Source organism: Flavobacterium terrae, from assembly GCF_900142035.1.
Classification (GTDB): Bacteria; Bacteroidota; Bacteroidia; order Flavobacteriales; family Flavobacteriaceae; genus Flavobacterium; species Flavobacterium terrae.
The window spans coordinates 1-57,671 of the sequence record NZ_FQZI01000006.1; the positions used below are offsets into that span (position 1 = coordinate 1).

The window sequence follows — 57,671 nt, forward strand, 5'->3', positions numbered from 1 at the left end:
CTGGATAACATTGCGCCTACATTCACTGCTCCTGCTAATACTACAATATATGCAGACGCACAATGTAACTACGATGCTTCGGTACAAGTAGTGGGCGATGTAACTGATGAAGCAGATAATTGCTCAACTGGTTTACAAGCAACTTATACTGATTCGGTAGCCGATGGTGCTTGTCAAGGATCACACATCATTACTAGAACTTGGTCATTAGTAGACAATTGTGGTAATCAAGCTGCTACACAAACGCAAACTATTACAGTACTGGATAACATTGCGCCTACGTTCACTGCTCCTGCTAATACTACAATATATGCAGACGCACAATGTAACTACGATGCTTCGGTACAAGTGGTGGGTGATGTAACTGATGAAGCAGATAACTGCTCAACTGGTCTACAAGCAACTTATACTGATTCGGTAGCTGATGGGGCTTGTCAAGGATCTCACATCATTACTAGAACTTGGGCTTTAGTAGACAATTGTGGTAATCAAGCTGCTACACAAACGCAAACTATCACAGTACTGGATAACATTGCGCCTACATTTACTGCTCCTGCTAATACTACAATATATGCTGACGCACAATGTAACTACGATGCTTCGGTACAAGTGGTGGGTGATGTAACTGATGAAGCAGATAATTGCTCAACTGGTCTACAAGCAACTTATACTGATTCGGTAGCTGATGGGGCTTGTCAAGGATCACACATCATTACTAGAACTTGGTCATTAGTAGACAATTGTGGTAATCAAGCCGCTACACAAACGCAAACTATTACAGTACTGGATAACATTGCGCCTACATTTACTGCTCCTGCTAATACTACAATATATGCTGACGCACAATGTAACTACGATGCTTCGGTACAAGTAGTGGGTGATGTAACTGATGAAGCAGATAATTGCTCAACTGGTTTACAAGCAACTTATACTGATTCGGTAGCCGATGGGGCTTGTCAAGGATCTCACATTATTACAAGAACTTGGTCATTAGTAGACAATTGTGGTAATCAAGCCGCTACACAAACGCAAACTATTACAGTACTGGATAACATTGCGCCTACATTCACTGCTCCTGCTAATACTACAATATATGCAGACGCACAATGTAACTACGATGCTTCGGTACAAGTAGTGGGTGATGTAACTGATGAAGCAGATAATTGCTCAACTGGTCTACAAGCAACTTATACTGATTCGGTAGCCGATGGGGCTTGTCAAGGATCTCACATCATTACAAGAACTTGGTCATTAGTAGACAATTGTGGTAATCAAGCCGCTACACAAACGCAAACTATTACGGTGCTTGATAACATCGCGCCTACATTAATTGGAGAATTTGAAACTTCTATTAGTGTTTCATGCTCAAACATTCCTAGCGATGAGCCTCAATTTCAAGATGGATGTTCAGGTGTAACAGTAATTGCATCACCAGAAAACAACACACCAGTTAATGAAACTGATTATGGCTATGTTCTAAACCAACAATGGATCGCAACAGATGCTTGTGGTAATCAAACAGTAGTAATAAGAACAATCAATGTAACAATCAACGAACCTTTTGAAAACATATTTGTTGAAGGTCCAGTTTGTACTGATGGTGGCCCAGTTGATTTATTCAGTTACTTAGATCCAAGTATTGACCAGTCAGGCACTTGGGTTGACGTAAATAATTCAGGTGGATTATCTGGAAGTATTCTAGATCCAATGGGAATTATTGCGGGAGTTTACAAATACAGATACATAATATCTACTGGCACTTGTCCACGTTTAATTGAAGTTATATTAACAATAAAAGATGATTGTATAGTATTACCTTGTTCAATAAGTGACATTAAAATATCTAAAGTGGTTACTCCAAACAATGATGGGTACAACGATACTTTCTTTATAGGAGGAACTGAAGAATGTGGATTTAAATATAACGTTAAAATATTTAATAGATGGGGAGCTTTAGTTTATGAAAACCCTAACTATAAAAATGATTGGGATGGAAAAGCGAAAAGTGCAATTTCATCAAGCAACTTACCAGCGGGGTCATATTATTACATAGTTGATATTGTTGATAGTGGACTTGACGTATTCACTGGTTATATTTATTTAGGAACTAAAAATTAAGTATCATGAGACAATTAATTATATCAGCCATAGTAGTTCTAAGTGTGTTTACTAGTAATGCTCAACAAACACCACAATTTACTCAATATATGTACAATACTATATCTGTAAATCCAGGATATGCAGGTAGTAGAGAAGCTTTAACCATAGTAGGTTTACACAGAAGTCAATGGCAAGGTTTTGAAGGAGGACCTGAAACTCAAACAGTTTCTATCAATACGCCTCTTAGAAATGAAAAAATTGGAGTTGGTTTATCTTTCATCAATGACAAATTAGGATATGAAAATTACAGTTACTTGTATGCAGACTTATCCTATACAATTAGCCTAACTGAACAGACTAAATTAGCATTTGGTGTAAAAGGAGGCTTTAGTTATTACTCAATTGACGATCGCTTATTTAATGATCCAGATGTTTATAATGATCCTTATTTTAGAGATAAATTAAATAGATGGACTTTTAATGGAGGTATTGGTTTGTATTTGCATCAACCAAAATGGTATGTTGGACTATCTTCTCCTAAGCTTGTTCAAAATGATTATAATAAAAATGGTAATTATGTTGCTTTAGAACAAAGACATTTTTATGGAATCGCAGGTTATGTATTTGATTTAGGAGAAAGCGTTAAAATGAGACCTACTGGACTTATCAAGTTTACAAAGGGTTCACCAGCTTCTTATGATGCAACTTTATCATTCTTCTTTTTTGAAAGAATGTGGATAGGTGGATCTTATAGATTTGATGATTCTGTTGGTGCACTTGTGGACTTTCAAATTACAAAACAATTTAGACTTGGCTATGCTTATGATTATCCAACATCGGATATCAAACCCTACACAAATGGAACACATGAAATTATGCTAATGTTCGATTTTAAATTTGACAAGTCAAAATACAAATCTCCTCGTTACTTCTAACTTAAAACGATCGAATTATGAAAAATTTACTTAAATATATTATTCTTTCAGTTTTGATTTGTGGAAATGTTTCTACTGTCATGGCACAATATGGCAAACAAAAAAAAGCAGATGCTTTGTATAATAGCTTTTCATTTGTAAAGGCAATAGAAACGTACAAAGAAATGCTTGCCAATAATTATAATTCCAATTATGCAAAAAGAAGATTAGGAGATAGTTATATGATGCTTCGAGATCCAGAAAATGCTTCTTTGTATTATAAAGATGTGGTTACTCAACCTAATATTGATCCAGAGTATTATTTAAATTATGCACTATCATTAAGAGCATTAAAAAAATATGATGAATCTGCAATTTGGTTAAACAAATACAAAGAAACTGGAGTTGTAGATTCACGCATTCAGAAGATAATGGAAGATGAAAATTTTATTTCTAATATTTATCAAGTCAAACAGCAATATTTTTCAAAGCCAGTACCATTTAATTCTGAATTAAGCGATTTTGGTGCATATGAAAAAAATGGAGTCGTAACTTTTGCTTCTAGCAGAGACAAAGGAGTGGGTATAAAAAGAACTTACACTTGGAACCAACAACCATTTCTTGACTTATTTCAAGTAAAACACGACGGAGATAATTATACTGAAGCAAATAAAATAGAAGGTGATGTAAACACAAAATTTCATGAAGGACAAGTCACTGTTTCTAAAGATGGTAAAACAATGTTTTTTACTAGAAACAATTATCTAGGAAGCAAAAAAGGCAAAGATGCTAATGGAACTAATAATTTAAAAATCTATAGAGCAACTCTCGATAAAGACAACAAGTGGACAGATATTAAAGAGCTTCCTTTCAACAACAATAATTATTCTGTTGGACATCCAAGTTTATCTGCAGATGGTAAAACACTTTATTTTGCATCAGACATGCCCGGTGGAAAAGGGAAATCAGATATTTATAAAGTAAGTGTTAATGGAGATTCTTACGGAAAACCAGAAAACTTAGGTGATAAAATTAATACTGAAGGTAATGAATTGTTCCCTTTTGTTCATAACGATGGTAATTTGTTTTTCTCATCTGATGGATTACAAGGATTAGGTCAATTGGATATATTTACTACAGTTCTAGATGACAATGGTAACATCCAAGAAATTATTAATCTAGGCATGCCTGTCAACTCTCCAATGGATGATTTTTCATTCTTCTTAAACGATGCTGGTGACACTGGTTATATTTCTTCAAATCGTGAAGGCGGCATGGGAGATGATGATATTTATGGTTTTGATAGAATTCCTTTATTTTCAGTGAGAGGTACCGTAACTGATGCTATTAACCATCAACCCATAAAAGATGCCAAAATTGTCATAAAAGACAAAGATGGAATTCAAATAGCAGATTTAGTAACCGATGAAAAAGGAAAATACAAAATGAATATTGATAGAGAAACTACATATACAATTGAAGCTTCCCATATGAAATATCAGCCTGAACCATCTAAGATAGCAGATTCAAGAAATTCTAAAGGAAAAAACGAAATTGTAGTTGATTTTGAACTAGACCCTGTTCAAGATGTTGATATACTTGCCGATGTGAATATTGATAATATCTACTTCGATTTTGACAAGCAAAATATTAGAAACGATGCCGCTGTTGAATTAGATAAAATCGCAGAAATGATGCTTGTTACCTACCCTAGTATGGAAATCGAAATTGGTTCTCATACAGATAGTAGAGGTAGTTTTAAATATAATGAAGCATTAGGTATTAGAAGAGCAAATTCTACTTATGAATATTTGGTTTCTAGAGGAATTAATCCTAATAGAATTAAAAAACATGAAGGTTTTGGTGAATATAATTTAGTTAACGACTGTAAAGACGGTGTAGATTGTTCTGAAACAGCTCATCAGCTCAATAGACGTTCTGTGTTTAAAGTATTGTCTATGCAGCGAATGGCTGAAAAGTAATCTACAAAAAAATGCCTCGACTTATCGAGGCATTTTTTATTATTATCTAACTAATTTCTTGTATTTAAGTTTAGTTGGAGCAACATCTCCTAAACGTTTCTTACGATTTTCTTCATAATCAGAGAAACCTCCTTCAAAGAAATATACTTGAGAATCACCTTCAAAAGCTAAAATATGTGTACAAATTCTATCTAAGAACCAACGGTCGTGAGAGATTACTACAGCACATCCAGCAAAATTTTCTAAACCTTCCTCTAATGCACGAAGTGTATTAATATCCAAGTCATTCGTAGGCTCATCCAGTAACAATACGTTACCTTCCTCACGTAGAGTCATTGCTAAGTGTAAACGGTTACGTTCACCTCCTGATAATGTACTCACTTTTTTATTTTGATCACTTCCTCCAAAATTGAAACGAGATAAATATGCTCTTGAATTTACTTGACGACCACCCATCATAATCAATTCCTGACCATCACAAAAATTCTCCCAAATAGATTTTTCAGGATCAATATTAGCATGAGTTTGATCTACGTAAGCAATTTTTACTGTTTCTCCAGTTGTAAATTCTCCACTGTCTGGTTGTAATTCATCCATAATCATTTTGAAAATGGTTGTTTTACCAGCTCCATTTGGACCTATGATACCTACAATTCCCGCTTGAGGTAAAGTAAAGTTCAAATCATCATATAGAATTTTATCACCATATGCTTTTGCCACTTTTTTAGCATCAATAACATTCGTTCCTAAACGTGGCCCATTAGGGATATATAATTCTAATTTTTCGTCTAACTCTTTTTGATCTTCATTTAATAAACGATCATAGTTTTGAAGACGAGCTTTTTGTTTTGTTTGACGACCTTTAGCACCTTGACGTACCCATTCTAACTCTCGTTCTAATGTTTTACGACGTTTTGAAGCAACTTTTTCTTCTTGCTCCATACGCTTAGATTTTTGATCTAACCAAGATGAATAGTTTCCTTTCCATGGAATACCTTCTCCTCTATCTAATTCAAGAATCCAACCAGCAACATTGTCTAAGAAATAACGGTCGTGAGTTACTGCAATAATAGTTCCTTTATATTGTTGTAAATGTTGTTCTAACCAATGAACTGATTCAGCATCTAAGTGGTTCGTAGGCTCATCTAATAACAATACATCTGGTTCTTGTAATAACAAACGACATAAAGCCACACGACGACGCTCTCCTCCTGATAATACTTTAATTGGTGTATCTGCATCTGGACAACGTAAAGCATCCATAGCAATTTCTAGCTTTGTATCTAATTCCCAAGCTCCACAAGCATCGATTTTATCTTGTAACTCGGCTTGGCGATCCATTAGTTTTTGCATTTTATCTGCATCTTCATAAACTTCTGGAAGACCAAAATCGTCATTAATTTTATTAAATTCTTCTAATAACTTAACTGCTTCAGCTGCTCCCTCACGAACAATTTCAATAACTGTTTTATTTTCGTCAAGTTGTGGCTCTTGCTCTAAATAACCCACAGTATAACCTGGAGCAAAAACAACATCTCCTTGGTAGTTTTTATCTACACCAGCAATGATTTTTAATAATGATGATTTACCTGAACCGTTTAAACCTAAGATACCAATTTTAGCACCATAGAAAAAACTTAAATAAATATCCTTTAAAACTGTTTTGTTTGTTGAAGAGTAAGTCTTGCTTACCTTCGACATCGAAAATATTACTTTCTTATCGTCTGACATCTTAAATTAATTATAACTATTTTATTGAGCACAAATATACATATTCGGCATATATTTTTTAGCATAAAAATTGTGTTCAAATTCTAAAGTTAAAACCATCGTAATTTATATTTTTACTTAAAATCAATCTAACAGAATAATTATGAAAAACGACAAAAAAAAATCATCAACAAACGATTTATCACCTAAAGTTACAGGTATTGGTGGTATTTTCTTTTTCACTGAAAACCCAAAAGAAACAAGAGAATGGTATACTAAAAATTTAGGACTTGATACGAATGATTGGGGATCAACCTTCAAAACTAGGAATATTGATAACCCTGAACAAATAAATTCTTTACAATGGAGTCCATTTAAAAGTGGTAGCGAATATTTTTCTCCTTCAAAAAAAGAATTTATGATCAATTATACTGTTCAAAACATTGAAGCATTAGTAGAAAAGTTAAAAGAAAACGGTGTTACTGTTGTGGATGAAATTACTTCTTACGACTATGGAAAGTTTGTACATATCATGGATGCAGATGGTAATAAAATTGAACTTTGGGAACCATGCTAAACACCATACAACGCTAAAAAATAAATATTTATCTGTAAAAAATAGATATTTATTGTTTTTCAATAAATTTTTATTATTTTTGACTTATCAATCTTAAATAATATTTTTTATGGAAATCAAAATTGGAACAAATCAAATTTTAAAAGTACTACATGTACTTTCATGGATTATTTTTTTTGGACTATGCATAGAGGCTTCAGCAATTGCTTTTAATGCTAGTTATACATTTATTAAAGGATCTTATAATGTTCATGGTTATTGGAATGGAGCTGATTTTTCAAATCTTTACAATTTTGATAAAGGATATTTCTTTGTAATTATACTATTAATGATCATTGTAGGAGTCTTAAAATGTATTATGTTTTACCTGATTGTAAAGATTTTTATGGATAAAAAATTAAGTTTATCACAACCTTTCAGTGAAGCATTAAAGAAATTTATTCTATTACAATCAATTATAGCTTTTGGTATTGGATTATTTTGCGCATTTGCAAACAAATACCGCATACATTTGACAAAGCAAGGTGTAGAAATACCTGAATTAGAAGTATTAAAACTTGAAGGTTCTAGCATTTGGATTTTTATGTCAATAATCCTTTTTATAATTGTTCAAATTGTCAAAAAAGGTATTGAAATACGAGAAGAAAATGATTTAACAATTTAGTATATGGCAATAATTGTAAACTTAGATGTAATGATGGCAAAAAGAAAAATGTCATTAAATGAACTTTCAGAAAAAGTTGATTTGACTTTGTCTAATTTATCCATTTTAAAAACAGGCAAAGCAAAAGCAATTCGCTTTTCAACATTAGAAGCTATTTGTAAAGCACTAGATTGCCAGCCAGGAGATATTCTTGAATATGTATAATAAAAAAGAGAACCAAAATTGGTTCTCTTTTTTATTATGATAATTATTTTAAACTCTACCTTTTAATGCATTAAAAACCCATGCATTTGCTAGAAATCCTATACCCACAGCAGCAAAGCCCCATCCAGCAACATCTGCATAACGATAAATTCCTAATCCAATTAATAATAATCCCATTATTATCATGATTAAGGTTGCCCAGCCTAAAACAGTATTTTTATTCATTCCTATACTCATTTTTTAATGTTTTATCGGTTTATAAAATTTGGAGTGCAAATATCGTCAATAAAACAATTTAAAAAAAGTAATACTCTTACTTTTTAAATTGCATAGCTAGTTTAAAGCCTAAATATGCCATAGGTAAATAGGCTAAAGCCAAATCTAAAATGCAAAACCACGTTGGAGCAGGAAAAGAAAACACATTTGAAATTCCTCCTAACAAGAAAAAAAATCCAATTAGCATTGCTAAAAACATTTTTTTAGATACTGCAAACTTAGACACAACAAATGCACCTGTAAAGCTTCCTAAAGCATGAGCTAAGAAAGGAGCTATAAAATGTTTAGTTTCTAATAAGTGCATTCCTTGTTTTAAGCTATCAACATTAGCCGGGTCAATACCTTCAGGCAATTTTATAATTGAGGTCCCCATTAAAATTATTGCCATATTCACTATGCTTCCTACAAAAATTCCTGAAATAACAATTAAAATGTTTTTGATAGTTGGATTCATATGCTTAGATTTTTAATTAAATATTTTAGCTAGCATTTCTTTTAATAAATCTGATTGAGCCAAAGAGTTAGCCCCTACTCCTTTACTTTTCAAATCAATATCTTTTAACGTTGAAACAATCCCACTCACCTTTTTCATTGGATAGTTTCTAGCTGCCAATTCATAATCTTTAACAAAAAAAGGATTGATTTTAAGCGCCGAAGCAACATTACGTGGATTTTTATCTTTTAAACCATGGTATTGCAACAATTGCGAAAAGAAACTAAAAACCAAACCTATGGTTAAAACAATAGGATTATCTTTAGGATTAGCAGCGAAATGATTTGCAATTAAGTATGATTTGTATTGATCTCTTTCGCCAATAGATTTTCTTAATTCAAAAGGGTTAAAATCTTTACTAAAACCTATATTTTCTTCAATAATTGCTGGTGTAATAACTTCACCAGGTTTTAAGATAATAACTAGTTTATCAATCTCATTTGCAATTCGGCTTAAATCATTCCCAAGAAAATCAACAAACATTTGAACTGCCTTTGGCTCAATATTGAGCTTCTTACCTTGCAATACTCTTTTTAACCAGTCACCTACTTGATTTTCATATAATTTTTTACTCTCAAAAACCACACCCTTCTTTTCTAAAACCTTAGTTACCTTTTTGCGTTTATCTAATGTTTTATATTTATAACAAATCACTAAAACGGTTGTATCCTGCGGGTTTTCGGCATAAGATTCTAATTTATCAATGGTTCTTGATAACTCTTGAGCTTCTTTTACAATTACAACTTGTCTATCTGCCATCATAGGATAACGCTTTGCGTTACCTACAATATCCTCAACAGAAACATCACGACCATAAAGTATGGTTTGATTAAAGTCTCTTTCGTGTTCTTGCAATATATTTTGCTCGATGTATTCTGAAAGTTTATCAATATAATAAGGCTCTTCACCCATCAAAAAATAAATAGGTTTAATATTACCTGCTTGTATGTCTTTTATTATTTTAAGTACTTCGTCCAAAATTTGATTATTTGTTTATTTGATGATAGCTTTGCCAGATGCAACAACTAAATTTCCCACCTTACAACTTTCGGTTCAAAAATAGCGAAAATAAAATCTCTATTTTCGATGAAATCCGTAAAAAATTTGTAGTTCTTACTCCAGAAGAATGGGTTCGTCAAAATGTTGTGAAGTTTTTATTAGAAGAAAAAAAATACCCAAAATCGCATATAAATGTCGAAAAGTTAATTAAAATTAACGATTTAAGTAAAAGATACGACATAGTAGTTTTTGAGCCCAACGGTAAAATATTTTTATTAATTGAATGTAAAGCACCAGAAATCAAAATTACTCAACAAACTTTTGATCAAATTGCTCGTTATAATTTAGTGTTAAATGCAAGTTATTTAATGGTCACTAATGGATTAAACCATTATTTTTGTCAAATGGATTTTGAAAAAGAAAAATATAATTTTCTTCAAGAATTACCCAATTACAAAATAAACAATTAAAAAATCTACCTTGAAAGTAGCTGTAGTTATACTAAACTGGAATGGTGTAAAATTACTAGAACAATTTTTACCCTCGATAATAAAATATTCTCCAGAAGCAACTATATATGTTGCTGACAATGCTTCTACAGACTCTTCTGTTGAATATGTTAAAAACGAATTTCCACAAATTAAAATAATACAAAACCAAGGAAATTTTGGCTTTGCCAAAGGATATAACGAAGCATTACAATTTGTTGAAGAAGAAATCTATGCTTTAGTAAATTCTGATATTGAAGTAACTGAAAATTGGTTAGAACCAATTACTACTCTTTTTGAAAGTGAACCAGAGACAGCAATCATTCAACCAAAAATTCTAGATTTTAAAAACAAAGAATACTTTGAATACGCTGGTGCTGGTGGAGGATTTATAGATAAGTATGCTTTTCCTTTTTGCAGAGGAAGGATTTTTGATACTTTAGAAAAAGACAACGGTCAATATAATGACACAATTTCTATCTTTTGGGCATCAGGGGCTTGTTTTTTTATACGAAAAGAAGTCTATAGAAATCTTAATGGATTTGACCCCGATTTCTTTGCACACCAGGAAGAGATAGATTTATGTTGGAGAGCAATAAATAACAATCATATAATTAAATATTGTGGCCAATCGACAGTATATCATGTTGGAGGAGCTACCTTAGACAGCGGAAATCCTAAAAAGACTTTTTTGAATTTTAGAAATTCCTTGTGGATGATGGTAAAAAATCTTCCTGCCAACAAACTAGCACCTATTTTATTTATCAGAATGATATTTGATGGCATTGCTGGTGTTAGATTTTTACTTCAAGGAAAACCAAAACATTTTTTAGCTGTACTAAAATCTCACTTTTATTTATATTTCCATATAGCTAAGTTCTTAAAAAAGAGAGCATTGGTTCAAAAGGAAAAATATTATAAAATAAACTCTATTGTATATCGTTATTTTATTAAGAATGGTAGAGTTTTTGCGGACTTATAAAAATTAAATACAAAAATTATGAGGAAAACAGTATTAGTATTATCAGCCTTAGCACTAACAGCAACGTCTTGTGTGTCAAAGAAAAAATTTGCCGAATTAGAAGCAAAAAATAAAGAAACTCAAGATTTGCTTAACAGTTGCACAGTTAAATTAAACTCTTGTCTAGAGGAAAAATCAGGATTAAATGCAACATTAGCTGCTTTACAAAGCGAAAATGAAAATTTAAAAAAGAATAATTCTGATTTAATAAACAGTTCTAAAGAAATGACAGTTTTGACTACAAAAGGTGCTCAAAATCTTGAAAAATCTTTAGAAAGTTTAAGAGAAAAAGATTTAAAAATCTCTAGATTACAAGATGCTTTAACTAAAAAAGATTCGGTAACATTAGCACTTGTTACAAGCTTAAAACGTGAAGTTGGTATTGATGATCCAGACATCAATATTAATGTAGAAAAAGGAGTTGTAATGATTTCGATTGCTGATAACTTACTTTTCAAATCAGGAAGTTATGATGTAAGTGATAGAGCTAAAGGAGTTCTAGGTAAAGTTGCCAAAGTAATCAACAGCAAACCAGATTTTGAATGTATGATTGAAGGTCACACTGATAATGTGCCTATCAAAAATGCAGTTCTTTTAGACAACTGGGATTTATCTGTTAAAAGATCAACTTCAATTGTGCGTGTATTACAAAACGACTTAGGAGTTAATCCAAAACAATTAATCCCTGCAGGAAGAAGTTATTTCATTCCTTTGAATGATAATGACACTCCTGAAAACAGAGCTAAAAACAGAAGAACACGTATTATTATCATGCCTAAAATCGATCAGTTCTATGATATGATTGAGAAAGAAATGAAAAATATGAGTAAATAATTTTCAATATAAGAATAAAAAAGCCTTGAATTATCAAGGCTTTTTTATTAAAAATCTTTTATAAAATATCTAGACTTCCTTTTCCTTCACGAATCACGACTGGCTCTCCATCTGACAAATCAATTATGGTTGATGCCTCATTATCTCCATAACCACCATCAATAACAACATCTACTAAGTTTTGCCATTTTTCAAAAATTAATTCAGGGTCGGTAGTATATTCAATAACCTCATCTTCATCATGAATTGAAGAAGAAACTATGGGATTTCCAAGTTTACGAACTATTTCTAAAGCAATTTCATTATCAGGCACACGAATACCCACTGTGGTTTTCTTTTTAAATTCTTTTGGCAAACTATTATTACCTGGTAAAATAAATGTATAAGGCCCAGGCAATGCTCTTTTCAAAATTTTAAACGTCGATGTATCTATTTGCTTTATATAATCTGAAATATTACTTAAATCACTACAAACAAACGAGAAGTTCGCTTTTTCAAGTTTAATCCCCTTGATCTTAGCTATTCGCTCTAAAGCTTTCGTGTTGGTAATATCACAGCCCAAACCATAAACGGTATCAGTTGGATAAATGATTAAACCTCCATCTTTTAGGACTTTAATCACTTTTGCAATTTCCTTTTCGTTGGGATTTTCGGGATATATTTTAATGAATTGAGCCATAAATACAGAAAATAATTATAAAGATACAAGAAAAATAAAAATTTTACTACACTTTTATTAAATCCCAGCTTTCTAATGCATAATGATTCCAAATACCCTCCCGTACTACTAAAACAATTTTATAATCTTTTGGTTGCTGATCAAGATAGGGCTTTATAGTTTGGTAATCAACTTTAATAGACTCTAGATTATTTTTAAATCTGAAATAAATTTTATTGCTTCCTTTTCCTTTTTTAAGATGAAACTCTTCTACTGGTAAATAATATGTTTCTATTCTATTTTTACTTGATTGATATACATTAATAGAGTCCCAAAAAATAGTAGCTAAAAAACCAAAAGTAAGACATGAAAAAACAATGTTTCCAAGAAAAAAAAGAACCAAATTATAAATACTTCTGAAAAAATTGTTTCTTTTTTTAATTTCTAGAAACATTTCTTTCCAACTGACACCAAATATGTTGTATTTTGTAGAAAAAATAAAACCTAAGATAATCGGAATACCTAAAATGAATATATGATATCTTATATCAGTACCAATAAGCTTTATCTCGAAGAAAAGAAAATAGATTAAGTTAAAAAATATAAAACCTAAAAAAATTCTATATTCAAATTCTTCCTTTTTTTTTCTTTTTGAAGCAGATGAAGACTTTTTCTTCATATATCTATCCAATCACATCCAACTTTGCAAAACGAAGTAATAACTTCTTAATCCCTCCTACTTCAAATCGTATCTCTGCTTTTTTATCGGCGCCAGCACCCTCAAGATTCAATACTTCTCCTTTACCAAAACGTTCGTGCATAACAATATTGCCAACAGTTAACTTACTGTCAAATAAATTTGTGTTGCCATTACTTGGAGCATTCCCAGAAACAGGCTTTAGCTTACGAATATTCAAATTCGGTTTTGGATCACTGTCTGTGATGTATTTTGGAGGCGTACCAGATACCGGTTTTGCCAACCTTAATTTGGATTTATCAACATCTCCAAAAATATCCGCATCAAAACTTGGCTTGTAACGATAATTGGTTTCAACTGGAGTTAAATATTCTAAATATTGATCGTTGATTTCTTCAACAAAACGTGATGGTTCACTATCGACTAATTTACCCCAACGATATCGTGATTGTGCATAAGTCAAATATGCCTGATGTTCTGCACGGGTAAGAGCAACATAAAACAATCGGCGTTCTTCCTCTAATTCACTTCGGGTATTCATACTCATGGCACTTGGAAACAAATCTTCTTCCATTCCCACAATAAATACCGTTGGAAATTCCAGTCCTTTTGCCAAGTGAATCGTCATTAAGGCTACACGATCATCATCACCTGTATCGTTATCTAAATCGGTTGCTAGAGCTACATCTTCCAAAAATTCAGATAAGGCTCCACGAGCTCCATCTACTTCTTTTTGCCCTTCTGTAAAATCTTTTATACCGTTCAATAATTCTTCTATATTTTCAATACGAGCAATACCCTCAGGAGTTCCGTCTTTTTTTAATTCTTGAATCAAACCTGTTTTTTTGGTTACATGGTCTGTCAAATAAAAAGCATCTTGATTTTCATTGATGATTTGAAAACTCTTAATCATCGTAACAAAATCTTGTAATTTAGCTTTGGTTCCCGAATTAAGCTTCAAATCAATCTTATCGATATGCTCCATTACTTCAAAAATGGAACGTTTGTAATGATTTGCTGCAACAGTTAACTTCTCGACAGTCGTATCCCCAATTCCTCTTGCTGGATAATTAATTACACGTACTAAAGCTTCCTCATCCTTTGGATTAATAACTAATCGTAGATAAGACAAAACATCTTTAATCTCTTTACGTTGATAAAATGATAAACCACCATAAATTCGGTACGGAATGTCACGCTTACGTAATGCATCCTCCATAGCACGGGATTGGGCATTGGTACGATACAAAATAGCAAACTCGTTATTATGCATTTGTTTTTGCATCTTTTCTTCGAAGATTGTCGATGCAACAAAACGCCCTTCTTCACCATCTGTCAAACTACGATGTACTTTGATTTTAGGCCCATCTTCATTAGCTGTCCAAACTACCTTATCGAGTTTGGTTTTATTATTATCAATAACATTATTCGCTGCTTCTACAATATTTTTTGAAGAACGATAATTTTGTTCTAAACGGTACATTTGAACATTCTCGTAATCCTTTTGGAAATTTAAAATATTGTTGATGTTTGCTCCACGGAAAGCATAAATACTTTGAGCGTCATCACCTACTACGCAAATATTCTGAAATCTGTCTGAAAGCGCACGAACAATCAAATACTGTGAATGATTTGTATCTTGATACTCATCCACCAAAATATATCTGAAACGATCTTGATACTTCATTAACACATCTGGGAAGCGTGTCAAAAGTTCATTGGTTTTCAATAATAAATCATCAAAATCCATCGCTCCTGATTTGAAACAACGTTCTACATAATTTTGATAAATTTCTCCTAAACGTGGCTTTTTGCTCATCGCGTCAGCCTCTTGTAGTTCAGGGTTATTGAAATAAGCTTTAACAGTAATCAAACTGTTTTTATACTGAGATATTCGTCCTAAAACCTGTTTTGGCTTATAAATATCTTTATCTAATTGCATTTCCTTAATGATCTGTCCAATTAAACGAACAGAATCCTGAGAATCATAAATAGTAAAATTGGAAGGATAGCCTAATTTTTCAGATTCAATACGAAGAATTTTAGCAAAAACTGAGTGGAATGTTCCCATCCAAAGGTTTTTGGCTTCATTATTACCTACAATATCCGCAATACGCTTTTTCATTTCACGTGCTGCTTTATTGGTAAATGTTAGTGCCAAAATATTAAACGCATCAACTCCCTGACTCATAAGGTTAGCAATACGTACTGTTAATACTCTTGTTTTACCTGAACCAGCCCCAGCAATAACAATCATTGGCCCGTCTTTTTGTAATACTGGTGCCTGTTGTGCTTCGTTAAGTTGACTTATGTATTTCTGCATGATATTCTTTTCCTTTGCTTGCAAAAATAACCATAAATATGAAGTATAAAAAAGACATTCTAAAAAGAATGTCTTTATCATTTAATTTACTGAATTACTCTCCAATTCTAACTTTTTAATAATTTGAGCTTCATCATCTGTTAAGACCATCGAATTATTTTTTTGCCAAAATTTATCAGAATATTTATTTCCTCTTTTGTAAAGGGATCTATCATTATAAACATCTTTTCTGTTATAATTTAAATCGTCCTTTTTGAAATCAGTAACCACAAGATCACTTTTATATTCTAGTGTCTCGTTGTATTTTTTCTTGTTCCAAATTTTAAGTTTTCCTTTTCTTGTACTGAATGCTAAAACATAATTACCAGCATCTGTTATTTTGTAAGTTGATTTAACTCTTAATCCCAATAATGCAGCTTTAACAATCAGTATATTTATCACTTTAGTGTATTCTAATTTTGTTTGATCAGAAGCAATGTCTACATCAGTAATTAAATACGATTCTGGATTAAAAACCACTGTACCTTTATACAAATACTTTTTTAAATCTTCCTTTGGCTTAAAATTGATAATATAAACTTCACTTCCTGACTTTTCAATTCTAGATTTTAATTCAAAATCATAATCTTTATAATTTTTTCCATCAAAAATTATTTTTTCAAGAGTGTAAAATGTGTACTGTTTTGTTGTAGCATGTCGAACATCTAATCCCGAGGCCAAATCTAACGTTTCATCATCTTCAGTGATTAATTTAGCGGCTCTACTTTGATTTACAATCAAATCAGCTTTTGACCCACTCATGTGATAATCAATCAAACCGTCTGTAAAGCGAGTATATTTATCATTCACTTTTACAAATTCACGATAATATGTATTAAGAACAATTGGCTTATTAAATTTATTTCTAGAAGTTTCAACTGCTTTATACAACAGCTCATGAATGGGCTCTTTAGTCACAATGATATCTTCAAGTTCTAATGTATTAAGGTCTAAAAAGATTGTGTTAGTCTTATCAGCTATTTTATCTAAAGTTATCGTAGTTGTTTTATATTGAAGATGGGAAATTGTGATTTCAGCATTGTTTAATGCGTAAATCTGAAAAGCACCTTCATCATTTGAAACGGTTCCAAAACCTGAATTTTTAACTGTTATTGTTGCACTTTGAATTGGCTCTTTTGTAGCACTATCTTTCAAAAACAAAACATAATTTTGCTGAGAAAACGAAGAAGTAAAAGTTAATAGACAAATAAAAAAGTAAATAATTTTAGACATAATTCAAGACTAATGATTAATGATATTCTTACAAAGAAAGAAATTTATTTTAATCTGAGTTTATATCCTAAAAATTTTATTTTTGCATCAAACAAATCATCATAATGGAGACTAACAAAATAATAGAAATTGTTGCTTATACTTTACCTTCAATAATAACTGGAGCTGTGGCTTACTTTCTTTTTCAATCTTATTTTAAGAATGAAGAAAAGCGCAGAAGATATTTATTGATGAAAAACACTCAAAAAGATGCTCTTCCTTTAAAACTTCAAGCTTACGAGAGAATGTCTATTTTTTTGGAAAGAATTCATCCGTCGAAATTACTGATTAGAGTTGCACCATTTTCTTCTGATAAAAATCATTATGAAGCTTTTATTATAGAACATATCGAACAAGAATTTGAACACAATTTAGCACAACAGATTTATGTTTCAGACGAATGTTGGAATATCATATTAACTGCAAAAAACACTATCATTCAAACCATTCGTAAAACAAATATGAGTGACAGAATTACGAGTGCAGATAAACTTCGCGAAGTTATTTTAAGTGACTTACTAGAAAACGAATCACCAACAACACTTGCTCTTGCTTATTTGAAAAAAGAAGTTAGTCAAATTATATAAACAAAAGTCTCCTCAATTGAGGAGACTTTTTATTTTAATTCACCTTTCAAAAAGTTTTGTTCTCTTTCAGGAAGATTTGGTAGCAAAGTAGTGAATGCCTGTTTGAACTTCTCCTTTTTGAGCATACCTCGAATTGTATTTTTAGCAAAAGCTACAAACTGCCATTTATGATGTGTAGTTGCGTTAACCAATGAGGTTAGTACTTTTTCATCTGTTGGATTTATTTGCAAAAGCATTTCGAGAGCATTTTTACGGACTGTAGCTTCAAATTGAGTTGATGCATAATTTAGCAATTCATCATAAAATTTTGGCTTTTCTTCAGGTTTAAAGGTTTTATCTAAACATGCATATAGCAACCAAATTGTTCTAAAGCTTTTATCATTATTGCCAATTACATTCTCTGTAGCTGATAAATATTTGGTTCTATCCTCAGGGAATTGTTCATACAATTGTTGGAAAACAATTTCTTTTGTCAAATACGAATTGTCATTCAATAAGCTTTCATATTCTGTTTTAAAATCTTTAGAAATTTGTTTAGTTGATTCAACAATAGCTTGACGGATTTTTAAATTATTTGTCTTCATTGCCAATTGCAATAATTCTTTTTTCTGCTCAAAAGGAACATCAATCAGTTGATAAATTACTTCTTGAGACAAGATAAAATAATCATTTGATTTTAAAACAGTTAAAAATAAATTTTTCTTGTTTTCATAGGACTGATTCTGCATCTTTTGCAATTCAAAATATTGCTTCATAACCTTGTTCTTACTCATCAAAGCAACAGCAGTTTGAACATCAAACGATTTTGATTCAAGCCACTCGGTTTTAAATTTAGTAGTATCAAACTTTGGTGAAACTTTTTTTATCTCAGCAAGAAAGTCATTAGTTTCAACCATTTTAAATTGATATTTTTTTAAATAATTCTTAATCGCTTTTTGAAAATTTTTAGCACCTATTGATTCTCTTAAATAATGCAAAGCCCAAGCTCCTTTTTTGTAAAATGATAATGAACTTGCTTTTTCATTTAAAATTGGGATGGTATCATACTTAGAAGCTTTTTTTATTTCTTCAGCATTCTTTAATAATTCATATTGAAAATGATTATCCCCAAACAATTCCTTCTCGGCTAATAAAGCATAATACGTTGCAAAACCTTCTTGCAACCAATGGTGTTTTCCCTCTTTTGCAGTAATCAAATCACCAAACCAATGATGTGCCAACTCATGAGCATTTACATTGATATAATTTTGATCATTAAATCCAGTTTCATCAACCACAAAATCCTGAGAGAATAAAGTCGCCGTTGTATTTTCCATTCCAGCATATAAAAAATCATGAACTGGTATTTGCTTATAGACTTCCCATGGATACTTAAAGCATGTTTCCTTTTCCAGAAAATCAAAAATCTCTTTAGAATATTTATATGTAGCGCTAAATTTATCAGCATCTTCCGGTTTGTAATAAAGATCTATGGGAACTTTTGAAGCAGTATATAACGTTTTATAATCAAACTGGCCAATTGCAAGCATTACCAAATAAGAAGACATTGGCTTTTGCATCTCATATTTCCAAACTTTAGCACTACCCTTTTCGTTCATAGTCGCACTAATTAATTTTCCATTAGAAACAACCTTATAAAAAGGATTAAAAGCTATTGAAAGGTTAAAAATTACTTTTTCATTTACATCATCAAAACTAGGCAACCAATGTGATGTATATTTCCCTTGACCCTGTGTCCAGATTTGTTGTACTCCATTAGAATAATCCCATCCTACAAAATACAAAGTCTGTTTAGGTTTTGCTGAATACAAAAAAGTAATAGCGTTTTTGCCCACTTGATAACCTTGAAAAAGATTAAGAGTCTTTCCTGTATTCTTAAAAGGAACTACAACTCCATTGATACTCACATCTGTGATTTCCATGTTCTTTGCATCAATCTTAATAGTATCGATAGTTTGTTTTACTTCAAAATCGTATTGAACACTTCCAGAAATTAATTTTTCAGAAGGATATAAACTCACTTGAGCATTCATTTTAGTAAAATCAACCTTTTTAAATTGCTGTCCAAAAACAGTTATCGATAGTAATAGAAAAATATAACGCATATATCATTTTGTATGTCTCAAAAATAGTTGGATTTTCCGACTTTTTGTAAGTTTACGCTAAATTTTAAGATTTGAAACCAAAAGCCATTTTTAACTGGAGTAGTGGCAAGGATTCTGCCCTAGCCTTATATAAAGTACTCCAATCTAATGATTACCAAATTCATTCACTTTTAACTAGTGTAAACAGTCATTATAATCGTATTTCGATGCATGGTGTTCGTGCTGAATTGTTAGAAGAACAAGCAAAAAGTATTGGCTTGCCTTTACATAAAATGGAAATCCCAGAAATGCCTTCTATGGAAATCTATGAAGACATTATGAAAACGACTTTAAACAATTTTAAAAAAGAAGGTGTTAGTCATTCTATTTTCGGAGATATTTTTTTGGAAGATTTACGTAAATATCGTGAAGATAAGCTAACAACCATTGGATTCACTGGAGTTTTCCCACTTTGGAAAATAGACACCACAGCATTAATCCAAGAATTTATTGCTCTCGGTTTTAAAACCATTGTAACTTGTGTGAATGAAAAATATTTAGACAAAAGTTTTGTTGGAAGAGTCATCGATCAACAATTTATTAATGATTTACCATCTAATGTTGATGTTTGTGGAGAAAACGGAGAATTTCATACTTTTACTTTTGATGGACCAATATTTTCAAATCCAATTCAATTTGAAATAGGAGAAATTGTGCATCGTAAATATGAAAAACCTAAAAGTTCAGTTTCAAATTCAGCTTGTGACACTGATGACACTGCTTTTGATTATGGATTTTGGTATGTTGATTTAATTCCTAATTAGACACAATGGAAACAATTAAAGAAACAAAAGAGTTAAAAATAATTCTAGACTTCTTACATAGTATAGGTATTAGTGTTGTTGAGAAAGAACTTCCTACAGATACTTTTTTGCCGGGATTATCTATTGGACCTAATTGTTTAGAAGTAGATTTTGACAAGCTTCTTTATCCAGGAGATATATTACATGAAGCAGGTCATTTAGCTGTTACAACTAGTGCAGATAGAGCTTTAATTGGCACCAATAAAATGCCTGAAGAATGGCCAACCCAAGGTGATGAAATAGCAACAATGTTATGGTCATTTTTAGCTTCAGAACACTTACAACTTCCAATTGATTACGTATTTCATCCCAACGGATATAAAAATCAATCTGAATGGTTGATAGAAAATTATTCTAAAGGAAATTATATTGGATTACCTCTTTTAGAATGGATGGGACTTGCTTCAAAAGAAACCAATGATGCAAGTAACACATTTCCAAAAATGATAAAATGGTTAAGAGACTAAAATATGACTGAGCTTGTTCGATACATAAAGTTCCCTATCACATTTGATATAGATGCGTTGAAAAACGATTTCAATACTATTATGTCTAATAATTGGGTTAAACATTATAACACCAATGATTATAATGGAGATTGGTCTTCTATTGCACTCATGTCTCAAGGAGGAAAATCGGATAATATTTATGCTTTACCATCAAATAATGATGAAGTAACTTTTACAGAAATTTTAGATTCTTGCCCAAACTTTAAAGAAGTCATTAATCGATTTAAGTTTCAAAAAACTTCTGTTAGACTTCTTAAATTATCCGTTGGTGCCGAAATAAAACCACATAAAGATTATTGTCTTGGCTATGAAGATGGCTTTTTTAGAATACATATACCTGTAATCACAAACAGTGATGTAGAATTCATTTTAGACAACGAACGATTAATAATGAACGAAGGAGAATGCTGGTATATCAATGCAAATTTCACCCATTCTGTTGCCAATAGAGGAAATGAAGATCGAATTCATTTGGTCATTGACGGAATAAGAAACGAATGGACAGATGAACTTTTTTTTAGCAATGCTAAAAAAGAAGGATTTGAGAAAAAAGTAATTCAAAATACTAAAGAAGATAAAGAAAAAATAATTCAGGAATTAAGAAAAATGAACACTCCTGTTGCCGACAAACTAATTGCTGATTTGTTAAATGAAATAGATTAATTTAATGCAAAACAATCTCCTTGAAACCCCAATAGAATACCTAAAAGGCGTTGGTCCGCAGCGTGGTGAATTATTACGCAAGGAATTGGGCATTCATAAATATGGAGATTTAATAAATCTATTCCCTAATCGATACATTGATAGGACAAGATATTATAAAGTAAACGAACTTGTTCCTAGCAATAGCGAAGTTCAAATCGTTGGTAAAATAATTCATGTAAAAACTGTCGAATTTGGAAAAGGAAAGAAGCGACTAAGCTCAACGTTTATTGATGATACTGGGGAAATAGAAATAGTTTGGTTTCAAGGAATTAAATGGATTCGTGAAAGTCTAAAAATTAATGTTCCGTATGTAATTTTTGGGAAAACCAATCATTTTAATGGTCAATATTCCATGCCTCATCCAGAAATGGAGTTGTTGGAGGATCACAAAGCAAGCCTTCGAAGTGCTATGCAACCTGTCTATCCATCAACAGAAAAGTTAGCTAACAAAGGCATATCAAATAAGGTTATTAATAAAATCATGCAACAGCTATTTGTGGAAACACATGCTTTGTTTGTTGAAACCTTGCCTGGATATCTTTTAGAAGAACTACAATTCATTCCAAAAAATGCCGCATTATTTAATATTCATTTCCCAAAAAGCCAAGAACTTTTAGCAAAGGCTCAATACAGATTAAAGTTTGAAGAGTTGTTCTTTATTCAGCTTCAATTAATTTCTAAAAATCTTATTCGGAAACATAAAATTAAAGGACATGCGTTTGAAAATGTAGGTTATTATTTTAATGAATTTTACAATAATCATTTGCCTTTTGATTTAACCAATGCTCAAAAAAAAGTATTAAAAGAAATTCGTAACGATTTAGGAAATCCGGCACAAATGAATCGTTTATTGCAAGGTGATGTGGGTTCTGGAAAAACAATTGTAGCATTAATGAGTATGCTATTAGCAATTGATAATGGATTCCAAGCGTGTATAATGGCACCAACTGAAATCTTAGCAAACCAACATTTTAATGGAATTTCAGAATTAGCTGAGCCACTTGGAATAAATATAAAACTATTAACAGGATCAACCAAAACTGCTGATAGAAGAATCATTCACGAAGAATTAGAAAATGGCACTTTACATATCATTGTTGGAACCCACGCTTTGTTGGAAGATAAGGTTCAGTTTAAAAATCTTGGACTTGCCATTATTGATGAGCAACACCGATTTGGTGTTGAACAGAGAAGCAAACTTTGGAAAAAGAACGATATTCCACCACATGTTTTGGTCATGACCGCCACTCCTATTCCACGTACGTTGGCTATGAGTTTGTATGGTGATTTAGATATCTCAGTTATTGATGAATTACCTCCAGGACGTAAACCAATTCAAACCGTACATCGTTATGATAGTAACCGACTAAAAGTTTGGAAATTTATTCGTGATGAAATCGAAAAAGGACGCCAAATATATATTGTTTATCCTTTAATTCAAGAATCAGAAACCTTGGATTATAAAGATTTAATGGATGGTTACGAAGGCATTTCTCGCGATTTTCCTTTACCAAAATATTCTGTTTCTATGGTTCATGGAAAAATGAAACCTGCTGAAAAAGATGCAGAAATGAAACGTTTTTCTGAAGGAAAAACAAATATAATGGTTGCCACTACAGTAATTGAAGTTGGTGTCAATGTTCCGAATGCATCTGTGATGATCATTGAAAGCGCCGAACGCTTCGGTCTTTCACAATTACATCAGCTACGTGGTCGTGTGGGACGTGGTGCAGAACAGAGTTATTGTATTTTAATGACTGGACATAAATTGAGTAGTGATAGCAAAACACGTTTGGAAACTATGTGTAAAACAAATGATGGTTTTGAAATTGCAGAAGTAGATTTAAAACTACGTGGCCCTGGTGATATTATGGGAACACAACAAAGTGGTGTGTTAAACCTTCAAATTGCTGATTTGGTCAAAGATAAAGATATCTTACAAATGGCACGTCATTATGCTATAAAATTACTTAAAGAAGATCCATCTATGACAAAACCAGAGCATCAAAAACTTCGAGAAGTTTTTATTGAACTTGGAAAAAAGAAAAATATTTGGAATTATATTAGTTAACATTCAATTCCTAAAATAAATCATACAAAAAAGCCTAAGAAAACTTAGGCTTTTTGTTATTTATAATATTTCTAGAATTATTTTTTACTCCACTCTTTAATGCTATCCTCATTCATTTTAACATAATCAGTATTATTGGCAGCTTTAGCAGCTTCTAAAGAAATTTTAGCTGTTTCTAATGCCCCTTTTTTATCACCTAATTTAGCTTGTATTTGAGATTTTAAACGAGAGTACCAATAAGGTTTTTTCTCATGCATATCATAAGCTTTGGTAGCATAAGATAATGCTTTATTTAAATCTCCATTAGTCTGAAAGAAATATTGTGCTGCAGAATAATAATCTGTTGCTGATGGACCAGATAATGTTTTATCAATACTAGCCATTGCCACCTTTTGAGTAGGAACTTCAAATTTTAAAGCTACTAGTGTTTTCTCCCATGCAAATTCTAAATTTGCAAAGTTATTATCTGTATTATTTATTCCTATTGTAAAAGTCTCGACATGTCTGTTCAATATTTCTGTCTTGGCTGAAGCTTTGATTGCTACTTTACTATCATCCCATTTTTCAGGATTACCCCAATTATTAGTATCTGTGTAAAATAAAATTTCCCATTCGTCAGCTTTCGGAATAGTATAAAGAGCATATTTCCCTTTTTTTAATGTCGCTCCGTTAATAACTACATCATCAGAAAAAGATATAGTTGTATTAGCATTTGCTCCCGTTCTCCAAACTTTACCAAAAGGTACTAAATCACCATATATTACTCGACCTTTAGCACTTGGTCTAGAATATTCAATTTCAATATCAGTTAGTCCAACAGTTTGAATCAAAGTTGATTTTGGACTTGCCTGAGGAACCTTAATTTGCGCTTCTAATGAAAAAGAGGCAATAAATACTGCGATTGCAATTATAAATCGTATCATTTTGTTTGTTTTTTTAATTATTCCAAAGATAGTTTATGAGTATTTTTTTATTGTTAATAAAACTATAAAAATAAAACTTTTTTGTTTAATTATTTTTTATTTTTGTTAAACATTTATTTGCTTTGAAACTATACTCATTACATACAGTACAAAAACTTCCTATCTCCTTAAATGAGGCATGGACTTTTTTTAGCAATCCTAAAAATTTAAATACTATAACTCCAGATTCTATGAAATTCAAAACAATTTCTGGAGATGATAAAGATATGTTTGCCGGCCAAATTATCCAATATAAAATATCACCTTTCCCTTTTATCAATATGCAATGGGTTACTGAAATAACTCATGTTGATGATAAAAAATTCTTTGTAGATGAACAAAGATTTGGTCCTTACTCTTTTTGGCATCATAAACATTTTTTTACAGCAATTGAAAATGGGGTTTTAATGGAAGATATTGTACATTATAAAGTTCCATTTGGAATATTAGGTCAACTTTTTCATCCTTTAATTGTCAGACCTAAACTTGAAGAGATTTTTGCATTTAGAAAACAAAAATTAATAGAATTATTTGGCAAATTATGACAATTTTCTGGTTTAGACGTGATTTACGATTAGAGGACAATGTAGGACTCTTTCATTCATTATTTGAAAATGAAAAGGTTCTGCCAATTTTTATTTTTGACACTAGTATTCTTTCTCAACTAGAAAACACAGATCCAAGAGTTACATTTATTCATGAATTACTTGAAGGAATTCAAAAAAAATTAAAAACGAACGGAAAATCTTTGGCCGTATTTTATGGAAAAGCAATTGAGGTATTTGAAAAGCTTATAACTGAAAATAAAATATCATCAGTTTATACAAATCATGACTATGAGCCTTATGCCAGAAAGAGAGATAAAGAGCTAAATAATTTTTTTAGATTAAAAGGAATTGCCTTTAAAACTTGTAAGGACCAAGTAATTTTTGAAAAAAGTGAAATTGTTAAAGATGATGGAAATCCTTACGTAGTTTATACACCCTATTCAAAACGTTGGAAAGAAAAATTAAGTAAAACACCAATTCAAAATTATCCATCTCAAAATTATTTGGAAAAAATTTCAGAACACAATTACCCTTTTTTATCTCTAGGAGATATTGGATTTGAAAAGTCAAATATTAGAGTACCTGAATATAATATTAAAGATTCACTAATCTATAATTATCAGGATACCAGAAATATTCCAGCAATAGAAGGGACTTCACGATTAGCTCCACACTTACGGTTTGGATCAGTTTCTATTCGTAAACTGGTAATTCATGCTTTAAAATATCAAAACCAAACATTTTTAAATGAATTAATTTGGAGAGAATTTTTCATGCAAATCCTTTGGTATTTTCCGCATACTATTAACAAAAGTTTTAAAGAAAAATACGATTACATCAAATGGGAAAATGATGAAATAAAATTTAGAAAATGGTGTGAAGGAAAAACTGGGTATCCTTTTGTTGATGCAGGAATGCGTGAATTAAATGCAACCGGACATATGCACAATCGTGTTCGAATGATTGTAGCAAGTTTTTTGTGCAAACATTTACTCATCGATTGGCGTTGGGGTGAAGCCTATTTTGCCAACAAACTTTTAGATTACGAACAATCAAGCAATATTGGAAACTGGCAATGGGCAGCAGGAAGTGGTGTCGATGCAGCGCCTTACTTTAGAATTTTCAATCCAACAGAACAAATAAAAAAATTCGATAAGAATTTAAAATATATCAAAAAGTGGGTACCTGAACTAGAAACTAAATACTATCCAGAGCCAATGGTTGATCATAAAGCTGCTAGAGAAAAATGCTTACTAACTTATAAAGAGGCTTTAACTTAAATTTTAATCCAAATGGATTAATCTAAAATCGAATTCTTTAAAATCAGTAATTAATAAATCAGCTTCAGATAAATCTTGGTGTTTTGAGTTTAAGCTATCGTATCCTATACAATAAATTCCAGCTGCTTTTGCTGCTCTAACTCCATTTGTACTATCTTCAATAACAATACAATTTCCTTTTGGTGCTTCTGAAAGAGATGCTGCATGCAAAAAAATTGCGGGATCTGGTTTAGATTTTGGAAAATCTTCACCACTCACTTTATGAGTGAAATATTGATTTAAACTAAATCGGTTAAAAACTCTATTAATGGTGCTATTTGATGCTGATGAAGCTAAAATTAATTGTATTTTATTATCATGCAACCTTTTAATTAAATCGAAAACTCCATCGATTAACTCTAAATCTGGTTTAGTGTCAAACGCATCATTAAATAAATGGCGTTTTCTTAAAATTAATTCTTCAACATCGTGATCTAGATTAAAATGAGCTTTCAATTTTTGAAAAACATTTCGAGTAGAATTTCCTGTGAATGTAGCATACATTTCCTCAGAAACTTCAATATTCAATTCTTTAAAATGTTGATCATAAGCATACTTGTGCACAGGTTCTGTATCTACAATTACGCCATCCATATCAAAAATTACAGTTTTAATCATGATTCAGTTTATCAAAATTTGAGATGCAAAGGTGCAAAGTTTTTATTTTAAATTAAACCTTTTTAAATATCTTTAGTCTTATAGTATAAATTACTTCAATTGGAAGACGAAAAAGGCTTTATTCTAGAATTACTTAACCCTAAAACGCAAAACGAAGCGTTTCGAAAATTAGTACGCGAATATCAACGCCCTTTGTATGCTCATATTCGAAATATGGTTTTAAATCACGATGACGCTGATGATGTTTTGCAAAATACTTTCGTGAAAGTTTTTCAAAACCTAAAAAACTTTAAAGGAGAAAGTAAATTGTATTCATGGATGTATCGTATAGCAACAAATGAAGCGATAAACTTTATCAATTCGAGAGCTAAAAAATCAGGCGTTACAAATGAAGAATTGAAAGAAAGATTGGTTAAAAACCTTGAAGCTGATGTAGATTATGACGGAAATGAAATTCAATTAAAACTTCAAAAAGCTGTAACTACTCTTCCTGAAAAACAACAACAAGTTTTTAAAATGAAGTATTTTGAAGAAATGAAATACGAAGAAATTAGTGAGATTTTACAAACATCGGTAGGAGGATTAAAAGCATCCTATTTCCATGCAGTAAAAAAAATTGAAGAATTTTTAAATTCAAATTAAACCTTTAGTGATTAATTTTGTCAAACTTATATGAAAAAGATAGATTTAGAAAACGATAAAAAAATAGAATCAGGATTTAAAATACCTGATAACTATTTCGACTCATTCGAAGATCGATTAATGCAGCGAATTGAAAATGAAGAAACTTCTTCTTCAAAAGTAATTTCTATTTGGCGACGCAAATCAGTATGGATATCTGGAATGGCAGCAGCTCTAATTGTTTCTATTGGAACATGGATGTATTTTGAACAACAAAAAAATGAAACAATAGAGTTCGCACAAGATTACCTTGCATATGGAAATGAAATTACAACAGAGGATATTGCAAAGCATCTAACCGAAGAGGACTTATCAAATTTAGAAACAGAGATAAACAACTTTGATTCTAAAACAGAAACTTATATAAATGAATACTTAAATTAAGATGAAACAATTTATTACTATACTATTCTTGTTATTTCCTACTTTGATTTTTAGCCAAGAAATGGATGAGAAAATTGAAAGAATCAAGGCTCTTCGTGTGGCTTATATATCTGATAGATTAGAATTAACACCTGAAGAAGCACAAAAATTTTGGCCACTTTTTAATCAATTTGATGATAAACAAACAGAATTAAACAGGGAAAAACGCAAGTTAATGTTTAAATTACGCCCAGAAAATGCAGCTAATTTATCTGAAAAAGAATCTGCTCAATTGATTGATGAAGATGAAAGATTAGAAACCGAAATTCAAAATAATAAAAGACAATTAGCAAGAAATCTACAAGGAGTAATTCCGAATCAAAAAATTCTAATATTACGCCAAATAGAAATTGAATTCAAACAAAAACTTTTAAAACAAATAAAAGACAGAAGAAGATTTAGAAATTAAAAAAGAGCCTAATAGGCTCTTTTTTAATCATTTGAAAACAAGTTTTACAATTCTATTTTTACCCGTAGCGACAGCTGTTCTGTCATCTATAAATCGAAATGTAAGCAAATCTTTATCCTCAGCTAATTGCTTCCAAGTTAAACCTGAATCATTCGAATAAAATATACCATTAGCTCCCACTTCAACAATTCCTTTCCCATTGCTATCAGGCACATACTGTATACATGATGCGTAACCAAATCCTGCATTATCACTTACCAACTTCCATGTTTTTCCTCCATCGTTTGTAATCGCTTTATTTTGAAGGTTTTCTAAAGGTTTTTCATAATTACCTCCAGCCATAATTCCAATAGAATCATTATAAAAATCGGCACAAAAAGCACCTGTCATAGTTCCTCCTTGAATAATTGGAGATTCATATATTTCCCAATTTTCTCCTTTATCTACAGAGACAAAAGCTCTTGATTTTTTACCTCCAGAAATCATAAACATAGCGTTATCAGTAAGAATCAGATTTGTATTACTCGCAGCAAAAAAGGCTTCTCCTTCTTCAAACTTTGGTAAATTGTTACATGAAACTTTTTTCCAAGTCTTACCGCCATCAGTTGTTTTTATAATGGAAGGACAATCTTCAGTAGGATCACCTATCGCAAAACCTTCCTTATTATTTAAAAATTGCATACTATCATAAAAAACCTTTTCATGTTTTTCTTCATAAACTAACCGAATTTGTTTTGACTTTTTATCTATTTTATATAGCAATGCAGGATTGGCAACGGATAAAATAAAAATACTGCGTGAAGTTTGCGCAATACTTCTAAATTCGATATTTAAATTATTTTTTTCAATTACTCCTTTATACCTCGCTCCTTTATCTGATAAAGGAATAGAACCAAACTGACCTTTATTTCCTGCATACCAAACTTTATTCCCATCAATCAATATGGCTCTTGAACTAATTTGATCTTGAATTAGAGTATCGATAGAAACTTTAACAAAATTAGTTTCTGATATTAGCTTCTTATCAACTGAACAAGAAACAATTAAAAATGAAGCAATTAAGCTTAAAATAATATTTTTCAAATTTTGTAATTTACTTATTAACAACATTTTGTAAAAATAGCTTTATATTTTTTAACTAAAAACACCTAGCGATAAAATAAAATGTCCTAATTTTGAAGTTTTAAATCAAATCATAAATGAGTTCTTCAAGTCATCAGGATCTTCATAGTAAGTATTCTTTAGCGGGAATTTTAATCACTTTAGGTATTATTTATGGAGATATAGGGACTTCGCCCTTATATGTAATGAAAGCCATTATTGGTACTCACGGAATCAACAAAGATGTTGTTTTAGGTGGAATTTCAGCCATTTTTTGGACATTAACATTACAAACTACATTAAAATATGTTTTTATGACGCTTTCTGCCGATAACAATGGTGAAGGTGGAATATTTGCATTATATGCTTTAGTAAAAAGAACTAAAGTCAAATGGTTGATAATACCTGCTATAATTGGAGGTAGTGCTTTATTAGCTGATGGTATAATTACCCCTCCTATTTCTGTTTCTTCTGCCGTAGAGGGGGTAAAAATTTACTTTCCTGGCATTGATACTGTACCTATTGTAATTGCCATACTTTGTATTCTATTTATAATTCAACAATTTGGAACAAGTTTAGTAGGTAAGTTTTTTGCACCTATGATGATGATATGGTTTGGAATGTTAGCAGTTCTTGGAGTAATACAAATTTCTCATAATATCGATGTACTTAGTGCTATTAATCCTTACTACGCATATCATTTACTTAATATTCACCCTGAAGGTTTTTATGTTTTAGGTTTCGTATTCCTGTGTACTACAGGAGCTGAAGCATTATATTCTGATATGGGGCACTGTGGTAGAAAAAATATACGTATTAGCTGGGTGTTCGTAAAACTTGCTTTACTTTTAAACTATTTTGGTCAAGCAGCTTTTTTAATTAAGCACCAAGGTGAAACATTAAAAAGTATAGACGCTAATAATGGTAACCCGTTTTATTTAATAATGGCTGATTGGTTCCAACCTTTTGGAATTGTAATTGCTACCATGGCAGCAGTAATTGCCTCTCAAGCCTTAATTTCAGGTTCATTTACACTTATAAATGAAGCTATGAGATTAAACTTTTGGCCAAAAGTTAAAATTAAATATCCTACTGAACTTAAAGGACAATTATACATCCCTTCTATAAACTGGTTATTATTAGCCGGATGTATTGGAATTGTATTGTACTTCAAAGAGTCAGGTAAAATGGAGGCAGCATACGGATTAGCAATAGTTCTTTGTATGATTATGACCACATTACTTTTAATGTATTACATGGTTATGAGAAGAGTTGCTGCATATTTAATCATACCAATCATCTTAGTTTATTTAACCATAGAATTTAGTTTCTTAATAGCTTGTTTAGATAAATTTGCTCATGGTGGTTACGTTACAATAATAATAGCGGCATTACTAATTTTTGTAATGAGCATTTGGCATACAGCTAAAAAAATCAGCAAAAATTACACTAAAATTGTAAAAATAGACAATTATAAAAAAGTATTAGCAGAGTTAAGTGTTGACTTATCTATTCCAAAATATGCTACTCACTTAGTTTACATGACTAATGCTAATAGAGTTGATGAAATTGAAGAAAAAGTCATGTACTCTATCTTACAAAAAAGACCAAAAAGAGCTGATATTTATTGGTTTATACATGTAAACGTAACTGGAGAACCCTATAACAAAGAATATAAAGTAACTGAAATCATTAAAGATGATTTATATAGAATTGATTTTAATTTAGGTTTTAGAGAGCCAACTAAAATTAATCTAATGTTTAAAGAAGTTATTAAAGACATGGTTCAAAATGGTGAAGTTGATATCACAAGCCGATATGAATCTTTGCATAAAAACAATATTATAGGTGACTTTAAATTTGTTCTTTCTGAAAAATTCCTATCTAATGATAGTTTCATGCATTACTATGAAAAAATTGTCATGAATACTTATTTTTTCTTGAAAAATTTCTCTCTTTCAGAAGAGAAAGCCTTTGGATTAGACAGTAGTTCTGTTAAAATTGAAAAATTCCCAATGGTATTACATGCACCAGAGAAAATAGAAATGACTAGGATTTATAAAGAACAAAAAGAAGTAGACTAAATGATTACATACAATCCTAAAGATTGGTTTAGCTTTATTTTTAAGTTTCATAAAGCAGATACTTTTAGAGAATTATTTCCATTAATTATTGGTATTGGGATTTATTCTGGAATTATTGCTTACTTAGAATTGCATTATTTTAAACTATCTGATACCAGTCATGTAAAAAACATTCCTATAATGCATGGCTTATTAGGTTTTGTAATCTCGCTTCTACTTGTTTTTAGAACTAATACTGCCTATGATCGTTGGTGGGAAGGAAGAAGACAATGGGGAGCACTAGTTAACTGTAGCAGAAACTTTGCTGTAAAACTATCTGCCATTTTAACGGAAAAAGAAGATAAAATTTTCTTTAAAAAAGCAATTCCTCATTTTGCTCAAACTCTTAATTTACATCTTAAAGACGAAAAAATCACTCATGAACTTTTTAAAGAATACAATATTAATGTAGAGCACAAAAAGCACAAACCAAATCAGTTGGTTAAATTGATGTCTAAAAAACTATTTGAACTAAAAAGGCAAAATAAACTTACTGACGAAAATCTACTTTTCATAAATCCAGAATTAACATCTTTTCTAGATATTTGTGGCGCTTGTGAAAGAATCAAAAACACTCCTATTCCATTTTCCTACAGTGTTTTCTTAAAAAAATTCATCTTTTTTTATGTTATGACACTACCATTTGGTTATGTTTTTAGTCTTGGATATTACACTATACCAGTTGTAATTTTTATTTTTTATGTTTTAGCAAGTTTAGAGCTTATTGCAGAAGAAATAGAAGAGCCTTTCGGAAATGATGAAAACGATTTACCAACAGCACAGATAGCAGAAAACATTAGAAAGAATATTGAAGAAATTCTTTAAAAAAGAAAAAACTAACTATAAAAATCTTACATTGCAACTTATATAAAGTGCTGTTATCTTGAGATTTTTTTCTAAAATACTTTTATCCTTTTTACTTTTAAGTTTTAGTATTGGCCACTGTCAACAAAAAACTAGATTATCTGTCAAAGTAGATTCCATCAATCCTATACTTAAGGTTAATCAAATTATTCTTTTTACGAATTCTTCACAAAAACCTTTATCACAAATTGTTTTAAACGATTGGAACGAATCGTATTCAAATAGAAAGACAAATTTAGGAAAGAGACTCTCAGACGAATATGTCAGAAGTTTTCATTTATCTAGAGAAAAAGAACGAGGAAAAACAACAATAAATTCGGTTTCAATTAATGAAACAACTTCGGTTTGGGAACGCAAAAAAGAACAAATAGATTTAATCACAATTAAACTTGAAAAAAGACTTCTCCCTGGTGAATCTATCAATATTGAATTAGAATATAATTTAAAAATACCAGAAGACAAATTCACGAGATATGGTTACAATAAAGGTAATTTTTATTTAAAAGACTCATTTTTAAATATTGCTCGTTTAGATGAAAAAGGAAATTTTGTAGAATACAGTAATGAAAATATAGACGATGCAACTAATGAAATTATTGAATTTATTGCTGCGGAATTTATTTTACCCAAATCATATTCTATTACCACTAATTTGAATCAAAAAAGTGAAGAAATAACAACTCAAAAAACAATAACATTTGAAGGGTCAAATTTGACCGATTATACTTTTGCCATTGAAAAGAGAAATACTTTTGAAAGTTTTACAAATGAAACAATGTTGATTGAAACAAACTTAAAAGTCAACAAAGTGACCGAAGTTCAAAAGGCAATTGTTATTGACAAGGTTGTTAAGTTTATAGAAGTTTATTTAGGCTCTTCTCAAAATAAAAAAATAATGGTTTCTCAAATAGACTATGATAGAAACCCATTATATGGTCTTAATCAATTACCAAGTTTTTTGAGTCCATTCCCCAATTCATTTTTATATGAACTTGAATTTTTAAAAGCGTACTCTAATAATTATCTAAAGCAAAATTTAAAAATTGATTACAGAAAAGATCATTATATTATTGATGCAATTCAAACATATATATTAATTGAATACATCAATGAATTTTACCCAGATTTAGATTTAATAGGAAATATTGGTAAAATCAAATTACTAAAAGGCTTTCAACTTTCAAAAGCAAAATTCAACAAGCAATATGAAATTGTTTATTTACTTACAGCTAGAAGAAATTTAGATCAGAGTTTAGACGAATCAAAGGAGAACTTAATAAAATTTAATGAGCGTATTTCTGGAAAATATAAAGCTGGGTTAAGTTTTCAATATTTAAATAAATATTTAGGAGAAAATATTGTACCAAATTCTTTTAAAGAATTTACACAACTAAATGGTAATAGTAAAACAACTTTAAGTCAATTTGAGGGAATCCTTCAAAAAAATTCAAAAAGAAATATAAACTGGTTTTTTGAAAATATTGTTAGATCAAAAACAAGTGTAGATTATGGTTTTGGAGAATTAGAAAAATTAAATGATTCTATCAAGATTAGTATTATAAATAAAGGAAATAGAGATGTTCCAATTACTTTATCAGGTTTCAAAAAAAGAAAATTAGTATTTGAAAAATGGTTGCCAAATATTAAACACGATTCGGTTCTTGTATTTCCAAAAAACGAATTAGATAAACTGATTATAAACAATAGCAACGATTTACCTGAAATAAACAATAGAAATAATTTAAAATCTTTAAAAGGAATATTTTCTTTAAATAGACCGCTAAAATTTACTCTATTAAAAGATATTGAAAACAGAAACTATAGTCAAATTTTTTATTATCCAGAAATTGGCTATAACGTCTATGATGGCGCTATTTTATCTTTTAAATTCAACAATAGATCTTTAATAGAAAAACCTTTTTCAATTGATTTGGGACCTAGCTTTTCAACCAGAACAAGTTCTTTGACGGGTGATGGCAGCGTTAGCTATACTCAACAAAGACCTAACTCTAAATTATATCAAATAAGATACTCATTAGGTGGAGCTTATTTTCATTATGTTCAGAATGCTGCTTATTTGAGATTTACACCACTTATTAGCTTTAGATTTAGAGATCTTGATCTACGCAAAAATTTTAGACAAACTCTAACATTCAGACAAGTTGTTGTAAATAAAGAGCCCAACCCATTAAAAAAAATAGAGACAACACCATTAAATTACTCAGTTTTTGATACACGATATGGTATTGGAGATAATGAAACTGCAAGGTCATATGGTTTATCAACTAATGTTCAACTTTCGAGCAAATTTGGAAAATTTATTATTGAAGGTGGATATAGTAAGCTTTTTGAAAGCAACTATCAAATTGGTGTTAGAGTTTATGCAGGAACTTTTCTTTATAAAAAAACGGATACAGAATACTTCAATTTTGGTTTAGATAGACCAAAAGACTATTTGTTTGACTATAATTTCTACGGAAGATCTGAAACTTCTGGTCTATTTAGCCAGCAAATCATTATCGCTGAAGGTGGTTTTAAATCAAAATTTGTTAATCCATATGCGAATGAATGGTTAACAAGCATAAATGTTACTTCATCTGTTTGGAAATCAATTCAATTATATGGAGATGCTGGATTATACAAAAACAAAGGATTTGATCCTAAATTTGTGTATGATAGTGGTGTACAATTAAATCTAGTGCCTGGTTACTTTGAATTATTTTTTCCAGTATATTCAAGTAATGGATTTGAGCTTGGGGAAAGAAATTATCAAGAAAAAATACGTTTTGTAGTAACATTAAGCCCTAGAACACTTATCAGTCTTTTTACTCGAAAATGGTTTTAATAATCACAAAAAACATCGTTTAAGTGATTATTTTCTACAAAAAACCTATTTTTTATAAATTATCATTATTCAAACAAGCTAAAAAGACTCAAATACTAAAAAAAATACAATTAATATTTTCTCAACAAAATTAGAATATATCGTGTTTTTGTTTAAATTTGTCATCATTACAAGTACACATTATGACACAAGTGGAAGATAAAAAAGAATTGACTTTTGAAGATTTTAAAACAGAAGTTTTAAACGATTATACAATTGCACGTGTAAGCCGAGAGTGTAGTCTTCTAGGAAGAAAAGAAGTACTTACTGGTAAAGCAAAATTTGGAATTTTTGGAGATGGTAAAGAAATTCCTCAATTAGCTCTTGCTAAAGCTTTTCAAAATGGTGATTTCCGTTCTGGATATTATCGCGATCAAACTTTTATGATGGCCATTGGTCAACTTAACATTGAACAATTCTTTGCTGGTTTGTATGGTCATACTGACTTAGATTTTGATCCAATGAGTGCTGGTCGACAAATGGGAGGACATTTTGCAACACATTCACTTGATGAAAAAGGAAACTGGAAAAACCTTACCCAACAAAAAAATTCTAGTGCTGATATCTCTCCTACCGCTGGTCAAATGCCTCGTTTATTAGGTTTGGCACAAGCATCAAAAATTTACAGAAATGTTGAAGGTATCAATCAAACAAATTTTTCTGACAAAGGAAATGAAGTAGCTTGGGGAACAATTGGTAATGCTTCAACATCTGAAGGTTTATTTTTTGAAACTATAAATGCTGCTGGAGTTTTACAAGTACCTATGGTAATGAGTGTTTGGGATGACGAATACGGAATTTCTGTTCATGCTAGATACCAAACTACTAAAGAAAATATTTCGGAAATATTAAAAGGTTTTCAACGTGACGAAGATAATAATGGATATGAAATACTTAAAGTAAAAGGATGGGACTACCCTGCCCTAGTTGAAACCTATCAAAAAGCTTCATTCATTGCCAGAGAAGAGCATGTTCCTGTTTTAATTCACGTAGATGAATTAACACAACCACAAGGACACTCTACCTCGGGATCACATGAACGTTATAAAAATGCTGAACGCTTAGCATGGGAGGCAGAATTTGACTGTTTAGCGCAAATGCGTAAATGGTTATTAGAAAATAATTTAGCAACACAAGATGAGTTAGAAGCAATTGATAATCAAGCCAAAAAAGATGTTCTTGAAGGAAAGAAAAAAGCTTGGTTAGAATTTACTAATCCAATTAAAAATGAAAGAGATAAATTAGTAGCTGTTTTAAATTCAGTTGCTTCAAATTCTGACAATAAAATTTTTATCGAAAAATATGCTTCTGATTTAGCTGCTATAAAAGAGCCTATTCGTAAAGACTTAATCACCCTTGGTCGTAAAGTTTTACGCATGGTAATTAATGAATCAGGAAAAGCTGAATTAGCATCATGGGTAAAAAATTATACTGAAAAAATTCAGCCAAAATTTAGTTCTCATTTATTCTCACAATCAGAAAACAATGTGTTTTCTATAGGTGAAGTAAAACCTACTTATGATGAATCAGCAGAAGAAGTAGATGCTCGTTTGGTTTTACGTGATAATTTTGATGCTATTTTTACTAAATATCCAGAGACTTTAATTTTTGGTGAAGATTCTGGAAACATAGGTGATGTAAACCAAGGGCTTGAAGGAATGCAGGAAAAATACGGAGAGTTTCGTGTTTCTGATGCAGGGATTCGTGAGGCTACTATACTTGGTCAAGGTATAGGAATGGCCATGAGAGGTCTTCGCCCAATTGCCGAAATTCAATACTTAGATTATTTATTGTATGCTATTCAGATCATGAGTGATGATTTAGCTACACTTCAATACAGAACAGCTGGACGTCAAAAAGCACCGCTAATCATTCGCACTCGCGGACATCGTTTAGAAGGTATATGGCATTCTGGTTCTCCAATGGGAATGATTATAAATGCCATTCGTGGTATACATGTTTTGGTACCAAGAAATATGACTAAAGCTGCTGGTTTCTATAACACTTTATTAGAAACTGATGAGCCAGCGTTAATTGTAGAGTGTTTGAATGGATACCGTCTAAAAGAAAAAATGCCTACAAATCTTGGTGAATTCAAAACACCAATTGGTGTTGTTGAAACCATTAAAGAAGGAAATGATGTCACAATAGTTTCATACGGTTCTACTTTACGATTAGTGGAGCAAGCTGCAAAAGAATTATTAGAAGTAGGTATTGATGTTGAAATAATAGATATTCAATCATTATTACCATTCGATATCAATCATGATATTGTAAAATCTTTAGCAAAAACAAACCGATTGTTAGTTGTAGATGAAGATGTTCCTGGTGGTGCATCAGCATTTATCTTGCAACAAATTATTGATGAACAAAAAGGGTACAAACATTTAGATAGTCAACCTGAAACATTAGCTGCAAAGGCGCATAGACCTGCTTATGGAACTGATGGCGATTATTTTTCAAAACCTTCGATAGAAGACGTTTTTGAAAAAGTTTATGAAATGATGAATGAAAGTAATCCAACAAAATATCCTAGTTTATATTAATACAAAACCACCTTCGGGTGGTTTTTTTTATAACAATTTTGATCTTTCACCGTTATAGTCTAAAAAGATATGCAATGAAAAAACTCTTTCTCTTAATACTATTTATTTCTCTAATAACTTCTTGTAAATCAAAAAAAACAGAAAATACAGCAGTAATAATCGAATCTAGTAAAGTAGAAACCATAAAAAAGAATAGAGCATTTGATTTAGGTACTAGACTTTTAGAATCGTGTAATACTTCAAAATTTAAACCTTTTTCAAACGAAGAAGCAACTGAAAAAGTAATTCAAAACGCAACTCCAGATAAAATTTCTCTGACTTGCCAAAAAATTAGACAACGTAATGGAAAATTTAATTATATCAAACTTTTAGATGTCACTTATTTAAAAGAAAGTGAAGAATACATCTTTAGATATAATATTGACTATGAAAAAAAATATTTCATGCGCGAATTAATTGTCACGATAAATAAAGAAAATAAAGTATCTGCGATTTCTACTAGAGAAATAAAGCCAAAACCTATGTAACTAGAAATACTAATAAAGCTAGTATTTAAAAATTATTCAAAAAAAACAGAATAATTAAAACCGATCCAATGTGTTTTCCGTAAATGATATTATAACAAAAATATTCAAACATGAAAACACAAAAATTTTTATCTGTAGCCATTTTAGGAATTGCATTATCATTTGGTTTAACCTCTAATGCCCAAAAATCAGTAATTGTCGGAGGAGCTCCTATGTATCCTACAAAAAACATTATTGAAAATGCTGTTAATTCAAAAGATCACACAACATTAGTAGCTGCAGTAAAAGCTGGTGATTTAGTTTCTGTATTATCAGGAAAAGGACCATTCACAGTTTTTGCCCCAACAAATTCTGCCTTCGAAAAATTACCTATGGGAACAGTGGATAATTTACTTAAACCAGAAAACAAATCAACTTTGCAAGCAGTATTAACTTACCATGTTGTTGCTGGGAATTTAGATAGTAAAGCAATTGCAAAAGCAATTAAAGATGGAAATGGAAAAGCTACGCTTACTACAGTACAAGGTGGAAAGCTTGTGTGTACAATGGAAGGAAAAAATCTTGTAATTACTGATGAAAAAGGTAATAAATCTATGGTTACTATTGCAAACGTATATCAATCCAACGGAGTTATACATGTTATTGATTCGGTTGTATTGCCAAATTAACCCAATCTTTTTTGTTCCAACTATAAGAAATCCCTATCAAGGGATTTTTTTTTAGTATTGTTTCTAGATACAGAAAAACACTATTTATTTATATTTGTCAATATTAAACAAACGAAATAAAAAACAATCATGAAAATTGTTATTTCTCCTGCAAAATCTCTAGACTTTGAAAAAAGTCTTCCTACTGAAAAACACACTAAGCCAAGTTTCTTAAAACAATCAAAAGAAATTATTAAAATCCTAAAAACTCTAAAACCAAAAGATTTATCAGAACTAATGGACATTTCAGAAGCTCTAGGTGAACTGAATTGGCAACGCAATAAAAAATTCAAAACTCCTTTTACTCCCGAAAATGCTAGACCTGCAGTATATGCCTTCAATGGAGATGTTTATCAAGGATTAAACTCATATACTATTCCTGAAGAAAAATTAGATGTTTTACAAAACAAGCTCAGAATTCTTTCTGGTCAATATGGCATTTTAAAACCATTAGATTTAATTCAACCCTATCGTCTTGAAATGGGAACTAATTTATCTATTGGCGAAGCAAAAAATCTTTATGCTTATTGGAAAGAAACTTTAACTAAAGCATTAAACAAAGAACTTAAAAAGAATGAGTTATTTATAAATTTAGCGAGTACTGAGTACTTTTCTGTTATTGATGTTAAATCCTTAAAAGTTCCTGTAATCACTCCAGAATTCAAAGATTATAAAGATGGGAAATTAAAAATGATTTCATTCTTTGCTAAAAAAGCACGTGGTATGATGGTTCGTTATATTATTGATCACAATGTTGAAACTCTTGAAGAGTTGAAAGGCTTTAATTATGAAGGCTATGCTTTTGATGCAAATTTATCGAAAGGAAATACTTTAGTTTTCACTAGATAATCATCTTTTATCAATAAGCACTTATGATTGATTACAGAAATGATATTGAAAGATTAAAAGCATTATTATCGTATGAAATAATGGATACTCCTGCTGAAGAAAACTTTGATAATCTTGCAAAATTGGTATCAATAATCTGTAATACACCAGCCGCAATAATATCTTTTATTGATGATAAAAAACAGTGGTACAAAGCAAAAATTGGCACTAGAGACAACGAAGTCCCTTATGAGGAGACTATTTGCCAATATGTAATTTCAGATCAAAATCTATTAGAAATTACAAACACACTAGAAGATGAAAGACTAATCAATAACCCTCACGTTCATAAAGAAAATGGTGTTAGATTTTATATTGGTGTTCCTTTAATTTCTGATAATGGCCATACTATAGGCACCGTTTGCACGTTTGATGGTGTTACTAAAAAATTAACCGACGATCAAAAAAATGCATTAAAGATTATTGCAAATCAAGTAATGCACATTTTAGATGTATCTAAAAAAAATAAAGTATTATCTGAAGAAGTAAAAAAAATCCTTGAGCAGAAAATTGACGAAGCTAAACGAGATATAGAAACTACTGAAGCTGCTTACAATACTCTATTTAAAGCAATTAACGAATCAAATGCCGTAATTGAATTTAGCCCTGAAGGTATCATTGAGTATGTTAATGATGAGTTTCTTGATATCATGGGCTATTCAAAAAATGAATTGATAGGGCAAAACCATAATATACTTCTTAATAACGAAGATTTAGATTCAAATATTGATTTTTGGAAAAAACTAAATACTGGTAAATTTCAATCAGGAAGATTTAAGCGTAAACATAAAAACGGAAGTTTAGTTTGGATTCAAGCATCTTATAGTCCTGTTTTGAATGCAAACAAAGAAATAGTTAAAATAACAAAAATTGCTCAAAATATAACGATTGAAATTAATGCGCAAGAGGCATTAGAAAAAGCCAAATTATTAGCCGACGAACTAAATATTCAAAAAGATCATTTTATTGCCAATATTAGTCATGAAATAAGAACTCCTATAAATGCAGTTTTAGGATTTACAGATTTGCTTTTAGAAGAAGAAACAAACGAAAAGAAAACGAACTACTTAAAATCGGTAAAAACTGCTGGAGACAATTTATTGTATTTAATTAATGACATTCTTGATCTTTCAAAAATTGAAACTGGTATTTTTCAAATAGACCAATCTCCTTTCAACTTATATAAAACAATTGATGATGTTTTTTCTATTCTTGGATTAAAAGCTAAACAAAAAGAGTTAGTTTTTAATAAAATCATAGATCAAAAAGTCCCAAAATACATTATTGGTGATAAAAATCGTTTAACACAAATTCTAGTCAATTTAATTGGTAATGCTATAAAATTCACATCCATAGGTAACGTGAGCCTAGTTGTTAGTCTTCACGAAAATACTAGATTGAAATTTGAGGTTTCAGACACAGGCATAGGCATTCCTCAAGATAAATTAAAAAGTATTTTTGAACGTTTTTCTCAAGCACAAGAAAATACTTCCAGACAATATGGTGGCAGTGGATTAGGCCTTAATATTTCGAAACTTTTAGTTGAAAAACTAGGAGGAGAATTAGACGTAAAAAGCGAATTGGGCAATGGATCAACTTTTACTTTTTATCTCCCTTTTATGGCTTGCCAAGAGGAAAAAATTAATGAATCATTAACTGAGTCTTCAATTATTACAAAAAATAATTCTGTTAGTATTTTAATGTGTGAAGACAATGAAATGAATCAAAAATTAATAACCGAAATATTTTCTAGAACAAATCATAAACTTTCAATCGCAAATAATGGTAATGAAGGGATTGATTTACTATTCAAAAATAATTATGACTTAATATTAATGGATATACAAATGCCCATTTTAGATGGATATCAAACAACAACAATAATTAGAGAAGAATTAAAATTAGAAATTCCTATAATTGCCTTAACTGCACATTCTACTATTAAGGAACGCGAAAAATGTTTTTCATTAGGAATGAATGATTATATTTCTAAACCTTTTAAAAAAAATGAATTATTGCATAAAATTGAAGTCTTAACAAAACCTGATAGCTTAAAAAAAGTAATAACCGAAAAGTCTATTTCAAAAAACTCGAGTGACATTATTTCTTTAGAATATCTTAAGGAAATGTCTTCAAATGATTTAGATTTTCAAAATGAAATGCTTACACTTTTTATGAGTCAAAGCATAGAAAATAAGAACTTATTAGAAGAATACATTAATGGAGAAAAATATTCACAAGTAAAAAAAATAGCTCATAAACTAAAATCATCGTTTAGTTTAATTGGTGCAAATCTTGAGACTCTTGAGTTTTTTGAAAACCTTGAACCAGAAAACAGAAAACATATTAAAACTTATTTAACCAAATTAGATGAACAAATAAGTTTAATCCATATTGAAATTGATAAAATTTTGAAAAAAAATTAAACATGCGAATCGTTATTATAGAAGATGAAGATATGCTTCGTAAATCTTTAGCTTTTTTTATTAAATCAAAAGGTTTTGAAGTCGAAGAATTTGACAATGGTCTTGATGCCATAGATTTTATCAAACAAAACCATTCTAATATAGATGTGGTTATAACCGATTTGAATTTGCCTTTTGCAGGAGGAAAACAAGTTATTCATACCTGTAAACAAATACATGAAAGCAAGATAAAAGTTATTGTTTTAACTTCATCAAGTGTTGAAAATACAGAACTTGAAGTATTTGATTTAGGAGCAGATGAATTTGTTGCTAAACCATTTAGTCCTTCGGTTTTACTAAAAAGAATAGAAAAATTAACTTCATAATGAAGCTATTATCATATCATATCAATACAATAATCTTAGCAACTTTTCTACTCTTTTGCAGTGTAGGATATTCTCAAAAAAATGAAGAAAATATCTTTAATGATGCAAAGAAAAAGGCTTCTGAAAAAAAATACAACGATGCAATAGAACTAGTTACAAATCTTTTAGTTCAAAGTCCCAAAAACTTAGATTATAAATTATACTTAGCACAACTAAATTATTGGTCAAACAATCTTGACACTTCAAAGCAGTTAGCCTCTGAAATAGTTTCTGAAAAACCAGAATATCAAGACGCTTTTGATTTATTAATCAAAATCAATTTCTCTCAGGAGAAATATCTTCAAGTGATACAAATGTGTGAAGAAGGCCTGAAAAAATTCCCTTCAAATAGTTCATTTTACTATTTACAAATAGCCCAATCTCATGAAGAAATAGGCAATCATGATGAAGCGCTAAAAGCTTTATATAGTATGGACTCTAATCCAGAAGTTGCTAAATATGTCGAAACTCAAATTTTAAAAAAGAAAAAAAACACAATTGCTTTAGGACATTTATTTAGTGATTTTGAAGGTTCAACTTCATCAATCAACATTACCCACTTAGAATATGGAAGAAAAATAAATAACAATACTTTCATTGGAAGAATAAACTACGGCAATTCAAATAATACAACAGATTTTCAAGGAGAAATAGATGCATACTTAAAAGTAAAAAGTAAAGGATATGTGTATCTTAATTCCGGATTTTCGGCCAATGAAGGTATATTCCCAAGATATAAATTTGAAACAGAATATTTTCAAGACTATAAAAAAATTAGTGCTTCACTTGGTTCAAGGTATTTATATTTTGATTCAGAAAACAAAACTTTGCTTTTTACTGGACACTTAGGAATTTATCTCAATAAATGGAAAATTGAATACAGACATTATTTGGCCGAAACAAATTCTGATTGGTTTTCAACTAGTATTCTAAACTTCAGAAGGAACTTTGAAACTACCGAATCATTTGTACAATTAGATTTACAATACGGTAGTTTACCTTATTTTTTTATAAACAATGAATCATTTCAACGCTTAAATTCTTACAGAATAGGAATTAATAGCAAAATTAGAATTGAAAAAAATTATTTTATTCAACCTATTGTAATGTTAGAAAGAGAAGGATATGTTCCAGAAATTTATAGAAACAGAATATCTTTTCAATTAATTTTAAGTAAACGTTTTTAAAATTTTAAACATTGGATTTTTTAAACCATCATTATTCTTTCCAGGTAAAACTACTTCTATCATTAATAGCAGTATTTTCTGTTGCTTTCATAGTATTTTTTATTCTCACATTTTTAAAACGTTTTAAAAGAATTAAAAAAAATGAGTTAAAAGCAAATTACCAAAATCAAATTGATACACTTTTATTTGAACTTCTTTTTAATCAAAATGTATCTGTTAATAAAATAGCTTTAAAATTCAAAAATGAAATAGTTCCAACAAAATTGATTAAAAAAATAACGCTTAAATCTATTAATGCATTACATAGAAACTATACCGGTGATTTAAAAAAAAGAATTGAGTTGTTTTATATAGAATCAGAATTAGTAAACTATTCATTAGAAAAATTAAATTCTCTTAACTGGGCAAAAGTAATTGAAGGCATTAGGGACATTTCTAATCTTAAATATCAGCCCGCTTACGAAATTATTTTATCTAAACTAAAACATTCAAAAACAATAGTTCAAAAAGAAGCTTTTATTGGTGTAATCTTATTGAAAGGTTTAGATGAATTAATCAAAAACAAAGACAATCAATTATATCTCGACGATTGGACTCAGAGTAATATATTATATGTTATAAAAAGAGATCAAATGACTCTTCCAGATAATATTGAGGAACTTTTTAAATCAAAAAATAAAACCATAATATTACTTGGCGCCCGAATTTTACACTATTTTCAAGCTAATCATTATTTACACTTGATTGAGAATTATCTAATACAAAATCCAAATTCAACAATAAAACCTAAACTTGATTCTATCATCAATCAATTAAAAAATATCCATCAATAATTATGACAGGTATTCATTGGCTAGACATAGCAATCCATGCATTTAATTACTTCATCTTGGTTTTTGCCATTTCGGTAATGGTATCCTATTTGTTTCTAGCTGTAATATCTGCATTTGCTTTAAAGGCTTATCATAAAAAAAATAGATTTGTTAATTACAACGCACTTTTAGCTCTTCCGGATGCTCCTAGTGTTTCATTGATTGCACCTGCCTATAATGAAGGTAAAACCATTATTGAAAATGTAAAGTCACTATTATCTATCAATTATAACAACTTTGATGTTATTGTGGTAAATGATGGCAGTAAAGACGATTCAATTCCAATTCTTATTGATGCTTTTGAACTTGAAATAACTAACGAAATATTCTCACCTCAAATTGAAACCAAAGAAGTTAAAGCAATTTATCGTTCAAAAAATCCTTCTTATTCAAAACTTGTAGTTGTAGATAAATTTAATGGTGGAAAAGCTGATGCACTTAATACTGGAATTAACATTTCTACTAAACCCTATGTGGTTTGTATTGATGTAGATTGCATCATGGACAAAGATGTTTTACTAAAATTAGCAAAACCATTTCTAGAAAAATCTGAAAAAAGAATTATAGCCACTGGGGGTGTTGTACGAATTGCAAATTCGTGTATCATAAAATCAGGAAAACTAATAAAAGTAAATGCTCCTGATAATTGGGTTGCCAGAATTCAAGTATTAGAATATTTAAGAGCATTTTTACTGGGACGAATGGCTTGGTCTAAACTCGATGGATTATTACTTATTAGTGGTGCTTTTGGTATGTTTGACCGTGAAATTGTAATAGAATCAGGCGGGTACAACACTAAAACTGTGGGTGAAGATATGGAGCTTATAGTACGTATGCGTCGCTATATGATTGACAACAATAGAGAATATGCGGTACAATATATTCCAGATCCATTATGTTGGACAGAAGCACCTGAGAGCTACGAAATTTTAAGAAAACAAAGAAGCAGATGGACAAGAGGCACCATGGAAACCCTTTGGTTACACAAAAAAATGATGCTGAATCCAAAATATAAAACAATTGGATTGCTTAGTTATCCCTATTGGTTAATGTATGAATATTTAGCTCCATTAATAGAGTGTTTTGGCTTACTAGTCACAATTTTATTTATATGTCTAGGGGTTTTAAACTGGCATTTTTTTGGGCTACTTATCTTAATGGTTTATATATTCTCAGTAATGTTTTCTATGCTTGCTATTTATACAGAAGAAGCAACATTTAGGAGATACACTACCCTATCCGATTTAAGAAAACTCGTTTTCATTGCTCATTTAGAAGCCATTATATTCCATCCATTTACTGTTTATGCAGCAATAAGAGGAAATTGGGAAAAAATTAAAGGAAATAAAGGTTGGGGTGAAATGACCCGTAAAGGATTTGATAAAACTAATAAATAAAAAATCCCGAAGCTTTTAACTTCGGGATTTGTATTTTAATCATTCATTGAAATCAAAAACTCTTCATTGTTTCTTGTTTTCTTGAATCTATCATTAATAAATTCCATTGCTTCTACTGGATTCATATCGGCTAAGTACTTACGCATAATCCACATACGTTGGATTGTTTTCTCATCAAGTAATAAATCATCACGACGTGTACTTGACGAAGTAAGATCAACAGATGGGAAGATACGACGGTTAGCAATTTTACGATCTAACTGAAGTTCCATATTACCAGTTCCTTTGAATTCTTCAAAGATAACTTCGTCCATTTTAGAACCAGTTTCAGTTAATGCAGTTGCAATAATACTTAATGAACCTCCATTTTCTACATTACGTGCCGCTCCAAAGAAACGTTTTGGCTTTTGTAATGCATTAGCGTCTACACCACCACTTAATACTTTACCAGAAGCAGGTTGAACAGTATTATAAGCACGTGCTAAACGAGTGATAGAGTCTAATAAAATTACAACATCATGCCCACATTCAACTAAACGTTTTGCTTTTTCTAAAACAATATTTGCAATTTTCACGTGTTCTTGCGGTTCTCTATCAAAAGTTGAAGCCACAACTTCAGCACGTACACTACGTTGCATATCTGTAACCTCCTCAGGACGCTCATCAATTAACAACACGATCATGTAAACTTCAGGATGATTAGCTGCAATCGCGTTAGCAATGTCTTTTAACAACATTGTTTTACCCGTTTTGGGTTGAGCAACAATCATACCACGTTGTCCTTTTCCTATTGGAGAAAACAAATCGATAATACGTGTAGATATAGAACTACCTTTTTCTGCTAATTTAAATTTTTCAGTAGGAAATACAGGAGTTAAATGTTCAAAAGAAACTCTATCACGAACTACCTGTGGATCATGACCATTTATTTTTAAAACTTTTACAAGTGGAAAATATTTTTCTCCTTCTTTTGGAGGTCGAACAACTCCCTTTACAGTGTCACCAGTTTTTAGACCAAACAAACGAATTTGTGAAGTTGATAAATAAATATCATCTGGTGAAGCTAGGTAATTATAATCCGAAGAACGAAGAAAGCCATAACCATCTGGCATCATCTCTAAAACACCTTCACTTTCTATAATTCCTTCAAACTCATAATCTGGTTCTCTGAAATTAGTAGTCTTTTTGTGTTTTTGATTTGGATTTTGGTTTTGATTTGGATTTGGATTCTGGTTAGGATTGTTATTCTTAAATCCTTTTTCAGTAGATTCTGTCTCAGTCTTAACTTCAACTTCTTGTAGTGGAGTTTGAACTTGTTCAGCTTCAGTTTCTAAGACTGGTATAGCTTGATTTTCGTTATCAATATTCGCTTTTGGATTTTTCAGCTTATTATTTTTTTGAAAACGATTATTTTTTGGATTGCGATTATCTTTAAAATCCTTTACAGGTTCTTTTTCAATTTTCTCAGTAGGTTTTTCTTCTTCAAAAGTTATAGCTTGTTGATCTTCAACTTTATTTACAACTGGTGGTTTAGTTTCTTTCACAATCCTGGCTCTCTTTTGCTTTGCTTCTTGAACTGGTGCTGAAGAAGTATCAGGATTAGAAATTTTTTCAGGATTTGCAGCTTGATAATCTAGAATTTGATAAACAAGTTCATCCTTTTTAAGTGTTTTGAATTTTGAAATTTTCGCAATCTTGGCAATTTCTTGCAACTCAGATAACTTCATTTCCTTTAAAACAGAAATATCGAACATAAATGATGTTGTGATTAAATGATAATAAGTTAACGTGGTGTTTAATTTTGAAACTTATATTCCGAAGTATGAAGTGCTTACGGATTGTTTAGGCAATATTACGAATTTTATTTAAGTAAACAATAGTTTTTTAAAAAAAGAAAATATATTTTTGCTCAACATTTAAGTAAAATGATTCAAAGAATTCAAAGTATTTATTTAGGGTTAGCCATTATTTGTAATGGTGCTTTACCTTTTGTTTTTCATTTATGGAAAATTGATGGTAATAATGTATTTTTTATGAGTATTATTGTATACACAATTTTATTTGGATTAAGTACAACTTTAGCTCTATTAAGTTTGCTTTCTTTTAAAAAAAGACAACAACAATTTGTGATGAACAGATTGAATATAATATTGAACTTAATTTTACTAGGATTATTTGTGTATCGTACACTAAATCTATCTGGAGATACTTCAGTGGTATCGGAGAAGGGTATTGGGATGTTCTTACCTATCGTAACTATCTTATTATTAGTTTTTGCTAATAAAGCCATTAAGAAGGACGAAGATCTCGTAAAATCTGTGGATCGATTAAGATAAACCTATCATCTTAGTTTATTAGTGCGAAGAAAAGCTAACCAAATTTGGTTAGCTTTTCATTTTTAAACGATTTTTTATAATTAATTTCAATTAGTTTTCTCACCAAAATTGGTGATATAAAAATCATTAATTTAGAGTATTTGATGTAAATTTATAATCCTATACATTTGAAATCAGAAACAAAACCAAATGGAAACTAAAATTAAAATACATCTTGCTGACGATCATCAAGTTCTTATTGATGGCATACTAGCAGTACTTAAAACCAACCCAAATTTTGAAGTAGTTGGGTTTTCATTAAACGGAGAAAACTTAGTTGAAAGAGTTGCAAAAAATGAAGCTCATGTACTTGTGATGGACATCAACATGCCAGAAAAAGATGGAATTCAAGTTTTAAGAGAGTTCAATGAAAAAGGATTTACTTGTAAAGTAATTATTCTTTCAAGCTATGATGATCCTAAATTAATTAAAGAGGTTATCAAATTAGGTGCAAGTGGGTATTTAACTAAACAATGTGCAGGTGAAAATATAGTTGATGCAATCACATCGGTAGCACAAGGAAACCAATATTTTTCTTCTACAATAAAAGATAAAGTTTTTGATATATTTACCGAAAACAATCAACGACAAGCACTAAGTATAGAAGACATCATTTCAGGCATAACAACTCGTGAACTTGAAATTTTAGGCTATATATGCGAAGAAAAAAGCGGAAAAGATATCAGCGAACTTTTAAACATAAGCCCTAACACTGTTGAAACACATAGAAAAAATTTAATGAAAAAGTTAAAAGTTAAAAGTTCTGTTGGATTAGTACTTTTTGCAACAAAACATAATTTAATATCGATACAATAAATTAACTAAATGGATTTAATAACTAAAAAACCTAAAACTATGCCTTACACTATGCTTAAAAATTTTGATTTCAGAAAAGACACAGGAAATCAAGTAACATCTAAATTTCAAATTCCAACAAACTGCGAACAAAAAACATTTTGTGATAATGGTGAAGCTACAATCACTATTACACTTAAAGATGGTGAGAAAGCACCAGCAAATACTTTTCAAGATATTGAAGAAACATTGACATCTAACGGAAGTGATATTCTTAAAGTTACTTTTGAACAAGTTGAAACAACAACAATAAGAAAACCTAGAGTTGACATTGTATTCTAAAATTAATAAAATTTTATTCATTGTTATTTTATTAATAACAGCATTGAACTGTTTTGGTTCTCAAAATCAGAGAACCAAAACAGATTCAATTATTTATTATGTTGAAAAAAATAAACCTTTAAAAGCAATTTCCTTTGCAAGAAAAGAGTCTGAAAGTTCACTTTTAAACAAAAATTACAATCATTACTGTGATGTAATGATTAGAAAATCAGAAATATTTAGAAATATTAATGATTATGAAAATGCTCTAAATACCTTATACGAGGCATTAGCCATAGCTGAAAAAAACAATCTAAAAAGCAAACAATGCCTTATATATCGTGGAATAGGAAATTTAAATGGATTAACTTTTGAGTTCACTAAGGCAAAAAAATATTTACACAAAGCATTAAAAATAGCTAAAACTTTAAACGACAATGATCTGTTAAGTAAAGCTAATCAAGGACTATTAAGAATTCATTATGAAACCGGTTCAGATAGTGTAGATTACTATTTAAAGAAAATTGCTTACTACAGTAGTAAATCAAATGACTTATATGAAAGGTTTAAAAATTATAGTAACTTTTCTAAAATATATTTAGATAAAGGAAACCCTGACGGAAAAAAATATCTTGATAGTGCTTACATATTTGCAAAAAAAATTGGCAGAAAAGACAATATAGCTAATACTTTAAACGACTTAGGTGTTTATTATATGAATATCCTAAAAGACAACAAAAAAGCCTTAGAAGCCTTTTTTCAAGTTCTAAAGCTTTATCCAAATTCTGAAAATTCAAAAATTTTAAGTGTTTCTTATTCAAATATATCGTATGCTTATGAACAAATGGGCGATTATAAAAAAGCACTTGAATATAATAACAAATATTATGATTTATTTTCTGAGATATCCTCTGGTAGACTAAATGCAGCTAGACAAGAAATTGAAACCAAATATCAAATTAAGAAAATTGAAGATGAGTTTAAAGAAAAACAATCATTAATAGAAGAAAGACAAGCACGAAATCAAAAACTTTTACTATTATTTGCTTCCATTTTCATACTAGCTGGATTCATATTTTACTTTTATTATCAAAATTTACTTTTAAAGCAAAAGAATAAAATAAAAGATCTTGATAATGACTTACAATATAAAATCATTAGTGCAACGTTAGACGGCCAAGATCAAGAAAGGAATAAAATTTCTGGAATATTACATGATCATGTAAGTGCCATCTTATCATCTGTAGGTTTGCATTTATCTGCTTTTGAATCTAGCTTAACTAAAGAACAAATTGAAGATCTTAAAAAAACTCGCTCATTACTTAAAGACGCACACGATAAAGTAAGAGATTTGTCACATGAATTAGTTCCTCCGCTTTTAGTAAAACTTGGACTTCAATATGCTTTAAAAGATTTATGTGAGAACAATTCAAATTCACTGTTAAGTTTTGAATTTCACTCAACTCTTGCCAGAGAAAAAAGATTTCATCCTGATTTTGAAAATAGAATCTATTTTATTGTTTCTGAGTTATTAAACAATATTATTAAACACAGTGAGGCTACTAATGCTAAACTTTCTATTGAAGAACTTGGTGATAAACTACACATTACCATAGAGGACAATGGTAAAGGATTTAACACAAACAACATTAATAAATCTAATGGTTTTGGATTAACTCAAATTCGTGCGAGAGTTAATAATATGAATGGTAAAATGAAAATTAAGTCTGAGCCTAATAAAGGAACAATCATAAATATTACGGTAGACGAATAATTATTTTTTACCTAACTCTACTATTTCTAAATCCTTAATTTTATCTCCTTCTATAATAAACCTTAGCATAGTTCGCATTTGATGAAAACCACTTTTCCCAGCTGCACCAGGATTCATATGCAATAAATTAAGTGTTTTATCAAACTGTACTTTTAAAATGTGTGAATGACCACAAATAAAAAGTTTAGGAGGATTAACTTTTAGTTCTTCCTTAATAACTGGATTATACTTTCCTGGATACCTCCCTATATGAGTAATCCAAACATCGACACCCTCACACATAAATCTATTATTCAAAGGAAATTCAAGCCTTGCTCCTCCTCCATCAATATTTCCATAAACAGCTTTTAAGGGTTTTATTTTTTTTATTGAATCAGTAACATTTAAGTTTCCTATGTCTCCTGCATGCCAAACTTCGTCTGACCAAGAAACATGCTTCATAATTGCATCATCTATATGACCATGAGTGTCTGATAAAAGAAGAATTTTTTTCAAGGTTTTGCTTTTGCTTTCAAAGATATAAAATTGCTAAATTTGGAACCTATGAAACACGTTTATTTAGATAACGCATCAACAACTCAATTGCGTAAAGAAGTTATCAATGAAATGACAAAAGTTATGAATGAAAACTTCGGTAATCCTTCATCAACACATCATTTTGGTAGAGATGCTAAAAATGTAATTGAATTATCTCGAAAAAGTATTGCAAAAAACATTAACTGTAATGCTCAAGAAATTATTTTTACTTCATGTGGTACTGAAGCCAATAATTTCATTATTCTTTCATCCATTCGCGATTTAGGAGTAAAAAGAATTATAACAAGTAAAATTGAACATCATGCTGTTTTACATACGGTTGAAGTTTTTGAAAAGCAATTTGGAACAAAAATTGACTACGTGAATATTCTTGATGATGGAACAATAGATTATAATGATTTAGAAACACTACTTTCACAAGAACAAAACACATTGGTAAGTTTGATGCACGTGAACAATGAAATTGGAACTGTTCTAAATCTAGAAAAAGTTGCCCAATTATGTAAAAACTATAATGCATATTTTCATACAGATACTGTTCAATCGATAGGGAAAACTAGAATAGATTTATCACAAATCCCTATTGATTTCTTAGTGGCTAGTGCGCATAAATTTCATGGACCAAAGGGTGTTGGTTTTGCATTTATTCGAAAAAATATTGCTTTAAAACCCATTTTACTGGGAGGCGAACAAGAAAAAGGATTAAGAGCTGGAACAGAGAGTGTTCATAATATTGCTGGAATGGCAAAAGCTTTAGAGCTTTCGCTTGAAAATTTAGAAACTGAAAAAAATAATATTTCTGAATTAAAAAAATATCTAGTTGAACAATTACAATTGAATTTTCCAGAAGTACATTTTGCAGGAAATCCAGACGAAACATTTTATAATGTAATTAATGTAATTCTACCGTTTGATACTAATAAAATAAGTATGCTTTTGTTTCAGCTTGATATGAATGGTGTTGCGGTTTCAAGAGGTAGTGCTTGCCAATCTGGTAGTGTAAAACCATCACATGTGTTAGAAGCCTTTTTATCCCACGAAGAGTTAAATAAACCTAATATTAGAGTTTCTTTTTCACATTATAATTCAACTGAAGATATCGATTATTTAATTGAAGTTCTTAAAAAAATCTAATGAAAAAATATTTTTTAGCATTGCTATTTCCTTTCATTTCTCAAGCACAAGAATTTGATATTCAAGGACATCGTGGATGTAGAGGTCTACTACCTGAAAATTCTTTAGAAGCAATGAAAAAAGCAATAGATCTTGGTGTTACCACACTCGAAATGGATGTTGTAATATCAAAAGACAAACAAGTACTTTTATCTCACGAACCTTTTTTGTCACATGAAATTTGTTTAGACAAAAGTCAAAATGAAATTACTGAAGCCAGTGAACATTCTTATAATTTATACCAAATGAATTATGAAGAAATCAAAGCATGTGACTGTGGAAGTAAAATTCATCCTAGATTTAAAGATCAATTAAAACTAAAAACATACAAACCTCTTTTGTCTGAAGTGATTGAATTTACAGAGAATTACATTGAAAAAAATTATCCTGGTAGAAAAATCTATTACAACATAGAAACGAAATCGGACCCAAAAGGCGATAGAATATATCATCCTGAGCCTAAAGAATTTGTTGATTTATTAGTAACTGTTCTTAAGGAGAAGTCTATTAAAGATAGAATTTATATTCAATCCTTTGATGTGAGAACATTACAATATTTACATCAAAAATATCCTGAGTTTAAAACAGTATTCTTAGTTGAAAATAAATTATCAATAAAAGAAAATCTAAAGTTATTAGGATTCAAACCAAATGTTTACAGTCCTGAGTTTATTTTATTAGATAAAAATAAAGTCAAGTTTCTTCATAAAAAAGGAATAAAAGTAATTCCATGGACAGTCAATAATACTGACGACATGAAAAAAATAATCAGTTGTGGTGTAGATGGTATAATTTCTGATTATCCTAACAGATATTTTGAAAATGCTTTTGAAGGAAATAATTTTGTTAAATAAAATTTAAAAAAAACGCCTCATTTGAGGCGTTTACAGTATTAATTGTTTTCTTTTTTATCTTTATTAGCATCCATCAACTCCATCAATTTCATTCCTAATAACCCGCTAATACCTCCATCAGCACCATTATTACCAGAAATCAACACATCTGGAATTACCTTAATGTTTCCTTTACCAATTTCTTCTGTGATTTTATATTTGGTAAAGTTATCGCCACCCATTGCAGAAACTTGCAATTGATAAGCTTCAGCAGTAGATTTACCAATCGCCATAATCTTTTCAGCTTCAGCTAATCCAGTTTTAGAGATTTTTTCAGCTTCTGCACTAGCGTTTAAACGAGTTGCTTCAGCTTGAGCACCAGCTCTTGCTTTTGTAGCCTCTGCTTCAGCGTTTGCTCTCATTTTTGTAGCTTCAGCTTCAGCATTAACATTTAATTTTAAACTCGTTGCATCACCTTCTGCTTTTTTAACCGTTGCATCTGCTGTACGTTGCGCAATTTCAACACTTTGTGAAGCACGTACTATTTCTTTTTGCATATCGGCAATAGCTGTTTCTTTTTCAACACCTTGACGTTGTTCTTGTGCTAATTTTTGCGTTTGATACGTTTTTTGTTCTTCTTCCGCAATCTTTCTGTCAGTTAAAGTTTTCATTAACGAATCTGGCGGAACAATATCTCCAATTAATGTATCAACTGCATTCACATTATACTCGTCTAAAACAGTTTTAATATGATTTTTTGCTGATTCTTGACGTTCTTTACGTGTGCTTAAGAACGAAATTACATCGCTATCTTGAGCAGAGTTTCTAAAGTAGTTACCAATTGTTGGTTCTAATACCTGAGAAACTAAGTTGGTCATACTTCCAAAACGAGCAATTACTTTTGGTGCTTCGTTTGCCGGAACGTGAATAATTTGAGCGACATCCAAATTGAAAGGGAAACCGTCTTTTGAACGTACTGTAATTGTTGATAAATTTTTATCTAAATCATGTGATTCACTACGTGCATTTGCCCAGTTTAAAACCAAGTTTGTTGTAGGAACTGCTTCTAATTTAGTGGTGTATTTATTCAGCGCATATTTACCCGGACCAAATGGTTCCATCCAAACTCCACGTTGTCCTTTAGATACGATATTACCGTGTTTAAATGTTTCACCTGTAACATCTTGACCATCTTCACCAATATAAGAAATCACTACGCCAACATAACCAATAGGCACATCTGTCATCGGGTTTTGTTCGATTTGAATTGCCCAAGTGTTGATGTAATATGAACCTGCCAACATCACTTGAGGTTGTAATCCTCTGTTTCCATTTTTTTCCAAGAATTCATCAAAATCCTGAAAATTGTTATGGCCTTCAACAAACTTACCTGCAATTTGGCCTAATGGAATAGGTTCTCCATCTAATGCAGTTACAATACCAACCATATTCTCGAATATTTTTACCTGATCAGCAATTACTATCTCGAAAAGGAATGTATTAATACGGTAAGAACCTGTAGTAATAAAAGCTGTTTGACGCCCCTTTTGTCCACCATTATCTAAAAAGGCAGTAGCGTCTTGAAAATTATCACTTTCTACTTTTCTTGCTAAGATTCGTCCAGTAGGAATCTCTTTACCATCTTTACTTAGCACTAAACCAATTTTTCCTTCCGGAATAATAGTAAAGGAAGTCATATCTACCGAATATTGCCAAATCCACATCGCCCAGTATAATCCTGGTGCTAATGTTTGTGCCTGAAAACCAGCCTCTCCTTTGGTTGCTATAATTCTACCATCTGGTAATGATTTATTTGCGCCAAAAAGTACGAATTTTTTAGTTACTAAACCGATTTTGTCTTCTGGAACAATTACCATTCCAAAGAAAACTCTTAAAACGAATTTGTAAAATACGATGGATAATACCAACAGGATTAACCACCAAAAAGATAAAATTGTTGTCATATAAATTTAATTAATAAAAAAACGAATTCTGATTTTAAGATAGAGTTCAACCAGAAAAAGTTTCCGGGTAAAATCTCAGGTTGAAGAAACCTTGGGTCGAAATGAATATTTTCGATAGACGTTTAGAAGTTACAACACTTATGTGTCATTTTTGGTCTGAAATTATTTTAAAATCTGTAATTATACGTGAGGATATTTTAAAAGTTACAGAAAATCTTTAAAATATTTTCAGTAAATATGTAAATCACTAATAATATGATAAATAAAAAGTCCGTATTGATTTTCAATACGGACTAATATTTTAATAATTTATATATCTAAATTATAAGTGAATTACTTCTCCATAAGCATCAGCAACAGCTTCCATAACAGCCTCACTCATTGTAGGGTGTGGATGAACCGCTTTTAAGATTTCGTGTCCAGTAGTTTCTAATTTACGAGCAACAACTGCTTCAGCGATCATATCTGTAACACCAGCACCAATCATATGACAACCTAACCACTCTCCATATTTAGCATCAAAAATAACTTTAACAAAACCATCAGGAGTTCCTGCAGCTTTTGCTTTACCTGAAGCTGAGAATGGGAATTTACCAATTTTCAATTCGTATCCTTTTTCTTTAGCAGCTTTTTCAGTCAAACCTACAGAAGCAATTTCCGGAGTTGCATAAGTACAACCAGGAATATTACCATAATCTAATGGCTCAACATGTAACCCAGCTATTTTTTCTACACATAAAATACCTTCTGCAGAAGCAACGTGTGCTAAAGCTTGCCCAGGAGTAACGTCTCCAATAGCGTAATATCCAGGAACATTTGTTTGGTAGTAAGCGTTTACTAAGATTTTATCTCTATCTGTAGCAATACCAGTTTCTTCTAAACCAATATTTTCAATATTTGTTTTAATACCTACAGCTGAAAGCACGATATCTGCTTCAAGAAT

53 protein-coding genes (1 of these 53 running past the window's edge) are annotated in these 57,671 nt (G+C 30.5%); 37 read left to right on the forward strand and 16 right to left on the reverse strand.

All coding sequences use genetic code 11. The features are described from left to right. The 3 genes from BUC09_RS13075 to BUC09_RS13085 form a co-directional block, all read left to right on the forward strand. Positions 1-2,118 (forward strand): T9SS type B sorting domain-containing protein (locus BUC09_RS13075; RefSeq protein ID WP_143161935.1); only part of this gene is annotated, 2,118 nt, incomplete at its 5' end. 5 nt (positions 2,119-2,123) lie between these two features. Next, on the forward strand, positions 2,124-3,035 hold the full coding sequence (locus tag BUC09_RS13080) for a PorP/SprF family type IX secretion system membrane protein (protein WP_073312059.1): 912 nt from the start codon (positions 2,124-2,126) through the stop codon (positions 3,033-3,035). 17 nt (positions 3,036-3,052) lie between these two features. Next, a complete protein-coding gene (locus BUC09_RS13085) occupies positions 3,053-4,996 on the forward strand; it encodes an OmpA family protein (RefSeq protein WP_073312060.1) in 1,944 nt (647 codons plus the stop codon). Positions 4,997-5,038: 42 nt separating this feature from the next. Here the strand turns inward: BUC09_RS13085 and ettA are convergent, their stop codons facing one another. After that, on the reverse strand, positions 5,039-6,727 hold the full coding sequence (ettA, locus tag BUC09_RS13090) for an energy-dependent translational throttle protein EttA (protein WP_073312061.1): 1,689 nt from the start codon (positions 6,725-6,727) through the stop codon (positions 5,039-5,041). 142 nt (positions 6,728-6,869) lie between these two features. Between ettA and BUC09_RS13095 the strand changes: the two genes are divergently transcribed. The 3 genes from BUC09_RS13095 (at position 6,870) to BUC09_RS13105 (ending at position 8,151) form a co-directional block, all read left to right on the forward strand. Then, positions 6,870-7,283, forward strand: coding sequence for a VOC family protein (locus tag BUC09_RS13095; protein ID WP_073312062.1), 414 nt, complete (start codon positions 6,870-6,872; stop codon positions 7,281-7,283). Between the two features lie 109 nt (positions 7,284-7,392). Beyond that, on the forward strand, positions 7,393-7,947 hold the full coding sequence (locus BUC09_RS13100; protein ID WP_073312063.1) for a DUF2975 domain-containing protein: 555 nt from the start codon (positions 7,393-7,395) through the stop codon (positions 7,945-7,947). 3 nt (positions 7,948-7,950) lie between these two features. Next, positions 7,951-8,151: a helix-turn-helix domain-containing protein gene (locus tag BUC09_RS13105; protein ID WP_073312064.1), complete on the forward strand. Its 201-nt coding sequence runs from the start codon at positions 7,951-7,953 to the stop codon at positions 8,149-8,151. Between the two features lie 48 nt (positions 8,152-8,199). Here BUC09_RS13105 and BUC09_RS13110 read toward each other — a convergent pair whose 3' ends face one another. The 3 genes from BUC09_RS13110 to holA form a co-directional block, all read right to left on the reverse strand. Next, positions 8,200-8,376: a CAL67264 family membrane protein gene (locus BUC09_RS13110; protein ID WP_234972662.1), complete on the reverse strand. Its 177-nt coding sequence runs from the start codon at positions 8,374-8,376 to the stop codon at positions 8,200-8,202. Positions 8,377-8,464: 88 nt separating this feature from the next. Further along, entirely contained in the window at positions 8,465-8,881 is a 417-nt protein-coding gene (locus BUC09_RS13115; protein ID WP_073312066.1) for a hypothetical protein, read from the reverse strand. A 12-nt stretch (positions 8,882-8,893) separates the two neighbouring features. Further along, on the reverse strand, positions 8,894-9,898 hold the full coding sequence (gene holA, locus BUC09_RS13120) for a DNA polymerase III subunit delta (RefSeq protein ID WP_073312067.1): 1,005 nt from the start codon (positions 9,896-9,898) through the stop codon (positions 8,894-8,896). A gap of 38 nt (positions 9,899-9,936) precedes the next feature. On the opposite strand from holA, the gene BUC09_RS13125 reads away from it, so the two are divergent. From BUC09_RS13125 to BUC09_RS13135, 3 genes are read left to right on the forward strand one after another with little or no spacing between them, the layout of a single operon-like run. Next, the gene (locus BUC09_RS13125; RefSeq protein ID WP_073312068.1) at positions 9,937-10,389 is read left to right on the forward strand and encodes a type I restriction enzyme HsdR N-terminal domain-containing protein; all 453 of its coding nucleotides are present in this window, start codon (positions 9,937-9,939) and stop codon (positions 10,387-10,389) included. Between the two features lie 10 nt (positions 10,390-10,399). Then, positions 10,400-11,389: a glycosyltransferase family 2 protein gene (locus BUC09_RS13130; protein WP_073312069.1), complete on the forward strand. Its 990-nt coding sequence runs from the start codon at positions 10,400-10,402 to the stop codon at positions 11,387-11,389. An 18-nt stretch (positions 11,390-11,407) separates the two neighbouring features. After that, positions 11,408-12,262, forward strand: coding sequence for an OmpA/MotB family protein (locus BUC09_RS13135; protein WP_073312070.1), 855 nt, complete (start codon positions 11,408-11,410; stop codon positions 12,260-12,262). 58 nt (positions 12,263-12,320) lie between these two features. Here the strand turns inward: BUC09_RS13135 and BUC09_RS13140 are convergent, their stop codons facing one another. The 4 genes from BUC09_RS13140 to BUC09_RS13155 all read right to left on the reverse strand — a co-directional run bounded on the left by BUC09_RS13140 (position 12,321) and on the right by BUC09_RS13155 (position 17,212). Continuing rightward, positions 12,321-12,941, reverse strand: a complete 621-nt coding sequence (locus BUC09_RS13140) for an L-threonylcarbamoyladenylate synthase (RefSeq protein WP_073312071.1) — start codon at positions 12,939-12,941, stop codon at positions 12,321-12,323. 46 nt (positions 12,942-12,987) lie between these two features. Then, a complete protein-coding gene (locus BUC09_RS13145) occupies positions 12,988-13,599 on the reverse strand; it encodes a hypothetical protein (RefSeq protein ID WP_073312072.1) in 612 nt (203 codons plus the stop codon). 4 nt (positions 13,600-13,603) lie between these two features. Then, entirely contained in the window at positions 13,604-15,940 is a 2,337-nt protein-coding gene (locus BUC09_RS13150; RefSeq protein ID WP_073312073.1) for an ATP-dependent helicase, read from the reverse strand. 81 nt (positions 15,941-16,021) lie between these two features. Continuing rightward, positions 16,022-17,212, reverse strand: coding sequence for a carboxypeptidase-like regulatory domain-containing protein (locus tag BUC09_RS13155; protein WP_073312074.1), 1,191 nt, complete (start codon positions 17,210-17,212; stop codon positions 16,022-16,024). 104 nt (positions 17,213-17,316) lie between these two features. Between BUC09_RS13155 and BUC09_RS13160 the strand changes: the two genes are divergently transcribed. After that, entirely contained in the window at positions 17,317-17,838 is a 522-nt protein-coding gene (locus BUC09_RS13160; RefSeq protein WP_073312075.1) for a DUF7935 family protein, read from the forward strand. Positions 17,839-17,867: 29 nt separating this feature from the next. Here BUC09_RS13160 and BUC09_RS13165 read toward each other — a convergent pair whose 3' ends face one another. Next, the gene (locus BUC09_RS13165; RefSeq protein ID WP_073312076.1) at positions 17,868-19,943 is read right to left on the reverse strand and encodes a M1 family metallopeptidase; all 2,076 of its coding nucleotides are present in this window, start codon (positions 19,941-19,943) and stop codon (positions 17,868-17,870) included. A gap of 71 nt (positions 19,944-20,014) precedes the next feature. On the opposite strand from BUC09_RS13165, the gene BUC09_RS13170 reads away from it, so the two are divergent. Genes BUC09_RS13170 through recG form a run of 4 tightly spaced genes read left to right on the forward strand, consistent with a single transcriptional unit; the run spans position 20,015 to position 24,070 of the window. Further along, positions 20,015-20,746: a Dph6-related ATP pyrophosphatase gene (locus BUC09_RS13170; RefSeq protein ID WP_073312077.1), complete on the forward strand. Its 732-nt coding sequence runs from the start codon at positions 20,015-20,017 to the stop codon at positions 20,744-20,746. 5 nt (positions 20,747-20,751) lie between these two features. Then, positions 20,752-21,252, forward strand: a complete 501-nt coding sequence (locus tag BUC09_RS13175; RefSeq protein ID WP_073312078.1) for a hypothetical protein — start codon at positions 20,752-20,754, stop codon at positions 21,250-21,252. Positions 21,253-21,255: 3 nt separating this feature from the next. Beyond that, positions 21,256-21,957, forward strand: coding sequence for an aspartyl/asparaginyl beta-hydroxylase domain-containing protein (locus tag BUC09_RS13180; protein WP_073312079.1), 702 nt, complete (start codon positions 21,256-21,258; stop codon positions 21,955-21,957). A 4-nt stretch (positions 21,958-21,961) separates the two neighbouring features. Then, a complete protein-coding gene (gene recG, locus BUC09_RS13185; RefSeq protein WP_073312080.1) occupies positions 21,962-24,070 on the forward strand; it encodes an ATP-dependent DNA helicase RecG in 2,109 nt (702 codons plus the stop codon). Positions 24,071-24,147: 77 nt separating this feature from the next. Here the strand turns inward: recG and BUC09_RS13190 are convergent, their stop codons facing one another. After that, on the reverse strand, positions 24,148-24,993 hold the full coding sequence (locus tag BUC09_RS13190; RefSeq protein WP_073312081.1) for a DUF2911 domain-containing protein: 846 nt from the start codon (positions 24,991-24,993) through the stop codon (positions 24,148-24,150). Positions 24,994-25,115: 122 nt separating this feature from the next. Between BUC09_RS13190 and BUC09_RS13195 the strand changes: the two genes are divergently transcribed. Then, positions 25,116-25,577, forward strand: a complete 462-nt coding sequence (locus tag BUC09_RS13195) for an SRPBCC family protein (RefSeq protein WP_073312082.1) — start codon at positions 25,116-25,118, stop codon at positions 25,575-25,577. Beyond that, positions 25,574-26,860, forward strand: coding sequence for a cryptochrome/photolyase family protein (locus tag BUC09_RS13200; RefSeq protein WP_073312083.1), 1,287 nt, complete (start codon positions 25,574-25,576; stop codon positions 26,858-26,860). Before BUC09_RS13195 ends, BUC09_RS13200 begins: the two co-directional genes overlap by 4 nt. A 3-nt stretch (positions 26,861-26,863) precedes the next feature. Here the strand turns inward: BUC09_RS13200 and BUC09_RS13205 are convergent, their stop codons facing one another. Continuing rightward, complete coding sequence (locus BUC09_RS13205) at positions 26,864-27,517, reverse strand: HAD family hydrolase (RefSeq protein ID WP_073312084.1); 654 nt, start codon at positions 27,515-27,517, stop codon at positions 26,864-26,866. A gap of 99 nt (positions 27,518-27,616) precedes the next feature. On the opposite strand from BUC09_RS13205, the gene BUC09_RS13210 reads away from it, so the two are divergent. The 3 genes from BUC09_RS13210 to BUC09_RS13220 are packed head-to-tail and all read left to right on the forward strand — an operon-like array spanning position 27,617 to position 29,030. After that, positions 27,617-28,159, forward strand: a complete 543-nt coding sequence (locus tag BUC09_RS13210; RefSeq protein ID WP_073312085.1) for an RNA polymerase sigma factor — start codon at positions 27,617-27,619, stop codon at positions 28,157-28,159. 30 nt (positions 28,160-28,189) lie between these two features. Continuing rightward, positions 28,190-28,582, forward strand: a complete 393-nt coding sequence (locus BUC09_RS13215) for a hypothetical protein (protein ID WP_073312086.1) — start codon at positions 28,190-28,192, stop codon at positions 28,580-28,582. A 1-nt stretch (position 28,583) separates the two neighbouring features. Next, complete coding sequence (locus BUC09_RS13220) at positions 28,584-29,030, forward strand: hypothetical protein (RefSeq protein ID WP_084127256.1); 447 nt, start codon at positions 28,584-28,586, stop codon at positions 29,028-29,030. 27 nt (positions 29,031-29,057) lie between these two features. Here BUC09_RS13220 and BUC09_RS13225 read toward each other — a convergent pair whose 3' ends face one another. Beyond that, positions 29,058-30,113 (reverse strand): beta propeller repeat protein, encoded by a 1,056-nt coding sequence (locus BUC09_RS13225; RefSeq protein WP_073312170.1) that lies wholly within the window; start codon positions 30,111-30,113, stop codon positions 29,058-29,060. Positions 30,114-30,229: 116 nt separating this feature from the next. On the opposite strand from BUC09_RS13225, the gene BUC09_RS13230 reads away from it, so the two are divergent. The 12 genes from BUC09_RS13230 to BUC09_RS13285 all read left to right on the forward strand — a co-directional run bounded on the left by BUC09_RS13230 (position 30,230) and on the right by BUC09_RS13285 (position 46,956). Further along, the gene (locus BUC09_RS13230; protein ID WP_073312088.1) at positions 30,230-32,215 is read left to right on the forward strand and encodes a KUP/HAK/KT family potassium transporter; all 1,986 of its coding nucleotides are present in this window, start codon (positions 30,230-30,232) and stop codon (positions 32,213-32,215) included. After that, positions 32,216-33,079 carry a bestrophin family protein gene (locus tag BUC09_RS13235; protein ID WP_073312089.1) on the forward strand — a complete coding sequence of 288 codons (864 nt, stop codon included), beginning with the start codon at positions 32,216-32,218 and terminating at the stop codon, positions 33,077-33,079. It begins immediately after the preceding gene. Positions 33,080-33,137: 58 nt separating this feature from the next. Further along, positions 33,138-35,963: a gluzincin family metallopeptidase gene (locus BUC09_RS13240; RefSeq protein ID WP_234972659.1), complete on the forward strand. Its 2,826-nt coding sequence runs from the start codon at positions 33,138-33,140 to the stop codon at positions 35,961-35,963. A 182-nt stretch (positions 35,964-36,145) separates the two neighbouring features. Continuing rightward, entirely contained in the window at positions 36,146-38,548 is a 2,403-nt protein-coding gene (locus tag BUC09_RS13245) for an alpha-ketoacid dehydrogenase subunit alpha/beta (RefSeq protein ID WP_073312090.1), read from the forward strand. 74 nt (positions 38,549-38,622) lie between these two features. Next, positions 38,623-39,075 carry a hypothetical protein gene (locus tag BUC09_RS13250; protein ID WP_073312091.1) on the forward strand — a complete coding sequence of 151 codons (453 nt, stop codon included), beginning with the start codon at positions 38,623-38,625 and terminating at the stop codon, positions 39,073-39,075. A 110-nt stretch (positions 39,076-39,185) separates the two neighbouring features. Beyond that, complete coding sequence (locus tag BUC09_RS13255) at positions 39,186-39,743, forward strand: fasciclin domain-containing protein (protein ID WP_073312092.1); 558 nt, start codon at positions 39,186-39,188, stop codon at positions 39,741-39,743. A 129-nt stretch (positions 39,744-39,872) separates the two neighbouring features. After that, entirely contained in the window at positions 39,873-40,631 is a 759-nt protein-coding gene (gene yaaA / locus BUC09_RS13260) for a peroxide stress protein YaaA (RefSeq protein ID WP_073312093.1), read from the forward strand. Between the two features lie 23 nt (positions 40,632-40,654). Then, positions 40,655-43,096: an ATP-binding protein gene (locus BUC09_RS13265; protein WP_073312094.1), complete on the forward strand. Its 2,442-nt coding sequence runs from the start codon at positions 40,655-40,657 to the stop codon at positions 43,094-43,096. Positions 43,097-43,098: 2 nt separating this feature from the next. Then, the gene (locus tag BUC09_RS13270) at positions 43,099-43,461 is read left to right on the forward strand and encodes a response regulator transcription factor (RefSeq protein ID WP_073312095.1); all 363 of its coding nucleotides are present in this window, start codon (positions 43,099-43,101) and stop codon (positions 43,459-43,461) included. Beyond that, positions 43,461-44,687: a YaiO family outer membrane beta-barrel protein gene (locus BUC09_RS13275; protein ID WP_073312096.1), complete on the forward strand. Its 1,227-nt coding sequence runs from the start codon at positions 43,461-43,463 to the stop codon at positions 44,685-44,687. The genes BUC09_RS13270 and BUC09_RS13275 overlap by 1 nt, the downstream gene beginning before the upstream one ends. 11 nt (positions 44,688-44,698) lie before the next feature. Beyond that, positions 44,699-45,520, forward strand: a complete 822-nt coding sequence (locus BUC09_RS13280) for a hypothetical protein (protein ID WP_073312097.1) — start codon at positions 44,699-44,701, stop codon at positions 45,518-45,520. Between the two features lie 2 nt (positions 45,521-45,522). Next, positions 45,523-46,956 (forward strand): glycosyltransferase family 2 protein, encoded by a 1,434-nt coding sequence (locus BUC09_RS13285; RefSeq protein WP_073312098.1) that lies wholly within the window; start codon positions 45,523-45,525, stop codon positions 46,954-46,956. Between the two features lie 35 nt (positions 46,957-46,991). Here BUC09_RS13285 and rho read toward each other — a convergent pair whose 3' ends face one another. Further along, entirely contained in the window at positions 46,992-48,710 is a 1,719-nt protein-coding gene (gene rho / locus BUC09_RS13290) for a transcription termination factor Rho (RefSeq protein ID WP_073312099.1), read from the reverse strand. A gap of 171 nt (positions 48,711-48,881) precedes the next feature. On the opposite strand from rho, the gene BUC09_RS13295 reads away from it, so the two are divergent. The 4 genes from BUC09_RS13295 to BUC09_RS13310 all read left to right on the forward strand — a co-directional run bounded on the left by BUC09_RS13295 (position 48,882) and on the right by BUC09_RS13310 (position 52,221). After that, complete coding sequence (locus BUC09_RS13295; RefSeq protein WP_073312100.1) at positions 48,882-49,292, forward strand: DUF4293 family protein; 411 nt, start codon at positions 48,882-48,884, stop codon at positions 49,290-49,292. Between the two features lie 189 nt (positions 49,293-49,481). Continuing rightward, a complete protein-coding gene (locus tag BUC09_RS13300; protein ID WP_073312101.1) occupies positions 49,482-50,147 on the forward strand; it encodes a response regulator transcription factor in 666 nt (221 codons plus the stop codon). Between the two features lie 9 nt (positions 50,148-50,156). Continuing rightward, positions 50,157-50,468, forward strand: coding sequence for a hypothetical protein (locus tag BUC09_RS13305; RefSeq protein WP_073312102.1), 312 nt, complete (start codon positions 50,157-50,159; stop codon positions 50,466-50,468). After that, positions 50,458-52,221, forward strand: coding sequence for a tetratricopeptide repeat-containing sensor histidine kinase (locus tag BUC09_RS13310; RefSeq protein ID WP_143161936.1), 1,764 nt, complete (start codon positions 50,458-50,460; stop codon positions 52,219-52,221). The genes BUC09_RS13305 and BUC09_RS13310 overlap by 11 nt, the downstream gene beginning before the upstream one ends. Here the strand turns inward: BUC09_RS13310 and BUC09_RS13315 are convergent, their stop codons facing one another. Then, on the reverse strand, positions 52,222-52,716 hold the full coding sequence (locus tag BUC09_RS13315; RefSeq protein WP_073312104.1) for a metallophosphoesterase family protein: 495 nt from the start codon (positions 52,714-52,716) through the stop codon (positions 52,222-52,224). Positions 52,717-52,764: 48 nt separating this feature from the next. Between BUC09_RS13315 and BUC09_RS13320 the strand changes: the two genes are divergently transcribed. Both BUC09_RS13320 and BUC09_RS13325 read left to right on the forward strand, forming a co-directional pair. Next, the gene (locus BUC09_RS13320; RefSeq protein WP_073312105.1) at positions 52,765-53,892 is read left to right on the forward strand and encodes a cysteine desulfurase family protein; all 1,128 of its coding nucleotides are present in this window, start codon (positions 52,765-52,767) and stop codon (positions 53,890-53,892) included. Beyond that, on the forward strand, positions 53,892-54,785 hold the full coding sequence (locus tag BUC09_RS13325; protein WP_073312106.1) for a glycerophosphodiester phosphodiesterase: 894 nt from the start codon (positions 53,892-53,894) through the stop codon (positions 54,783-54,785). Before BUC09_RS13320 ends, BUC09_RS13325 begins: the two co-directional genes overlap by 1 nt. Before the next feature lie 38 nt (positions 54,786-54,823). On the opposite strand, the gene BUC09_RS13330 is transcribed toward BUC09_RS13325, so the two are convergent. Both BUC09_RS13330 and lpdA read right to left on the reverse strand, forming a co-directional pair. Further along, complete coding sequence (locus tag BUC09_RS13330) at positions 54,824-56,728, reverse strand: SPFH domain-containing protein (RefSeq protein ID WP_073312107.1); 1,905 nt, start codon at positions 56,726-56,728, stop codon at positions 54,824-54,826. A 322-nt stretch (positions 56,729-57,050) separates the two neighbouring features. After that, on the reverse strand, positions 57,051-57,671 hold the final stretch of the coding sequence (gene lpdA / locus BUC09_RS13335) for a dihydrolipoyl dehydrogenase (RefSeq protein ID WP_073312108.1). It continues 768 nt past the right edge of the window; 621 of the gene's 1,389 nt are visible here — the last part of the coding sequence; its start codon lies off the right edge, out of view — the gene reads right to left on this strand; its stop codon occupies positions 57,051-57,053.

Bases quoted from the DNA above. Each gene is read 5' to 3' on its own strand.
- BUC09_RS13175 (WP_073312078.1), top strand. From the start codon at position 20,752: ATGGAAACAATTAAAGAAACAAAAGAGTTAAAAATAATTCTAGACTTC.
- BUC09_RS13320 (WP_073312105.1), top strand. From the start codon at position 52,765: ATGAAACACGTTTATTTAGATAACGCATCAACAACTCAATTGCGTAAA.
- BUC09_RS13135 (WP_073312070.1), top strand. From the start codon at position 11,408: ATGAGGAAAACAGTATTAGTATTATCAGCCTTAGCACTAACAGCAACG.
- BUC09_RS13105 (WP_073312064.1), top strand. From the start codon at position 7,951: ATGGCAATAATTGTAAACTTAGATGTAATGATGGCAAAAAGAAAAATG.
- BUC09_RS13160 (WP_073312075.1), top strand. From the start codon at position 17,317: ATGGAGACTAACAAAATAATAGAAATTGTTGCTTATACTTTACCTTCA.
- BUC09_RS13200 (WP_073312083.1), top strand. From the start codon at position 25,574: ATGACAATTTTCTGGTTTAGACGTGATTTACGATTAGAGGACAATGTA.
- BUC09_RS13145 (WP_073312072.1), bottom strand. From the start codon at position 13,599: ATGAAGAAAAAGTCTTCATCTGCTTCAAAAAGAAAAAAAAAGGAAGAA.
- recG (WP_073312080.1), top strand. From the start codon at position 21,962: ATGCAAAACAATCTCCTTGAAACCCCAATAGAATACCTAAAAGGCGTT.
- BUC09_RS13300 (WP_073312101.1), top strand. From the start codon at position 49,482: ATGGAAACTAAAATTAAAATACATCTTGCTGACGATCATCAAGTTCTT.
- yaaA (WP_073312093.1), top strand. From the start codon at position 39,873: ATGAAAATTGTTATTTCTCCTGCAAAATCTCTAGACTTTGAAAAAAGT.
- BUC09_RS13140 (WP_073312071.1), bottom strand. From the start codon at position 12,941: ATGGCTCAATTCATTAAAATATATCCCGAAAATCCCAACGAAAAGGAA.
- BUC09_RS13305 (WP_073312102.1), top strand. From the start codon at position 50,157: ATGGATTTAATAACTAAAAAACCTAAAACTATGCCTTACACTATGCTT.
- BUC09_RS13270 (WP_073312095.1), top strand. From the start codon at position 43,099: ATGCGAATCGTTATTATAGAAGATGAAGATATGCTTCGTAAATCTTTA.
- BUC09_RS13330 (WP_073312107.1), bottom strand. From the start codon at position 56,728: ATGACAACAATTTTATCTTTTTGGTGGTTAATCCTGTTGGTATTATCC.
- BUC09_RS13190 (WP_073312081.1), bottom strand. From the start codon at position 24,993: ATGATACGATTTATAATTGCAATCGCAGTATTTATTGCCTCTTTTTCA.
- BUC09_RS13215 (WP_073312086.1), top strand. From the start codon at position 28,190: ATGAAAAAGATAGATTTAGAAAACGATAAAAAAATAGAATCAGGATTT.
- BUC09_RS13250 (WP_073312091.1), top strand. From the start codon at position 38,623: ATGAAAAAACTCTTTCTCTTAATACTATTTATTTCTCTAATAACTTCT.
- rho (WP_073312099.1), bottom strand. From the start codon at position 48,710: ATGTTCGATATTTCTGTTTTAAAGGAAATGAAGTTATCTGAGTTGCAA.
- BUC09_RS13150 (WP_073312073.1), bottom strand. From the start codon at position 15,940: ATGCAGAAATACATAAGTCAACTTAACGAAGCACAACAGGCACCAGTA.
- BUC09_RS13275 (WP_073312096.1), top strand. From the start codon at position 43,461: ATGAAGCTATTATCATATCATATCAATACAATAATCTTAGCAACTTTT.
- BUC09_RS13235 (WP_073312089.1), top strand. From the start codon at position 32,216: ATGATTACATACAATCCTAAAGATTGGTTTAGCTTTATTTTTAAGTTT.
- BUC09_RS13155 (WP_073312074.1), bottom strand. From the start codon at position 17,212: ATGTCTAAAATTATTTACTTTTTTATTTGTCTATTAACTTTTACTTCT.
- BUC09_RS13095 (WP_073312062.1), top strand. From the start codon at position 6,870: ATGAAAAACGACAAAAAAAAATCATCAACAAACGATTTATCACCTAAA.
- ettA (WP_073312061.1), bottom strand. From the start codon at position 6,727: ATGTCAGACGATAAGAAAGTAATATTTTCGATGTCGAAGGTAAGCAAG.
- BUC09_RS13165 (WP_073312076.1), bottom strand. From the start codon at position 19,943: ATGCGTTATATTTTTCTATTACTATCGATAACTGTTTTTGGACAGCAA.
- BUC09_RS13080 (WP_073312059.1), top strand. From the start codon at position 2,124: ATGAGACAATTAATTATATCAGCCATAGTAGTTCTAAGTGTGTTTACT.
- BUC09_RS13085 (WP_073312060.1), top strand. From the start codon at position 3,053: ATGAAAAATTTACTTAAATATATTATTCTTTCAGTTTTGATTTGTGGA.
- BUC09_RS13125 (WP_073312068.1), top strand. From the start codon at position 9,937: ATGCAACAACTAAATTTCCCACCTTACAACTTTCGGTTCAAAAATAGC.
- BUC09_RS13220 (WP_084127256.1), top strand. From the start codon at position 28,584: ATGAAACAATTTATTACTATACTATTCTTGTTATTTCCTACTTTGATT.
- BUC09_RS13295 (WP_073312100.1), top strand. From the start codon at position 48,882: ATGATTCAAAGAATTCAAAGTATTTATTTAGGGTTAGCCATTATTTGT.
- BUC09_RS13180 (WP_073312079.1), top strand. From the start codon at position 21,256: ATGACTGAGCTTGTTCGATACATAAAGTTCCCTATCACATTTGATATA.
- BUC09_RS13230 (WP_073312088.1), top strand. From the start codon at position 30,230: ATGAGTTCTTCAAGTCATCAGGATCTTCATAGTAAGTATTCTTTAGCG.
- BUC09_RS13265 (WP_073312094.1), top strand. From the start codon at position 40,655: ATGATTGATTACAGAAATGATATTGAAAGATTAAAAGCATTATTATCG.
- BUC09_RS13285 (WP_073312098.1), top strand. From the start codon at position 45,523: ATGACAGGTATTCATTGGCTAGACATAGCAATCCATGCATTTAATTAC.
- BUC09_RS13245 (WP_073312090.1), top strand. From the start codon at position 36,146: ATGACACAAGTGGAAGATAAAAAAGAATTGACTTTTGAAGATTTTAAA.
- BUC09_RS13255 (WP_073312092.1), top strand. From the start codon at position 39,186: ATGAAAACACAAAAATTTTTATCTGTAGCCATTTTAGGAATTGCATTA.
- BUC09_RS13115 (WP_073312066.1), bottom strand. From the start codon at position 8,881: ATGAATCCAACTATCAAAAACATTTTAATTGTTATTTCAGGAATTTTT.
- BUC09_RS13205 (WP_073312084.1), bottom strand. From the start codon at position 27,517: ATGATTAAAACTGTAATTTTTGATATGGATGGCGTAATTGTAGATACA.
- BUC09_RS13325 (WP_073312106.1), top strand. From the start codon at position 53,892: ATGAAAAAATATTTTTTAGCATTGCTATTTCCTTTCATTTCTCAAGCA.
- BUC09_RS13110 (WP_234972662.1), bottom strand. From the start codon at position 8,376: ATGAATAAAAATACTGTTTTAGGCTGGGCAACCTTAATCATGATAATA.
- BUC09_RS13100 (WP_073312063.1), top strand. From the start codon at position 7,393: ATGGAAATCAAAATTGGAACAAATCAAATTTTAAAAGTACTACATGTA.